Origin of the sequence: cf. Phormidesmis sp. LEGE 11477 (assembly GCF_015207105.1) — a bacterium.
Classification (GTDB): Bacteria; Cyanobacteriota; Cyanobacteriia; order Phormidesmidales; family Phormidesmidaceae; genus Phormidesmis.
The window spans coordinates 1-46,236 of the sequence record NZ_JADEXO010000041.1 but is presented as its reverse complement, the minus strand read 5'-3'; the positions used below and the strand labels follow the sequence as shown (position 1 = coordinate 46,236).

General features: G+C 50.2%; 38 protein-coding genes. 15 read left to right on the top strand and 23 right to left on the bottom strand.

The window, feature by feature from the left end:
- From IQ256_RS13690 to cobA, 3 genes are all read right to left on the bottom strand, one after another.
- The coding region (locus tag IQ256_RS13690) for an FAD-dependent oxidoreductase (protein ID WP_193856102.1) at positions 1-1,126 on the bottom strand (1,126 nt) is incomplete at its 3' end.
- A gap of 153 nt (positions 1,127-1,279) precedes the next feature.
- The gene (gene coaE / locus IQ256_RS13685) at positions 1,280-1,879 is read right to left on the bottom strand and encodes a dephospho-CoA kinase (protein WP_193856101.1); all 600 of its coding nucleotides are present in this window, start codon (positions 1,877-1,879) and stop codon (positions 1,280-1,282) included.
- Between the two features lie 98 nt (positions 1,880-1,977).
- Positions 1,978-3,513 carry a uroporphyrinogen-III C-methyltransferase gene (gene cobA / locus IQ256_RS13680; RefSeq protein ID WP_193856100.1) on the bottom strand — a complete coding sequence of 512 codons (1,536 nt, stop codon included), beginning with the start codon at positions 3,511-3,513 and terminating at the stop codon, positions 1,978-1,980.
- 290 nt (positions 3,514-3,803) lie between these two features.
- Between cobA and IQ256_RS13675 the strand changes: the two genes are divergently transcribed.
- Entirely contained in the window at positions 3,804-3,956 is a 153-nt protein-coding gene (locus IQ256_RS13675) for a nicotinate phosphoribosyltransferase (protein WP_193856099.1), read from the top strand.
- 187 nt (positions 3,957-4,143) lie between these two features.
- Here the strand turns inward: IQ256_RS13675 and IQ256_RS13670 are convergent, their stop codons facing one another.
- Positions 4,144-5,541 carry an NAD(P)/FAD-dependent oxidoreductase gene (locus IQ256_RS13670; RefSeq protein ID WP_193856098.1) on the bottom strand — a complete coding sequence of 466 codons (1,398 nt, stop codon included), beginning with the start codon at positions 5,539-5,541 and terminating at the stop codon, positions 4,144-4,146.
- 279 nt (positions 5,542-5,820) lie between these two features.
- On the opposite strand from IQ256_RS13670, the gene IQ256_RS13665 reads away from it, so the two are divergent.
- The 3 genes from IQ256_RS13665 (at position 5,821) to IQ256_RS13655 (ending at position 8,253) form a co-directional block, all read left to right on the top strand.
- Positions 5,821-7,644, top strand: coding sequence for an aspartate kinase (locus IQ256_RS13665; protein ID WP_193856097.1), 1,824 nt, complete (start codon positions 5,821-5,823; stop codon positions 7,642-7,644).
- Positions 7,641-7,799 (top strand): hypothetical protein, encoded by a 159-nt coding sequence (locus tag IQ256_RS13660; RefSeq protein WP_193856096.1) that lies wholly within the window; start codon positions 7,641-7,643, stop codon positions 7,797-7,799. Before IQ256_RS13665 ends, IQ256_RS13660 begins: the two co-directional genes overlap by 4 nt.
- A gap of 151 nt (positions 7,800-7,950) precedes the next feature.
- Positions 7,951-8,253, top strand: coding sequence for a DUF1232 domain-containing protein (locus IQ256_RS13655; RefSeq protein WP_193856095.1), 303 nt, complete (start codon positions 7,951-7,953; stop codon positions 8,251-8,253).
- A 117-nt stretch (positions 8,254-8,370) separates the two neighbouring features.
- On the opposite strand, the gene IQ256_RS13650 is transcribed toward IQ256_RS13655, so the two are convergent.
- From IQ256_RS13650 to IQ256_RS13625, 6 genes are all read right to left on the bottom strand, one after another.
- A complete protein-coding gene (locus IQ256_RS13650) occupies positions 8,371-10,095 on the bottom strand; it encodes a peptide ABC transporter substrate-binding protein (RefSeq protein ID WP_193856094.1) in 1,725 nt (574 codons plus the stop codon).
- Between the two features lie 161 nt (positions 10,096-10,256).
- Positions 10,257-10,706: a hypothetical protein gene (locus IQ256_RS13645; protein WP_228024856.1), complete on the bottom strand. Its 450-nt coding sequence runs from the start codon at positions 10,704-10,706 to the stop codon at positions 10,257-10,259.
- Between the two features lie 437 nt (positions 10,707-11,143).
- On the bottom strand, positions 11,144-11,641 hold the full coding sequence (locus IQ256_RS13640) for a hypothetical protein (protein ID WP_193856092.1): 498 nt from the start codon (positions 11,639-11,641) through the stop codon (positions 11,144-11,146).
- A gap of 157 nt (positions 11,642-11,798) precedes the next feature.
- Positions 11,799-12,182 (bottom strand): DUF5331 domain-containing protein, encoded by a 384-nt coding sequence (locus tag IQ256_RS13635; protein ID WP_193856091.1) that lies wholly within the window; start codon positions 12,180-12,182, stop codon positions 11,799-11,801.
- 247 nt (positions 12,183-12,429) lie between these two features.
- Positions 12,430-13,317 carry a hypothetical protein gene (locus tag IQ256_RS13630; RefSeq protein ID WP_193856090.1) on the bottom strand — a complete coding sequence of 296 codons (888 nt, stop codon included), beginning with the start codon at positions 13,315-13,317 and terminating at the stop codon, positions 12,430-12,432.
- Between the two features lie 373 nt (positions 13,318-13,690).
- Positions 13,691-14,743, bottom strand: coding sequence for a histone deacetylase (locus tag IQ256_RS13625; RefSeq protein WP_193856089.1), 1,053 nt, complete (start codon positions 14,741-14,743; stop codon positions 13,691-13,693).
- 763 nt (positions 14,744-15,506) lie between these two features.
- Here IQ256_RS13625 and gyrA point away from each other — a divergent pair.
- From gyrA to ppk1, 4 genes are all read left to right on the top strand, one after another.
- A complete protein-coding gene (gyrA, locus tag IQ256_RS13620; protein WP_193856088.1) occupies positions 15,507-18,242 on the top strand; it encodes a DNA gyrase subunit A in 2,736 nt (911 codons plus the stop codon).
- A 236-nt stretch (positions 18,243-18,478) separates the two neighbouring features.
- On the top strand, positions 18,479-20,266 hold the full coding sequence (locus IQ256_RS13615) for a mechanosensitive ion channel (protein WP_193856087.1): 1,788 nt from the start codon (positions 18,479-18,481) through the stop codon (positions 20,264-20,266).
- Between the two features lie 247 nt (positions 20,267-20,513).
- The gene (locus tag IQ256_RS13610; RefSeq protein WP_193856086.1) at positions 20,514-20,720 is read left to right on the top strand and encodes a hypothetical protein; all 207 of its coding nucleotides are present in this window, start codon (positions 20,514-20,516) and stop codon (positions 20,718-20,720) included.
- A 293-nt stretch (positions 20,721-21,013) separates the two neighbouring features.
- Entirely contained in the window at positions 21,014-23,236 is a 2,223-nt protein-coding gene (gene ppk1 / locus IQ256_RS13605) for a polyphosphate kinase 1 (RefSeq protein ID WP_193856085.1), read from the top strand.
- A 34-nt stretch (positions 23,237-23,270) separates the two neighbouring features.
- Here ppk1 and IQ256_RS13600 read toward each other — a convergent pair whose 3' ends face one another.
- The 6 genes from IQ256_RS13600 to IQ256_RS13575 form a co-directional block, all read right to left on the bottom strand.
- The gene (locus IQ256_RS13600) at positions 23,271-23,486 is read right to left on the bottom strand and encodes an NAD(P)H-quinone oxidoreductase subunit O (RefSeq protein ID WP_193856084.1); all 216 of its coding nucleotides are present in this window, start codon (positions 23,484-23,486) and stop codon (positions 23,271-23,273) included.
- Between the two features lie 134 nt (positions 23,487-23,620).
- Complete coding sequence (locus IQ256_RS13595; RefSeq protein WP_193856083.1) at positions 23,621-24,478, bottom strand: DNA-formamidopyrimidine glycosylase; 858 nt, start codon at positions 24,476-24,478, stop codon at positions 23,621-23,623.
- Between the two features lie 127 nt (positions 24,479-24,605).
- Entirely contained in the window at positions 24,606-24,821 is a 216-nt protein-coding gene (locus tag IQ256_RS13590; protein ID WP_006457318.1) for a photosystem I reaction center subunit IV, read from the bottom strand.
- Between the two features lie 220 nt (positions 24,822-25,041).
- Entirely contained in the window at positions 25,042-26,025 is a 984-nt protein-coding gene (locus IQ256_RS13585; protein ID WP_193856082.1) for a hypothetical protein, read from the bottom strand.
- A 161-nt stretch (positions 26,026-26,186) separates the two neighbouring features.
- Positions 26,187-26,966, bottom strand: coding sequence for an RNA polymerase sigma factor SigF (locus IQ256_RS13580; RefSeq protein ID WP_193856081.1), 780 nt, complete (start codon positions 26,964-26,966; stop codon positions 26,187-26,189).
- 311 nt (positions 26,967-27,277) lie between these two features.
- Complete coding sequence (locus tag IQ256_RS13575; protein ID WP_193856080.1) at positions 27,278-28,114, bottom strand: photosystem II manganese-stabilizing polypeptide; 837 nt, start codon at positions 28,112-28,114, stop codon at positions 27,278-27,280.
- Between the two features lie 261 nt (positions 28,115-28,375).
- Here IQ256_RS13575 and IQ256_RS13570 point away from each other — a divergent pair, with 261 nt between their 5' ends.
- Both IQ256_RS13570 and IQ256_RS13565 read left to right on the top strand, forming a co-directional pair.
- Positions 28,376-28,720 (top strand): hypothetical protein, encoded by a 345-nt coding sequence (locus IQ256_RS13570; RefSeq protein WP_193856079.1) that lies wholly within the window; start codon positions 28,376-28,378, stop codon positions 28,718-28,720.
- A 412-nt stretch (positions 28,721-29,132) separates the two neighbouring features.
- Positions 29,133-30,770, top strand: a complete 1,638-nt coding sequence (locus IQ256_RS13565; protein WP_228024855.1) for a hypothetical protein — start codon at positions 29,133-29,135, stop codon at positions 30,768-30,770.
- An 8-nt stretch (positions 30,771-30,778) separates the two neighbouring features.
- Here IQ256_RS13565 and cobJ read toward each other — a convergent pair whose 3' ends face one another.
- The 5 genes from cobJ to IQ256_RS13540 all read right to left on the bottom strand — a co-directional run bounded on the left by cobJ (position 30,779) and on the right by IQ256_RS13540 (position 38,550).
- A complete protein-coding gene (gene cobJ, locus IQ256_RS13560) occupies positions 30,779-32,731 on the bottom strand; it encodes a precorrin-3B C(17)-methyltransferase (protein WP_193856078.1) in 1,953 nt (650 codons plus the stop codon).
- 20 nt (positions 32,732-32,751) lie between these two features.
- The gene (locus IQ256_RS13555) at positions 32,752-33,117 is read right to left on the bottom strand and encodes a transporter (RefSeq protein WP_193856077.1); all 366 of its coding nucleotides are present in this window, start codon (positions 33,115-33,117) and stop codon (positions 32,752-32,754) included.
- A 137-nt stretch (positions 33,118-33,254) separates the two neighbouring features.
- On the bottom strand, positions 33,255-34,208 hold the full coding sequence (locus tag IQ256_RS13550; RefSeq protein WP_193856076.1) for an RNA polymerase sigma factor, RpoD/SigA family: 954 nt from the start codon (positions 34,206-34,208) through the stop codon (positions 33,255-33,257).
- A gap of 491 nt (positions 34,209-34,699) precedes the next feature.
- Positions 34,700-37,411: an HD family phosphohydrolase gene (locus IQ256_RS13545; RefSeq protein WP_193856075.1), complete on the bottom strand. Its 2,712-nt coding sequence runs from the start codon at positions 37,409-37,411 to the stop codon at positions 34,700-34,702.
- A 98-nt stretch (positions 37,412-37,509) separates the two neighbouring features.
- Positions 37,510-38,550 (bottom strand): hypothetical protein, encoded by a 1,041-nt coding sequence (locus IQ256_RS13540; RefSeq protein ID WP_193856074.1) that lies wholly within the window; start codon positions 38,548-38,550, stop codon positions 37,510-37,512.
- A gap of 90 nt (positions 38,551-38,640) precedes the next feature.
- On the opposite strand from IQ256_RS13540, the gene IQ256_RS13535 reads away from it, so the two are divergent.
- Positions 38,641-39,384, top strand: a complete 744-nt coding sequence (locus IQ256_RS13535; protein WP_193856073.1) for a peptidoglycan-binding protein — start codon at positions 38,641-38,643, stop codon at positions 39,382-39,384.
- 56 nt (positions 39,385-39,440) lie between these two features.
- Here the strand turns inward: IQ256_RS13535 and IQ256_RS13530 are convergent, their stop codons facing one another.
- Positions 39,441-39,707, bottom strand: coding sequence for a hypothetical protein (locus tag IQ256_RS13530; RefSeq protein ID WP_193856072.1), 267 nt, complete (start codon positions 39,705-39,707; stop codon positions 39,441-39,443).
- A gap of 445 nt (positions 39,708-40,152) precedes the next feature.
- The gene (hisF, locus tag IQ256_RS13525) at positions 40,153-40,923 is read right to left on the bottom strand and encodes an imidazole glycerol phosphate synthase subunit HisF (RefSeq protein WP_193856071.1); all 771 of its coding nucleotides are present in this window, start codon (positions 40,921-40,923) and stop codon (positions 40,153-40,155) included.
- Between the two features lie 134 nt (positions 40,924-41,057).
- Between hisF and IQ256_RS13520 the strand changes: the two genes are divergently transcribed.
- From IQ256_RS13520 to IQ256_RS13505, 4 genes are all read left to right on the top strand, one after another.
- The gene (locus tag IQ256_RS13520; protein ID WP_193856070.1) at positions 41,058-41,264 is read left to right on the top strand and encodes a DUF2862 domain-containing protein; all 207 of its coding nucleotides are present in this window, start codon (positions 41,058-41,060) and stop codon (positions 41,262-41,264) included.
- A 1-nt stretch (position 41,265) separates the two neighbouring features.
- Positions 41,266-42,423, top strand: coding sequence for an ArsA family ATPase (locus IQ256_RS13515; RefSeq protein ID WP_193856069.1), 1,158 nt, complete (start codon positions 41,266-41,268; stop codon positions 42,421-42,423).
- A 136-nt stretch (positions 42,424-42,559) separates the two neighbouring features.
- Positions 42,560-43,606 (top strand): chlorophyll synthase ChlG, encoded by a 1,047-nt coding sequence (gene chlG / locus IQ256_RS13510; RefSeq protein ID WP_193856068.1) that lies wholly within the window; start codon positions 42,560-42,562, stop codon positions 43,604-43,606.
- Positions 43,607-43,891: 285 nt separating this feature from the next.
- On the top strand, positions 43,892-46,236 hold a 2,345-nt coding region (locus IQ256_RS13505), incomplete at its 3' end, for a PBP1A family penicillin-binding protein (protein WP_193856067.1).

Below are 46,236 nucleotides of genomic sequence, written 5' to 3'. Positions count from 1 at the left end.
TATTCAACCCCTGTCCGCCCACTGGATGACAGCAGTGAGCAGCATCGCCAATCAACGCCATACCTGGCTGCACATAGTGCTTACTTTGCATCAGCTGCACTGGAAACATCACTGGCTGGTTGACTAGTCGTAGCTGGCCCATCTGATCGCCATAGCGGGCCGACAGCTCCTGCATGAACTGGTCTTTGGGTAGAGCTAGCATTGCTTTCGCTTCGGCGTGCGGCGCGGTCCAAACAATCTGACAGCGGTTGTGGGGCAAAGGCAAAATGGCAAAAGGTCCACTGGGCCAGAACTTTTCGTACGCCGTATTCTCATGCGACTGTTCGGGTTCAAGCACAGCAGTGATGCAAGACTGCCAGTACTTCCAGCCAAAGGTTTCGATCTGGGCGCGATCGCGTACCCCTGATCTAGCCCCGTCCGCTCCTACGACTAGCTGCGTGCGAAACTCATAGCACCGAGCATTCTGTTCTACGGTTAGCGTTGTTTTACCGTCCGTAGACTGACTAGAACTTGACGGCCTAGACCTTGGACTAGCCATAGAAGGCAAAACTGTGGCAGGTAGACTCTCAGAAGGCGTATCGGTCTGTGCCAATACCTGAGCCTCACACCAATAGTCGATATTGTCTGCCGCCATCACTGCCGACTGTAGCGCCGCCATCAGCACCGTGTGCTCAGCCGAGTAATAGACTGCCTCTCGCTTAGCGTGCTTGGCACCATGTTCAGGGCGAAAGGTAATCGCCTTGCGATAGTCAGCGTCTGAGAGCTTCACTCGCGCAAAAGGCGTTAGCTGCGGACCTACTCTCTCCCATAGTCCTAATCCTTCTAGGATTTTGGCCGACACGGGTGAAAAGGCATAAGCCCTTTGTCTACCTGCTGCCTGCTTTGCTGTTTGCGCTTCGATCACTGCGACTCTCAACCCGGTATCACGCAATCCACAGGCAAAGACCAGTCCTACAATGCCGCCGCCGACTACCGCCACATCATAGTGCTTGACCTCATAGGGCTTGGCTTCATAGGGCTCGACTTCGGGTAATGTTCTATCAGCAGCGGGGGTGTTCAAAGGAACAGGACTGGCAGAGGCGGCTTGATATGCAGGAAGTGAGCTATGAGCTGCGTGAGCGGACATAAGGTGACATCAAGTTACATGCCTTTACATTGTCGCGTGTGAATCATGATTCATCAACCTATGGAACATCAGATTCGCTGCTTTCAGCTCGGATCCTCTGAGTTTAAGTTTCCTGAGTTCAAGTTTTCTGAGCCTAACGTAGGCTAATCAGCATCAGCCAGCGGCTCTCATTATCTGGTCTACCTGTGCAAACAGGGTTGCTCTGGTGGCGGTGTTGTTGAGGACATAATCCGCCCTTTCGCACTTTTGTTCTAAGTCCATTTGAGCCTTGATTCTAGCGGTGGCGGCGGCGGCGGAAAGCTGATTGCGCTGCATCAACCGTTGCATCTGCTGATCGAGGTGACAATACACGACCCAGGTCTCAGTCACCAGGTGGGTTAAATCTGCTTCAAATAGTAAGGGAATTGAATAAACCAGGGTCTGGGTGGGTGAAAACGTTTTTGTTGCTTTGGTAAATTGCGATCGCACAAACGGATGAATTGCTGCTTCTAGCCACCGCTTTTCAGCATCATCTTGAAAAATGATGCTACCCAACTGCTTTCGATCGAGCGAACCATCAGATAACAGAATATCTAAGCCATAGCGGTGGGCGATCGCAGCCAAAATCTCGCTTCCCTTCTCCACCGCCTGCCGCGCATATATATCTGCATCCAAGATCGGCAGATCGTACTCACTTGCCAGATAAGTAGATACCGTACTCTTGCCCGTGGCAATTCCACCTGTCAGGCCAATGATTCGCCGATCTGGTTTCACTAAGCTTCTACTAACACCAAGCTCCCACTAATTCTGTTACTTTATCTTGCTGTTGTTTTACTTGCTATGGCTTTGTCCTGCTATGGCTCTACTTCGTGTCACTTTACCTTCTGTTGCTTCGCCCAGGATTCCAACCCTGCCGTCAGACCCGACAACGTATATTCCTGCGCCTCCAAAGTGACCTCGCCAAGCAGTTCCTGGCACTCTCTAGATGTTTGGGGGCCGATAGATGCGATCGCCACTCCCTCAATTTGATTTAGCCACCCGTCGCCAAACGTTCCTTCCATTAGCTGGGCAAAATGTCGCACCGTCTTAGAACTAGCAAACGTGATCGCATCGACTGAGCCGTTTTCTAACACTAGCTTCGCCGCTGGCGGAATACTTTCGGGGCAGGCCGATTCATACGCCGCCACCTCAGTCATAACAGCGCCTTTTGCCGTCATCCGCTTCACTAACACATCTCTTCCACCCTTCTCCACCCGAGGAAACAACAGCTTTTTGTCAGTAGGATCTTCAGGAAAATGTTCAATCAAAGCATCCGCTACAAAGCTCGGTGGAATAAAATCAGCGATTAGGCCTCTTTGCTGTAAAAACCCATTGGTTTTCTTGCCGACAACGGCGATCTTTAGATGCGCGAGCGATCGCAAATCTTTTTGATGATGCAGCAGGCGATCGAGAAAGTAGTTGACTGCATTGGGTGAGGTCAAAATTAGCCAGTCAAAGGTATGTAAGGCGGCGATCGCACTATCTATTCCTTTCCAACTCTCAGGCTCCCGAATTTCTAGAGCGGGCAAATCGATCACCTGCGCTCCCTTTTCGCTCAGCATCTGGTTAAACTGGCTGGCCTGACTGGTGGCTCTAGTCACCAAGATTGTCTTACCAGATAGCGGCTTGGATTTGGCCAGCGGTGGCTTCAGATACTGCCGTAGTGCAACCACTTCACCCACCACAATGATGCAAGGCGAAAGTTTGGCACCGCCAACAATCTGCCCGATGCTTAGCAGCGTACCTTGCCAGATCTGCTGCTGCGGTTGGCCTGCCCAGCGAATAATCGCGATCGGCGTTTCAGGACGTTTTTGCTGTGTGAGTAGGCGATCACAAATCGCTTTTAGCTGTCGGCCCCCCATCAGAAAGACGACAGTTTGCAGGTGTGCGATCGCCCCCCAGCTCAACGCATCTAGATCATGCGCGGTGAACGTCCCGAACCCTCGGCTCAGCACCGGATCAGTTAGCGGAATACTGGCCAGCAGCGGCGCAACTAGAGCCGAAGATAAGCCCGGCACCACTTCAAACTCACAGCTCGCTGCCTTCAGTGCCTGAATCTCTGCCGCTGCCCGCCCGAACACAAACGGATCGCCAGCCTTTAGCCGCACCACCTGCTTGCCTGCTTGGCTCAGCCGCACCAGCAGCTGATTAATCTCAGTTTGTGGCGTACTCGGCTGCCCGCCCCGCTTGCCCACATGCCAAAGCTCGCAGTCCGTCGATAGCTGCTGTAGTAGTGAGCTGTCTACTAGTGCGTCATACACCAGGACATCCGCCTGCGATAACAGCCTTTGCCCTCGGCAAGTTAGATAGTTGGCGTTGCCAGGCCCTGCTCCTAATAGATAAACCTTGCCAGCGCTGGATTCAAACATATGAATTGAGACAAATGCTTTAGCTAATCCGCTCTATACTCTCTTAAATCTATACTCTCGTGAAATTGCGAAACAACTATTGTCTGCCTTCTATCTGCATAGTTCGCGTGCGGGTGGCGGATGGAGCCTAGATCGAAGCAAGTAAAGTTTCTACAAGAGTCTATACAGGTTATGTATCGCAATTTATAGACTCGTGAAGAATTCACAGTTTAGCTCGCGGTTACCTATCAAGTCTCATTAGCATGATGAATATCCGATGTTTTCTTGAACATTCCTAGGAGATTAAGGCCATGACATTTTTTCAATCGCTCAACAAAGCGTTCAACTACCTAGCCGAAGCTGTCTATAGAATTTTCAGCCCACATGACGATGCTTATCCTGCGACCGGAATGCAGCCTTTCCTCGGTCGTCCTTATTCAAAGCGGGCTCGCGCCAGATATTAGGTAGCCAGATATTAGGTATCAGTGGCTAAGCATTAATGCTGGAGCTTTTGCTTCAAACAATTGCAAAGCCCCCAAAGGCCAAAGCCTCAACTTCAAAGCCCCCAGATTCTATCAGTTAGAATCTAGGGGCTTTTGTTGTGAATTGTTTGTTGTGAATTGACTAATTCGCTGATAGAGATAGCCTTGGTTAGGCTTCCGCTATCTCGGATGAGTTCTTCTCGCCTAGGGTCATCTCGTCAATAACTAACGCGGAGAGCGCCGGAATAGAATCATCGCCTGTAATCAATCTAGCTCCGCGCTGGCTAGTGAAATAGTGCCAGCCCCATTGGAGTAAGACGAGCAGTTTGTTGTCGAATTCTACTAGGTAATAGATGTGGACAAAAATCCACAAGAACCAGGCAGGAAAACCAGAGATTTTTGCAAAGCCAAGGTCGGCAACCGCTTCGTTTCGACCGATAACGGCCATGCTGCCCTTGTTTTTGTACTCGAACGGGCTAACTGACTTTTTCTCCAGGCGGCGTTGGATAGAGTCTGCTAGGTAGCTTCCCTGCTGCATCGCGGTCGCAGCCGTTCCAGGCAGTGGATTTTCACTGTTGTGAGCATAGTGGGCCAAATCGCCTGCAATAAAGATGTTGGCATAGCCAGGAACGCTGAGATCAGGCTCTACAATGAGGCGGCCAATCCGGTCGAGTTCTGCGCCCGTTTGATCTGCGATCGCTTTCCCCATCGGCGATGCCTTAATACCCGCCGCCCACAGCACAGTAAACGCCTGCACTTTCTCGATTGAATCACCACTTTTGAGCGTAACAATATCACCCTCAATATTGGTAACTAACGTATTAGTGCGAACTTCTACACCTAGCTTTTCTAAGGAATTCTTTGCTGAAACAGACAGATCTCCCGGATAAGGCGGCAGCACCCGATCCATTCCCTCTAGCAAAACCACCTTGGTCTCACCTGGGTTGATGCTGCGAAAATCTTCTCTAAGCGTTTCATATGCCAGCTCAGCTAGGGCACCTGCCAGCTCAACTCCGGTCGGGCCACCACCGACAATAAAGAACGTCAGCAGCGCCTCGCGCCGAGCCGGATCGGTCTCTTTCTCAGCGGCTTCGAACGCTAAAAAGATCCGACGACGAACTTCTAGCGCGTCCTCAATAGTTTTCATACCAGGCGCGATATCAGACCACTCGTCTTTGCCAAAGTAGTGGTGGCTAGAGCCCGTAGCCACAATCAAACTGTCGTAGCTCAGGGTTTCACCGTTTCTAAGACTAACCACCTGAGCTTTTGGCTCTATACCCACCACTTCACCCATCAGCACCTTTACGTTCTTCTGCTTGCTCAAGACTGAACGCAGCGGCGAAGAAATATCTCCGGCTGACAGACCGCCCGTTGCCACCTGGTATAGCAACGGCTGAAAAAGATGAAAGTTGCGCTTGTCAATCAAGGTGACTTTCACATTGGCTTTACCCAGCGCCTTGGCTGCATAGAGACCGCCAAATCCTCCACCGACAATGACCACATGATGTTGCGATTTCTTTCTAGCTGCGGCTGCGGAAGAAACGGGCCGTTGTAGAACTGCTGTCATGGTTGGCTGCCAGTGGGTGTGTATCTTAACTAAAGTTTATATCTTTGATGGCAGTTTTCTGCCAGTGGTATTCCATGACTTTATGAATTTTTTTTGGATTATAGGCTGTGCGATCAGTATCTACATGTATGCTATCGGGCTAAATCAAAATGTAACGGTAGGATTGTCTCGGATGTAGCGGTGACCTAAATTCGGGTGGCCATCAGCAGGTGTGACAGCCGCTGTTCAGGGATATTCAAGACAAACGGCTAGGCAGCAGGCATCGAGAAGGAAAGAATTATGGGGCTAATCGTTCAAAAGTATGGTGGTACTTCGGTAGGAGATACCGAGCGCATTCAGGCAGTTGCTCAGCGAGTTCACCAAACGGCGCTAGCTGGGCACTCGGTCATTGTCGTCGTGTCGGCGATGGGAAAGAGCACTGACGTACTAGTAAAGCTAGCGGACGGAATTACCAGCAATCCTAGTCGGCGAGAGATGGATATGCTGCTCTCGACCGGTGAGCAGGTGACGATCGCGCTGCTGAGTATGGCACTACACGAACGAGGACAAGCAGCCATTTCTCTCACGGGGGCTCAAGTAGGCATCATCACAGAGGCGGAGCATACCAGGGCTCGCATTCTCGAAATCTGCACTGAGCGAATAGAGCGGCACCTAGACGAAGGAAAGGTGATCGTGGTCGCTGGCTTTCAGGGTACTAGCGGGGGAACGGGCAGTCGTTTGGGCGACGATCTAGAAATTACGACGCTAGGTCGCGGCGGTTCAGATACCTCAGCGGTGGCCCTCGCAGCGGCGATGCAGGCAGAACGCTGTGAAATCTATACCGATGTGCCTGGCATTTTGACAGCAGATCCACGCATTGTCCCAGATGCGCGGCTGATGGACGAGATCACCTGCGATGAAATGTTAGAGCTAGCGAGCTTAGGGGCGAGCGTGCTGCACCCTCGGGCGGTGGAGATTGCGCGCAACTATGGCATTCCACTGGTGGTGCGATCTAGCTGGACCGATCAGCCAGGGACTTTGGTAACTGGCCCGATGCCCCAGCCTCGGGCGCTAGAGGGATTAGAAATTGCCCATCCAGTAGATGCGGTGGAATTCGATGCGGATCAGGCAAAGGTGGCATTGCTGCGAGTGCCGGATCGACCGGGGGTAGCGGCGCGGCTGTTTGGCGAGCTAGCCGATCAGTCACTGAATGTGGATTTGGTGATTCAGTCGATTCATGAGGGCAATTCTAATGACATTGCGTTTACCGTGCGATCGCATGTTCTAGACCAAGCCGAAAGCGTCGCCGAGCACATTGCACCGATACTTCGCAGCCAACCGAACGCAACTGACGAAGCCGAAGTGCAGTCGTCGGGGAAGATTGCCAAAATCAGCATTGCCGGGGCGGGGATGATCGGTCGGCCTGGCGTTGCAGCGGGCATGTTTTCGGCGCTGGCAGCGGCGAATGTGAATATTCAGATGATCGCCACCTCTGAAGTGAAAGTGAGCTGTACGGTGGCCCAGTCAGACTGTGACCGGGCAATTGCCACGCTATGCGAGCATTTTGATGTCAGCAGCTCGCCCGCTCGAATTGAGCGAACTCAGCTTGATTTGAGCAGTTTGCCCTCCGTTCGAGGCGCGGCCTTAGATCTCGATCAGTCACAGCTGGCTATTCGCTACGTACCTGACGAGCCCGGACTAGCCGCTAAAATCTTTCAAATTTTGGCCGATCGCGGCATCAGTGTAGACATGATCATTCAGTCTCAGCGCAGCCGTCCGTGCCAGGGTCAGATGACTAGAGATATTGCCTGTACGGTTGCTCAGGCAGATGCGGAGCTAGCCAAAGATATCTTGCGAGCGGCGGCGGCAGAGCTAAACTGCGGCGAGGTGACAGTAGAGCATGCGATCGCCAAAGTCAGCATTGTTGGCATTGGTATGATTCACCGCCCTGGCATTGCGGCGGCTATGTTCAAAGCGCTCTCGGCAGCTAATATCAACATTCGGATGATTGCGACGTCAGAAATAAAAATTAGCTGCGTGGTGGCTCAAGACAATGGGGTCCAGGCTCTGAAGGTTGTCCACGCGGCATTTGATCTAGCGGCGGCTATAGAGGTGCCCGTATGATTGGCCAGATAATTGATCGAGACGCCGCCCTCTTTATCTTTTGGGTGCTATTGCTAGTTGGCTATCTAGTTTTTTCCGCTAAGACAGAAATGGGGACGCAGATAAAATGGCCTTGGAAGAAAGTAGATAGCCCTGAGAAAAAGCAAGCGAAATGAGCTTAGGTAGCTCTATAGGTAGTTCCATGGAGGGATATCCTCACTGGGACACAGCAGCTAAAATTGCGATCATCTACATATGCGAGATGGCGATAGTTATTAACACAGTGAGCACGTCGCCTGCGTACACTTTGTCTACACGGTAACTTTCATGAGCAACACTTCTAACAGCAACCTAATTGAGTCGTTCTATAGCTGGTATCGCGGCGCACTACGTCACCCGAAATGGCGCTGGGCTATCATTCTAGGAACGGCTTTCTACCTAGTGAGCCCAATCGATATTTCGCCTGATATTATCCCGATCATTGGCTGGCTAGACGACGGCATTTTAGCTACCTTACTCGTGACTGAGCTTTCCTCTTTGGCGATGGACTATCTCAAAAAGGGCAAAGACGATACAACGACAGTTGCTGACGCTGAAGACACCATTGATGTGGATGTTGAAGTCGTCTAGTACTAATATAAAGCCTAGGATTAGCCGAATACTGAAAGTAGAAGCAGGCAGACCCGTAGTGCGTCTGCCTTTTAGCTGTCTATCTGTAGTCTATTAGGGTGCTCATGGCGCAGCTGTCTAAGGTGTTTCGGATTCCATTGCCGAAGATTCAGCAGGCATCCAAGTGCCAATGTCCCAAGTGCTGGTGTCCCAAGGCGTAGGATCTACGCCAGTGATGCGATCGCTCACCCCATTCGTCACCGCTCGCCGCACCAGCGGGATCACAATTGCATCCTGGCTCAAAATCGTATTCATCTGCTGGAAAAGTTGCGATCGCTTCTCTGGGTCTAGCTCTTTGCTGGCCTGGGTCCAAACTTTGTCATACTCAGGATTGCAATAGCGACCGTTGTTGGGCTTTTGCCACCTATTTTCTAGCGAAGCAACCTCGTCACACAGCCACCAGCTCATGTAGATAGAAGGATCTGGCGTATCGCTACCGGCGTTGTACTTTTGCATATCTGCATAGAAGTGATTAAGGCTGCGAGTTTGAGCAGGATTCGCAGAAAAGAAATCGTCCATAGTTACCTGGCGGTTTTCGACTTCTATCTCTACTGCCGCTAGACTCTCTTTGACAAACTCTTGAGTCTGCTGACGCACGGGATTGATCGGCGTTTGAAAGACCAGACGCATTTCAATCCCGTCTTTGTCTCGAATGCCGTTGCCGTTGGTATCTTTCCAGCCCGCTTCGTTCAGCAGGGCGTTGGCTTTGGTCACGTCATATCGATAGGGCAAGTTAGGATTAGTGTAGCTGCGTGGAAAGGGCAGTAGCTGGTTGGTTCGCTGGCCCGCATTGCCATAGATTTCATCTGCGATCGCCGTTTGCTCAATCGCAAAGTCAATCGCCTGGCGTACCCGCACATCGCTTAAAAATGGATGCGGATTCTCTACGCTCGACTTCTCGCCGTCTTCAGTTGCTTTGTTCGGGTCGGTCGGATTGAGCATGATTCGTTCTACAAACGCGCCAAACGTTGCCATCACCCGACCTTCACTATCGGCGGCTAGGGCCAAACGATCGTCTACGCCTATCTGCAAGTTATGAGCAAAATCCGCTGACCCCTCACGCAATACCCGCTGTGCTGCTTCATAAGGGGTGACGCCACCTTCTAGCTCCACCAGCGTAAAAGCAGGAAGATCCTCTCTAAACTGTTCATTAGCTGCATAGGTCCAGCGGCCCTCCGTTACGGTGATAAATCGATAGGGCCCTGTGCCAACGGGCTGTAGGTTTTCGGGGGCCTGCCTGGCGTTGATGCCTTGCACTTTCTCAAAGATATGCTTCGGCAAAATCATGCCGTTTTGTCCTGTGAAAGGGAGTGCCCAAGATGGGTTTGGCTCTTTGAACGTAATTTTGACCGTCAGCGGATCAATCGCCTCAACTTTCTCAATTGCTTTGTAATATTTTTCAGTGACCGCTGCTACTTGTGGATCGCTGACAAAGCTATAGGTGAACACGACATCTTCAGCCGTAAAGGGCTGGCCATCTGACCAGCGAACATCTGGCTTCAGTCGCCAGGTGATAGACCGACCGTCCGCCGCGATACCGCCGTTTTCTGGCGTTGGAATCACCTGCGCCAAAACTGGAACCATGCTGCCGTCGGCTGCGTACGTCGCCAGCGGTTCATAGACAATTCGCGCTGCCTCAAAGTCTTGAAAGCCGCTGGCTAGATGGGGATTGAGCGTTGTTGGCGTTCGGCTATACAGCAGCCTCAGCACTGAATTGCGGCGTGAAGCTTCAGGTTCACTATCGGCTACTAGCGGACGAGAACAGCTCGATAAGGCTACCAGACTCGTCAACAACAAGCCCATGGACAAACCCACGGATAGATTCAGCGCAGACCTACCTGGCCACTTACAAGCAGACAATAAAAACTTCATCACACGCATACAGGATAGTAGAGGCCAAGAAACTAGGCGAAGCGACAAAAGCTTACAGTTCTCTTCTACTCACTTTCGCTAAGCATTTGTTGCTAAGCATTTGCCGATAGAAACGGTAGCTTCTCAGCGATTGGATCGCTCACAGGCGTATCTGATAGACGCGCCCAGTATTCACTCAAAAAATGAATCTGCCGCAGTCCTACAACTAGATTCAAACCTGGCACAATGATCCACCAAGATACCAAAGGTGCCTGCCAGCCCTGCGCTTCATACAGCCGATTAATTTCCCGGTACAGCCGAAACTGCACAATGTAGATCCAAAGCACGCCTAGAAAAGCAAACCGACCAAACCAACCTGGTACGTCAGGGTCAAAGACTGCTAGTAGCAAAGGCGCAGCAATACCCAAGACGAACGGAACCAGGCAGAGAGCGCCAGACCAGACCTTCTGATCATGGACTTTTAGCTCATCTTGAATCACCCATTTGTAATAGCCGTAGTACAAAAGGCCAGTCAGAACCGAAAGCAGGATGACCCGTGTCATTGGCCGAGGGGTCCCTAGAGCAGGCTCTGATGTAACAGCAGATGTAGAGGAAGTTGTCACAGCCATGAAAAAGAAAATGAGGCTTTGGATATAAAAGTTAACATATCAGTGAGGGAACAATGCAGATACCTCAGTATTCACTCTCTCTGATGGAAATATTTGATACCTAGATTGAGTGCGTATATTCTTGTGATTTTTTGTCCTGACCGTCAGTTTCACCGTGGAAGAATTAAGTGGTAGATGCACCCGACCGTTCCCTGGTTCTCTTGTGAGCTTCTCATTTGAGGATTAGGGAATTTTTTTGCAACATGGTCTATCAAAAAAAGGCCGCACATAGCGACCTTTTCTCTATAGTTCTGTTGTCTGTATTCAGCTACCTAATTCAGGTATGCAAAAACTAAAGGCTAGACTAAAACAAGGCCAATACAGCGGCGTTTCTAGGCTTCAGAAACAGCAGTCTCTTCGGTGGCTGCTTCGGTAACCGCTGCTTCAGCAGTAGCTTCTCCAGCAGCAGCTTCTTCGGTATTGGTAACCGCTGCTTCAGTAGCAGCTTCGCCAGTAGCAGCTTCGCCAGTAGCAGCCTCTTCGGTGCTGGTAACCGTTTCTTCGGTAGCAGTTTCTTCAGTGACGGTCTCTTCAGCGGCAGCTTCCACCACTTCTTCCACTTTCTTAGTAGGTTTAGGACCACGCATCAGGGCCGGATTCATCGGTGCTTTGGGCGCATCGTCTTTACCGCGACCGCGACCTTTTCGCTTGCCTCTACCACCGCGCCCTTGATCGTCACGGTCATCGCGCTTGCTGCTATCTCCCCCGTCAGTGCGGTCAGCTTTTTTGACCGGCTTAGGGGTGTTTCTCGCTGCTTTTGGCTGGTCGTCGCTAGGATTGGTTTGCTGAGCTGCTTCGCGATCGCTCTTCTTGATAGGACGATCTACCATGGAATTATCCGCCTGTATAAGATTTCAAACCAATCGTATCACGACGATATGGTCTTAGTTCTCGGCGTGAGAATCGGCATAGTAGAAGAGTCTTGAGTTAGCCAGCTAGGGTAAATAAACTGCTTAATGAACGCTCATGCATGCTCAATTGGGGCACCTAACTAGGCGGCCAGGCGTCCACATCTTTATCTATTGACGGTTCGCTCTCAAGCAAGGGCGTATTGCCTTCGGATGAAGCATCGATCGTCTTACCCACCTCGCCGTTGTCTAGTACGGCCTCTGGATCGAAGTTCAACCCCAATACGTCAATCAGCGCATCTTCATCAGAGTTCAGCTGATAAAACGGCACCATCAGGTTAGACAGTTTCGGTTCTAGGGCGTTGACAACACCCAAAATCAGAAAAGAAGACGGCCTGCGACCCCCTTCAGGCGTGCGGACAGAGGTCGTGGCCATCTGCACTTCTAGCCAGGTGCGGTTGGCACGAAAGTAGTCCAACCACTTGTCTCGAATAACAGAAGTAAAGTTCTCAAAAAAGGCCATTGTTCAACCTGTAAGGAATCGTCGAAAAGTCAGCTAGCGCTGTGCAGCCTAGCTAATGAGCAGACACAAACGAGCGGACACAAACTAATATCGAGGCAGATGTAATTGCCTCAATATCGCAGCAATCTAGCACCCTTCAGGCGAGTTGACTAGGGCATATCAAACTATTTTTATCAATAAATTTTCACTAGATTTACGGTTGTAGAATCGTCATAGCAAAGAACGGACCACTAGCTAGCGATCAGGACTAGTTGAAGAGACTGCTGACTTTTAAACCGCCAGTTGAGACGCCCATGGTCACATCGACATCGGTTTCACGGTGAGCTTTGAAGTCTTCGACGGCCTGGTATACACCGGCTGCAATTTGTTCATGACTTTTAGTTACGAGGGGGTCGGCCTCTAGTAGCTGAAATTTGTAGTACAGCATCTGAGAAAAATCACCCAGATCGCCCGCCATAAATTCGGCAGCAGAAACATTTATTGATCCCTTCTCCATGATCTGCTCGATTAGCTGGGGGCTCAAGATCGATTGAAATTGCTGAACGTATGCCCAGGTAATTGACTGCAGCTCTAATTGCAGATCTCCTTTTTCGGTGTAGCTAGCAACCCGCTGGGCGATCGCAATCCACTCTGGTGCCACCCAGCGACTCAGCGCCTTTTTGACCTCAAAAGAAGCGATTACCCGTTTGACCAGCACTCTGCTGCCCGAGCGACTCAGCGAGCCGTCGTTTAGAGTAGCGATGATAGTCTGAGCAAGTCCGATGATGTCATTAGTCTGCCAGTCTGCATCTTCAGGGGCAAACTGCTGCAGGTAGGCATTCATAATGTTGATGATGGCTATTTCTTGTTCGTCTAGCCATATAGAAGCTTTTTCGGCCAGTAGCTGTGCCCCTGCATCGACTAATGAGGCGTCTGTCCCCAGGCTGCTGTAGGCAGCGATCGCCTCGTCGATAAAAGGCTCTAGCTGGCGATCTTTGATCGATACGGTTGCTATGCTAGCGGCGATCGCGCCAACGACTGCCCGCAGCTCTAGCTCGTCTTCTAGCTGACCAAAGGTAATACTGTAGGCCCGTAAAACGTTAACGACCTGCTTGAGATTTTCAATTCGAGCGTCTGATGAAGGTTGAGTAGTCACAGCGATACCTGCTAAAGAATCAGAAGAGTCAGAGTCAGTAGTCAACTGGCCAGAAGAAGGCGTTGAAGGCGCAGAATTGTCTGAAGCTGAGGACTCTGAACTGGAGGACTCTGAACTAGATAGACTTCTGGAGAGAGCTACGGTGCGATCGCCTAGCTCTGATCCGTCAGGCGGAGCGGCCTCTTTGCGAAAAAAGTTGAAAAATCTGCGGAATAGTCGAAACACCTTAAAAACTACCTACCTTTTGAATATCTTTGGAGGCTGCTTACTCAACTGGGGCCAAACAACGCTATCGCGCTCAAAATTTAGTCTGTTTTCGTCGTTTATCCTGCTTACTTTACTGTTTTAAGAATACAGCTTTGAGAATACAGTCCTACGCAGCGGCTCGAATCGTAGCTGCAATCGATTCGGACAGAGCAGCGTAATCATAGCCCCCTTCTAAGCCAAATAAAACGGCAGGCGTCAGCGACTGACACGCCTGAGCAAACCAGCCATAGTCATCAGGCTGCAAACATACGCCTGCTAAAGGATCGGCTTGATTCGCGTCGTAGCCAGCGCTGACTATCAAAAGATCAGCACCGAAATCTGACAAAAAAGGATAGGCATACTCGTACCAAAGCTTTTGATAATCGCTAAGCTGAGCGCCCGGTGGAACGGGTAAGTTCAATACGTTGTTAAACTTGCCAGTTTCGTTGGCTTGGCCAGTGCCTGGATAGGCTGGAGACTGGTGAAAGGAGCAGTAGGCCAGCTGCGAATTTGCTTCGATTAGGTGCTGGGTGCCGTTACCGTGGTGAACATCCCAATCTAGAATGGCAACTTTGTTGATTTGTGATCGGTTGCTGGCCAGTTTGTCAGGGCCAGCGGCGGCATCTGGCAGGTCGGAATTGCTCGAATAGGTTGATGAAGAAGAACTGAGGCTATTTGTACTGCTGGCATTCGGACTACTGGTATTGATCGCGTAGTGAGCTGCGATCGCCGCGTTGCTCAGCAGGCAAAATCCCATTCCTCTATCACTTTCCGCATGGTGCCCTGGCGGGCGAACGAGTGCAAAGGCGGGGGCGCGATGTTGACATACCCAATCGAGTCCATCTAGCCAAGCCGCTACGGCCAATATTGCAACGTCATAGCTTTGAGCACTGACTACCGTATCGCTATCAATCTGGCCACCGCCGCCATCAGCAATCTTCTTCAAAGCCCGGACGTAGCCTTGATTGTGTACTCGATAGATATGGTCTAGCACTGGCCGGGAAGACGGCTCAATCCATTCGATGCGTCTAGCCCAAGCATCATCATCTGACTCTGACTGTTGACATCTTCGAAGGTAGTTAACCGCAGCCCTTAGCCGCCCAGCATTTTCAGGATGTCCAGCACCCGTATTGTGATGTGTAAATAGATTGCTATAAAAAACTGGAAACGACAGTTTCATAAGGTATCAGAGGAGTTCATAGAATATCTCAAAGGACGCTGTCAAAGGGCAAGGGAAAACCGCTAAGCAACGACCGTTTTGAACCCGAAAATATAGCCAAAATATGATAGAATAAACGTCTAAACTAAACATTTTTTGCAGTCTATCAGTTGTACTCGAAATCAAAGGATTTCATCCGTTTTTTTTCAGGTTGTTCAGCAGTGTTGGTTTACTTGTTTAATATTTTCTCTATTTCGACTAAAGACTAAAGATAAAAACCCATCTCGAATCAATCTATGTTTTGTTTTCTAGTATTTAGTTCAAGCCTTCATTCGCCCTGTTTTTTTGGCAACGCTTCCCTAGCGCTATGCCTGTCTGATTGATCTAACCCTGTCTGATTCATCTAAATAGATTCCTCATCCTTAAACAATTTCTCATAACCTTGTTCTTCATGCTTAATTATCAAAGACTAAATCCAGTCTATAGCTGACTGAACTCTAGCGATGGCTGTTTGCTACTTAAGTCTGAGCTTTTCTATTTCTGTTCTAGAAAACTTTGACCTAGTGGTATAGGCGATTAGACAGGTCACTAGGAGAATGGGATAAAGCGCCATATCACCGCTACAGAGAAAACATAGAGAAAAAGGCAGAGAGTGAAAAGTAGAAAGCGAGAAGCAGAAAGCGAGAAGCAGCGAGTAAAACAGAGTAAAAGGGTTTGAAGTAAAATTTCATTCCATTGAGATTCAATTTTGAGTTTTCCGTAGAGAATTCCTGGAGTTTTCCATATGAGTAGTCCCCAAGAGCGGATCGTTCCCACTGATCTGCGAAACGAGATGTCTCGGTCTTATCTTGAATACGCTATGAGCGTAATTGTAGGACGAGCGCTCCCAGACGCCAGGGACGGCCTCAAACCCGTGCATCGACGTATTCTGTACGCTATGCACGAGCTCGGACTGACTGCCGATCGCCCGTTTAGAAAATGCGCCCGCGTGGTGGGTGAAGTGCTAGGTAAATATCACCCTCATGGTGATACGGCGGTATACGACGCGCTGGTGCGGATGGCCCAAGATTTCTCTATGCGCCATCCTTTGATTAACGGTCACGGTAACTTTGGCTCGATCGATAACGATCCGCCAGCAGCGATGCGCTACACCGAATCGCGATTACAGGCGCTGACTGGCGCGGCGCTGCTACAGGATATTGAGTCTGAAACGGTCGATTTTGCTGACAACTTCGACGGTTCGCAGCAAGAGCCAGTTGTCCTACCTGCTCGTATTCCTCAGCTGCTAATCAACGGCTCGTCTGGAATCGCGGTAGGAATGGCAACCAACATTCCACCGCATAACCTAGGTGAAGTTATTGACGGCGTAGTCGCCTTGATTGACAACCCCGAGCTCACCAGCATGGAGCTGATGGAGTATATACCAGGGCCTGATTTTCCAACTGGCGCGCAAATCATTGGTAGTCGAGGAATTCGTGAAGCGTATGCGACGGGTCGAGGCTCGGTGACAATGCGCGGCGTGGCGACGATTGAAACTCAGGAGACTCGCGGTCGCCCTGATCGAGAGACGATTATTATCACCGAATTGCCCTATCAGACCAACAAGGCGGCGCTGATCGAAAAGATTGCCGATATGGTAAACGAGCATCGCCTAGAAGGAATCTCTGATCTGCGCGATGAGAGCGACAGAGATGGCATGCGGATTGTCATTGAGCTCAAGCGCGATGCCTATCCCAAAGTGGTTCTCAACAATCTCTACAAGCAGACGCCGCTACAGAATAATTTTGGCGTCAATATGCTGGGATTAGTCAATAGCGAGCCTCAGCTACTGTCTCTGCTGGACTTTTTACAGGTCTTTCTCGACTTTCGAGTAGAAACAATTACCCGCCGCACTCAGTATGAACTGCGTAAGGCTCAAGAGCGAGATCATTTATTACAGGGCTATTTGATTGCGCTAGACAACCTAGATGCGGTCATCGCGCTAATTCGAGCGTCGGCAGATGCGGCTAGTGCAAAAGAAGAGCTGATCGAATCCTATGGATTTTCGGCGACGCAGGCCGATGCGATTTTGCAGATGCAGCTGCGCCGATTGACAGCGCTAGAGGCTGAGAAGATTCAGCAAGAGCATGAGGCACTGACGGAGAAGATTGCAGATCTAGAAGATATTTTGGCGAATCGCGATCGCATTCTCGCCATCATCAAAGCAGAAGTGACCCAGATTCGAGATGCCCATGCCAACGAGCGGCGCACGATCATCAAAGCTGACGAAAATGATCTCTCAGACATTTCGCTGATCGCTAATGAGCAAGTGGCAATTCTGGTAACCGAGCAAGGCTACATCAAGCGCATGCTAGTCGATACCTTTGAGGCGCAGAACCGCGCCACTAGAGGTAAATCAGGCACTCGCATGAAAGACGATGACGGCATTGAGCACTTCATCACCTGCTGCTCGCACGATCACGTTCTGTTCTTTAGCGATCGCGGCGTTGCCTATTCTTTGCGGGCCTACCAGATTCCCGAAAGCTCTCGTACGGCCAAGGGTTACCCCCTGGTGCAAATGCTGCCCATCCCCAAGAAAGAAAAAGTAACCTCTGTCATTGGCGTGAGCGAATTTAGCGAAGACGATTATTTAGTCATGCTGACCCAAGGCGGTTTTGTCAAAAAAACAGCGCTATCTGCGTTTAGTCGGATCCGAACTAACGGCCTCATTGCCATTTCGTTAGAAGATGGCGATGAGCTGCGCTGGGTACGAATGGCCACGGCTGATGACAGTGTCCTAATCGGATCACAAAAAGGGATGACGATCCATTTCAAAGCCGATCACGCTCAGCTGCGTCCGTTAGGTCGGCCTACCAAAGGGGTGAAGTCGATGTCTTTGAGAGAAGGCGATCAGCTCATTAGTATGGATATCTTGCCCTCGCAAGTCGTAGAAGAGGTAGAAGGCGCACTAGACGACGATGTGGATGAAGACGCTGATGAGGTAGGTAATGCCGATCAAGGGCCGTGGGTACTGGTCGTTTCTTCAGGTGGGCTAGGCAAGCGAGTACCGGTCTCGAACTTCCGTTTGCAAAATCGCGCCGGGATGGGTTTGGTGGCGATGAAATTCCGCAAGGACGGCGACGAGCTAATAGCGCTGCGGATTGCCGGACCAGATGATGAGCTGATGATTGTCAGTCAGCGTGGCATTATCATGCGTCAGTCAGTCGATGCTATTTCTGTCCAGTCGCGAATGGCCACTGGCGTGCAGCTGCAGCGATTAGACAGTGACGATGCGATCGCAGCGGTTGCCTTAGTTCCTCATCTAGACGAATCAGACAATGAGATGCCCTCTGAAGATGTGGCTGAGGCAGTTGCTGAAACTACCGCCGAAGCCCAAGTAGTCTCAGTCCTAGAGGCGGAAGAAAGAGACGTGGATTCTATTTCTTCTGAGTTTGATGCTTCGATAGCAGTTGACCCTTTTGCCGACCCTCTAGCAGAAGTTGATACAGATGCTGGTGAAGAGACTGGCAACGGAGTCTGAATCAAAGGAATTAGTCCAATCTGACGGTGTCGCTCACGCCCTTCTTAGGGTAGTTGAGCGGGGCACCTGCCTGGCGGCATAGATGCAAAGATAGTTTTGTTAACAAAAAAAGACTATCTGCATAGATTTTCTCCTGTAAATAACCATGAAGCGGTACTCTTATCTCAATTATCAGTAAATCTTGCTGATAACTGATACTAGCTACGTTTTAGACCCTTCAACAAGTTACAGAAATTATGATTCCTCTAATACCTCCTGTCAGCACAGGTATTAGCTTAGTCCGGCCCGGCGGCATACCTCCGACCCTTGCTCAAGCTAGTACTGATAGCAGTTTCAATCTCGGTAGAGTCACGCAAAACCTTGGAGAAAGCTTTACCAATGCGCTGCCTAATGTGATTGGGGCCATCGTCATCGGCTTTATCGGTCTGTGTATCGCCTTTGTGGTGTCTTGGATAGTCCGTAGCATTCTCAAAAGCACGCGCATTGACGATAATATCGCCGCTCGAATAACAGGACAGTCGCCCGAAAACTTGTCCGTAGCAAAGTGGGTGGGCGACGCCGTTTTTTGGATAGTTATCCTATTCACGGTTATTGCTGTATTGCAGCGGCTAGAACTTACGGTTGTCTCAGGGCCGCTAAGCAGGCTGCTAGAGACTGTCTTCGAATATCTACCTCGTGTCATCAGCGCTGCCGTTTTGCTAGCGGTTGCTTGGCTGGTCGCAACGATCGTCAAAACGCTGGTGGTCAAGGGGTTAGAAGCCTTTCACTTAGACGATAGGCTCGCTGAGAACACTGGCGTCGATCCTCGACAGAACTCGATCAAAATCAATGAGACATTGGGCAATGCGCTCTACTGGTTCATCTTTTTATTGTTTTTGCCACCAATTCTAGATTCACTAGAACTCAATGGCCTACTTTCACCTGTACAGAATTTAATTGACCAGTTCTTAGCGGCTATTCCAAAGATCATTCTGGCCGGTATTATCTTTGCGGTGGGCTGGCTACTAGCCAAAGTCGTTCGTGGCATTGTGACTAACTTGCTATCGGCTACAGGCGTTGATAATTTAGGCCGCCGGGTAGGGCTGACGTCGAGTGCTAATCAGACGTCTTTGTCCGGTCTAGCAGGCACTATCGTATACGTTTTAATTCTAATTCCAGCCGCGATCGCAGCGCTCAATGCGCTAGATATCGATGCCATCTCCGATCCTGCGATCGGCATGCTCGAACAGATTTTGAACTTCATTCCGCTGCTATTAGCGGCTGGTATTGTTCTAACGGTCTTCTACTTCATTGGCCGCTTTGTCGGTGAGCTAGTGACTAATCTGCTCTCTAGTGCTGGTTTCGATAGCGTCTTAGAAGCACTGGGTCTACCCGATATCTCTTCTCCCGAGCCAGCGACACCTGGGGCTTACCCCGATTCTGGAACCGGAGTTGTAGAACCGGGCTCAACTACCCTGCAGTCACCCACTACCCTACAGCCACCTACGACCGGCACGACCTCTACCGGTATGGGTTCTACAAGTCTAGGTTCTACGAGTCTAGGCTCTGACTTAGGTTCTAGTTCTACGAGTTCTACTAGCTCTAGAAAGACGCCTTCAGAAGTTGCTGGTCTAGTTGTCCTGGTCGCAATCGTGCTCTTTGGCGCAGTTACCGCCACTGAAATCCTTCAGCTCGATCAGCTGACACTTATTGTGCGGGCGGTAATGGAAATCGCTGGGCAGGTGTTGATCGGTGTTCTAATCTTCGGTATTGGTATCTATATCGCCAACCTTGCTTTCCGCCTGATCAAGAGCAGCAGCGGTTCTTCTTCTAATACGCTAGCTCAAGCAGCCCGCGTTGCGATTTTAGCCTTCGTCGGTGCAATGGCACTAGGACAGATGGGCGTTGCGCCAAACATTGTCAACCTGACGTTTGGTTTACTTTTAGGAGCGGTTGCGATCGCCATTGCGATCGCCTTCGGTCTAGGTGGCCGCGAAGTTGCAGGTGCTCAGCTTAAAGACTGGCTCAATGAGCTCAAGCGTTGAACAGATCGGGTGTTTGATCTAAGTGATAGATCCCAGTGCTAGAACCTCAGCGCTAGAACTGACTTCCAATCGATTGCTTGCATAAGCAACGGTATAGCTCAACAAAACCGAACCCGTAGCGAAGAGGAATCCTTCTAGCTGCGGGTTCCTTTGTGCTATCTATGTACCTAGCGAATCAAGCACTGTTGATAAGCGCTCATATATAATCAGCGTTGAAGAAGAAGTCTAAGAACCTAAAGAAGACTGCATGGATAGTGAAGCGCTTGCTAGATACATAGAAGCTACCGATGGCATGGGTAAACCGTGGCTACTTATTCAGCTACGGCTTGCCAAGCTCAAAGAACGACGTCATACCCTGAGTGTAGAAGCGTTCAATAGCCAGCTTGCTGAACTCCACGAAGAGCTAATGAAAATAGGCGAATGGTGGGTGGGTCAAGAAAAAGATGTCTTCTAGACGCCTCTTTGCCGATACCTGTCTATCAGCAGTCATTCCCTAGAGAAAAGATGCTAGAAGGGCAGCCCACAAAATGCACGCCCCGGAAGATGCTCAGTAACGCGCTGTTGGTCAAAAGTCTTGAGCCGAGCAATCTCTAGCTGAGACAGCTTAAATTTGAAAGTCTTGAATTAGCTAGTTTTTAGTCGAAAAGCACCGCAACAAAGAGTCTTGAAGTAAAGCGTTCTAGCACGGAGAACCGACAGTTAAAAAGTCATCGACCGTTAACCACAATAATCTTGGATTAAAGCGCCATGGGTAAATCTGCTAGGTCTCAATCTACCAATCAGTCCGAGAAAAAAACTACGGACAAGAACGGCAGTACTCAAACCAAGGAGCAGGCTCAAGATCAGGCTAAGAAGAAATCAGCAGACGCCGATGCTGTTCTTTTACAGCCAGGCGACTCACAGTGGTATATCAGTCGAGAATTGAGCTGGCTAGAGTTCAACCGCCGGGTACTACACGAAGCCATGGATAAACGCACACCGCTGCTAGAACGGCTGAAATTTCTAGCGATCTTTAGCTCCAATCTAGATGAGTACTTCATGGTGCGAGTGGCTGCAATTAAGCAGCAAATCGAAGCTGGTGTTCACAAGCGGACGCCAGATGGACGGACGCCCTCCGAGCAGCTTGAAGCGATTGGTCAGCGCCTGCGCCCAATGATCGATCAGGTACATAGCTATCTTCAGAACGTTCTAAGAGGCGAGTTGATAGCTAATGATATCTGTCTGCTTGATTATGAAGAGCTTTCCGCAGAGCAGACTGACTACTTAGACCAATATTTCAAAGATCAGATTTTTCCAGTTTTAACCCCTCTCGCAGTCGACCCAGGACACCCTTTTCCCTATATCTCAAACCTCAGTATTAATCTGGCAGTCGAGATTCAAGATCAAGCCTCTGCTGAATCTCACTTTGCTCGTGTGAAAGTGCCTAAGGTATTGCCTAGATTTGTTCAGCTACCCGAATCGCTAGAAGGGGCGCAGCCTTGTCATTGGACAGGTGTACCCATGGAGCAAGTGATCTCTCACAATATTGCAGCACTTTTTCCTGGTATGAGCGTCAAAGATTGCTATACCTTCCGCATTACGCGCAATGCAGATCTGTCGGTAGAAGAAGACGAGGCTGACGATCTGATGCTGGCTATCGAACAAGAGTTACGCAAGCGTAGGCTTGGTGGTTCAGTCGTACGGATGGAAATCGAGAAGGGTCTTAACGGGCCGATGAGAGCCACGCTGCTAGACCAGCTTTCTCTTCGTGAAAATGATGTCTATGACGTTGAAGGATTACTAGGGCTTACTGACCTAATGAGCTTTATGGGATTGCCCCTTAGTGAGCTCAAGGATGACCGTTGGAAGCCGGTGACACCTGCCCCTTGGAAATTAGCTGCTCAGCGAGAAGGAGAAGATGTTTTTTCGTTCATTCGGCGGCGCGATCGCCTAGTTCACCATCCTTATCAGGCGTTCTCAGGAACGGTGCAAACCTTCATCACTCAAGCGGCGATCGATCCAGACGTGCTAGCGATCAAAATGACGCTGTATCGAACGTCAGGTGATTCTCCGATTGTAAATGCTCTGATCAAAGCCGCTGAAAATGACAAGCAGGTGGTCGCGCTAGTAGAGCTGAAGGCTCGGTTTGACGAAGAAAATAACATCAACTGGGCTAGGGCGTTAGAGCGATCGGGCGTACATGTGGTGTACGGACTAATGGGACTAAAAACGCATACTAAAGTCGCTTTAGTCGTACGAAGGGAGACTAACGTCATCCGTCGCTATGTGCATATTGGCACCGGCAACTACAATCCTAAAACGGCCAAGCTCTACACAGATCTTGGCCTACTGAGCTGCCGAGAGGAACTAGGTACGGATCTTACTGACTTGTTCAACTATTTAACCGGATATTCGCGGCAGCAGACCTACAAAAAGCTGCTGATTGCGCCTGTAGATTTGCGATCGCGCATGACTCAGTTCATTCAGCAAGAAACTAAAAACGCCAAAGCTGGCAAACAGGGGCATATCATTGCCAAGATGAACGCCCTAGTCGATGCTGATATCATTACCGAGCTCTACAAAGCCTCCCAAGCTGGAGTCAAGATCGACTTGATTATTCGAGGCATTTGCTGCCTGCGTCCGGGTATTGAAGGGCTAAGCGAAAATGTTAATGTGGTCAGCATCATTGGGCGGTTTCTAGAACACTCTCGCATTTTCTATTTTCACAATGATGGCGATGAGCTGTTCTACATCGGCTCCGCTGACTGGATGCCTCGTAATCTAGATCGCCGAGTAGAAGCTTTAGTACCGATTGAAGATCCACCGCTGCGTTCAGAACTAGCAGCCTTACTAGAAACTTGCTTGCAGGACAACCGTCAAGCTTGGGAAATGCGGGCGGATGGCACCTACATACAGATACAGCCTGAAAAAGACGAAGACGAGATCAGCACGCACAAGATTTTGATGGAGAAGGCGCTCAGCCAGAGTTAGTATCCGACTGACTCTATACGTCTATCAATTCGATCTACTCGAATTTTTCTAGCTGCTCTAGCTTCAGCCAGACATTGGGCGTAGGCACACGACCAAACTTGACCAAGCCATAATCATCGCGAACATCTAAAATCTCGCCTCTGGTGTCAAATACATAGCTAGAAAGGCGGGTGTCGCTTGCTTTAGCCTCTACGCTATTTTCAAACTTCTCTCGAACCAGACGAACGAAATCTCCTTTCTTTACTGGCATAGCTCTCTCACGTAATCAAGTACTAATCGTTAGCCATCGGCAAGCAGTCCTTAGCAATCGGCTATTGGTCGCTCGTGCGAACTGCGACTGCCAGTAGTGGCTGCTGCCTACCGCTTATTGTATCGCCATCAAGACTATCGCTGACATTTTGGACAATAGTGGGCCGATCGCCCCGCTAGCTTTATTCGCACGATTTGTGTGCCACAGTTTCGGCAGGCTTTTCCTTCTCGGTCATAAACCCAAGCCACCCCGCCGTAGTTGCCATTGGTGCCATGGACGTCTCTAAAATCGCTGAAGGTAGTTCCTCCAGAGTCGATGCTAGTTGTCAACACGTCTTGAATGGCCTGATGTAGTTTGATAATTCTTTTGCGAGAGAGGCGATCGCACACCGCTGTAGGTCGAATTCCGCTTAAAAATAGCGCCTCGTCTGCGTAGATATTACCAATGCCTGCAACTAAGCGCTGTTCTAGCAACGCATTCTTGATTGGACGCTGTTTTCCCCTTAATGCAGTCGCTAGATACCCCGCTGAAAATTCTTCGGAAAATGGCTCTGGCCCCAGTTTTTGCAAACCAGTCATCACCGATTCTATAGCCCTATCAGGCGGTATCCACCACAGCCGCCCAAATGTGCGCTGATCAACGTACCTCAACTCCTTATCATCATCAAAAAAGAGCCTGACTCGGCAGTGTGTCTGCACTGGCTCATCCCTAGAGACCCACAGTAGCTGCCCAGTCATCCGTAAATGAACGCCTAGCCATCCCGCTGGTTCTAGCTTAGATAGAGGGCCCTGCTGCAGCGTTGCTGTCAAATATTTGCCGCGCCGATGCCAGCTATTGATTTGGGCGCTAGTCATCGCGTTTAAAAAATCATCAGCCAGTTCGGGGTAGGCAATCGTACGTGCTAAACGTACTTCTCCTCCTCGAACTGGCTGATTCAATGAGACTCGATTGAGACCGCGACGGACGGTTTCTACTTCAGGAAGCTCAGGCACTGCACTCTTCTATAGCGGTTACTACTTAATTAAAGTACAGCCAGTATAGACACCTTTAGACAGCAACCGGCTTAGCAATTTACAGCGCGTATTAAGCGTACAGCCTCTTTTGTTGGCTTCGGATCTTCTATTTCTTAGCAGCTTTCTTCGGTGGAGCCTCTACTTCTACTAGCTCTGCTTCAGAAAAATTGTTGGTGTTCACACCGGCATAGTTCACCTTGCTAAAGCGCACCACAACAGGATATTTGATGCCGCTTTGGTCGACTGAAGCAACAGAGCCAACCTCTCGAAACCAGTAAGACTCTGGGCGGAGAATTCTAACCTTAGAACCACGCTGAACCATGAATACTAACCCTCTTACAAAATGCTAGACAGACAGTAGGTTTTTGACAGACGCTACTTATCTCTCAACATTACTACTCTGTTGCTTCTCATCCTCACTTTTTAAGTTTTATTGCTACGAAGCGATAACTTTTGCAAAGATAGCGGCTCAAAACCCTTCTCACTCGATGCATATAAAAACACAGCAGTTCGAGCACCAAATTAGTTCGAGCACAAGATTCTTACGTGGGTGGTAGCAAGATCAAACTATTAGGTATGTAGCCACGGGCTGGCTGTAGCAGGTTGGCCCCAGGTGCAGGAGGAAGCGGCATGCGAGGAAGAAAGGTTGACGCTCGCCCTGCTGAGCCAGTTGGTACAGATACCGCTGGTGTTGGTAGAGCAGCGACGGAGCTAGAGGAGCTAGCAGGAAACGCCGCCACCGGTTCATCCGCGTCTTCAGCGGGGGCTGCGTCAGCCGCTGTCTCAGCGCTGCTGACGGGTCGAGCCACTTCGATCCCATTTTCTTCGAAGATCACTTTCGGTTCATAGGCCAGCGTATCAATGCGTTTGACTCGAACGCTGCCATTGCCAATGCGATCGCCCACCCGAACATACCGCTCAGGCTCGTTACCCGCTCGAACAATTGCATAAGGGGTACCGCCTAGCTGAATCACGCCGGAAACAGCAACGGTCGGTGCCACCACAGGCTGAGGAATAGAAGGCAGTTCTACAACGGGCGAGGGCTCTACCAGCGGTTCTTCCTGCACTCGGACGGCTGGCGGCGTCGGACTAGAAGGGGCAGAAGAGCCAGAAGAATTGTTGGCATTGCTGCTGCCAGCATTATTTCTACCAGTGTTGTTTGCGCTTGCTCTGGTTCTTTCGGGTAGCTCCGCCAGTTCAGGCGCTAGTGGAATGGGCAAAGTCGCAAATGGATCGGTGCGCGATCTAGAGACTTTCTGAGCCCTAGCTGATGGGTCAGTTGATTGAATCAAGTCCGCTGTCACAATCGGTGGCGCATCTATCGTAGGATCTTCAAATGCTTCATTGTCGGCTGTCCCATCTAGCGCACTAGCGACGCCTTGACCCGCTTCAGCCACCCGTTCTTGCGTAGCGGCAATCGGATCGATGATTTCAATATCTTCCCCAGCACTTAAATACTGACAGCCAGTTAATGGAGCTGTTACTGCTAAGACCAGTAGCAGATGCCGCACATTTTGATTTCGCATAGGACAGATAAGTCAAGGATTTTAATCTGGCGCGGTCGCTCTAGTCCGGTTACTAGCCACTTACTGATCGCTGAGCGGACGTTATACAGAAACCTGCGCCCTCTTAGAGTAGACAGAAAGGAATAAAACTAACAGGTTTGGTCTATCCTTGCTGTAGCTAGTCATCCTTCTCTGGCTGGTCGCATAATTACCTGCAAATGCTTCAGCCCCTTTTTGACTCGGCGTGAGACCGTGACAGAACTAATACCTAACTTCTCAGCAGTTTCTTTTTGAGTGAGATCGTGCAAAAAGACAAACTCTAAGACTTCACGGGTTCGTTTTTCTAGCTGGCCTAGCGCCTGCTGAAGCCGAATTCTGTCTTCTTGAGCAAGCTGAAAGCTGCGGTAGCTAGCATCGGGCAAAAGATCGCCTAGCGACGATGCCCCACTGCCGTCTTCTCTAACAGGCGCGTCTAAGCTGAGCAAATGACGGTTGCTGCTAGCTAGCTTCACTTGTTGCCACTCTTCTACAGTAACGTCAAGCTGAGCGGCAACTTCATGGTCGCTGGGTTTACGATTCAACTCACTCTGCAGATGTCGGATAGCGTGCGCTGATTGACTTTGCAGAGTCTGCCATTTTCTCGGGATACGGACAACTGTCCCTTTATCCCGAAGATAGTGTTGGATCTCACCGCGAATATAGGGAATAGCAAAAGAGCTAAATGCATATCCTCTTTCTAAGTCAAATCGCTCGATAGCGTTGATCAAGCCTAGACTGCCGACTTGCATCAAATCGTCAAAAGTCTCACCAGAATGACGTAGCCAGCGGTGTGCTTCCTGGCGGACTAGTCCAATATTGAGTTGCACTAGACGATTACGCAACTGAAGCGAGCGATCTTTTTGGTAGAGGCTGAGAAGCTCAAGAGACTGATTCTTCAGAACCTTGTGAGGTGAAGCGTGCATACAAGAAAAACCCATCGGATATCGAAATAGAGATCCTTGGGCCAATGGAGAAGAAGGACTATTAGCGCCCCAGCTAGAGTACTAAGTCAAATTTGATGTAGTTCAGCTACAGCGCTAATAAGATCAGCGTAATTAGGCCGATTTTCTATCGCAATTGGGTTTTTACGGAATCAAAAACTTGGAGAGCTAGCCAAAAGAAAAGAGCACCGTAGAAGGTGCCCTTTTCGAAAGATATTTTAGTGCTAGCCAAAGTATGACTAGATCAAAGCAAAACTGAATCAAATAAAAGCTGAGCTGCCGTTAGAACAAATCTAAGCGTCGAATTCAGTTTCAATCCGACCATAGAAAACGCCCTGCAAGCGAACATCGTCTGCAGCGGCAGTTCCCATATCGGTATCAGAAGGCTGTTCGGAGATAAACGTACCGCCAATTTCACCTGTATTGCTATCTACCTTAGAAATCTGCAAGGAGATAGTGCCGCTACCAACATCAAAGGCCTTAACATTTTCTCTGGCTAGATCGTTCGCATCAGCGCGGGCAGGCAGTGCTACTGCGTTATCGTAGCCAGTTGTCAGACCTCGCGCCTTAGGATCGAGGAAGTTGGAAGTGCGATAGGAGGGCACTCGGAACGATCCCTCAAAATCAGTGGACGTAGTGATTGCGTTAAGGCCGGCCTGAGAGCGAGCTTCGAGCCCTTTAATAGTGAAGAGGAAAGGAATCTGATCGCCACCAGGTAGAAGCACGGTGATAGGTTGGAAATCCATGCCTAGTTTCTCATCAAAGACTAGGCTACCGTCTTCTTGAAGGTTGATATCGCCACTTACCTGCTCAATAGAAGTGGTATAGCGAGTGAGCGACTTTCCAGAAACAAATTCAGCTTCTTTTCGCTTGTTGGCAGACTCCTGTTTAACAAAGAAGCTCGTAGGCTCTAAGCACAGGTCAACTAATTTGTAGGTAGTGCCGTCTTCAATCGGAATTTGACCACGGCGAGTTTCATCTACCTGAGGACAGCTATTAGCCAGTCCGGTGTTGCGAATTTGATCATAAGTGAGTGGAATTTCGCTGGTGGCGGAAGGGGCTTCACTACAGGCTGTCAAGACGCCTAAGCAAAGGGCAAAAAACGCAGCAAGAAGAGCGCGATACCTCATGGGTAACCTCAAGATTATTAGATGTTAAAGGGTATTTAGTACATAAGTTTACACTGCCTCCGTCCAGTTTTGAGGCTAGGTTTAAGCGGTAAACTGCTTGCACTAGCGGCTAGCGATCGCGTAGGCTCAATCAGGTTGATGGCTATAGAAATGCCAAGATGCAAGGCAAACAGGGTTTCACCTTCGCGATTCAGAAGGCACCAGTGTTGCTGAGCGTTTAGCCTAGATCGTCCAAACAAACGGGTTACAAAAGTTAAAACGGTGAGAAATTCTACCTCTCAAGACTCTACTGACCTGAATGAGAATGACCTGAACGAGTTAGTCCAGGCTGTGCAATCTGCCGCACAGCATAGAGAGGGTAACTGCCTCGCTTTATTGGAGCTGCTGAGGCGGTTAGAGCGCCTACATTACGATATTCGAGACACCTTGTTTAGAGATGCGCTGCCTGATAATCGACAGCGGCTATATCGGCTGTTGAAAGACATTGAGCGAGAGGGTGGATGGCCCTATATCCAAAGGATGCAACTCTTATCTCTGCTAGAAAATCTGGAGAAAGCAGAACAGACATCTGGGTATGCTGAAGAAGACCCGGATAAGCCATGCTAGGCAGAGACTAACCCCGTTTTGTCTTTGATGTTCTTCCTAATATTCATAGGTGATTTATCAGTGACTAATCAGTGACTAATCATAAGTTCACCTTCGTATTATAGATTGTGATCAAACTGGGTGATGAGATTGAAGTAGTCAGGCTAAATTGTATGGCTTAGCAGCAGTCTTTCTAGCCTTTGTCGATGAAAATGATAGGGCAATCAAACCGTTAGCGGAGTGGAGCGGCCAGTTAGGTGAATGTATTTGCTCCTGTAGGTTATGCCCTTTAACGCAAACTTTTCGCTCAAAGTCACTAGTGCATCTGATAGAGGTGTCACAGCTAACTAGCCATATCACAGATGGAAAAAAGTAGGATAGCCAAAGGTTAATAAAAAGTTTATTGACAAAGCAACCAATTAAGCAAACAGCTATGGTCTTGAGAGTGAAGCAAATCGTTAGAAAGCTCTACAGAGTATGGCTACCTCAGAGGCTGAAACAAAAGTGGCTGCGAATTGCTGTGCTTAGCTGCTTTTTACTGGTGTCGCTGCACTCTATGATGGCTCGCTCTACGATGGCTCAGTCTGCTGCGGCGAGCATGAACCGATTCTGCCAGATTTCTGAGGTTGAAGCACAGAGCACAGAGTCCTTACGCTTAGCGGGACTGCAGGGAGATGAAGTCTCGCAGAGACAGTATGAGATGCGATCGCGTCAGCATGCAGAGGCGATGAGAAACTGCCGGCGCACGCAATGGCCAGAGAACCAAGCTGTTTGGCTAAGGCTGTACCCCTGCGACCTGCGCCCAGGTGGCCTAGATACGCTGATGGATCGGATTGTGAACCTTGGCTATAACCAGGTTTATATCGAAGCGTTTTCTAATGGTCAGGTGCTGCTGCCCAAGAATGATAACCCTACGGTTTGGCCAAGTGTCGTTCAAGCTGAAGAATTTGCCGATCGCGATCTGTTGGCAGAAGCGATCGCCGCCGCCCGTGCGCGCAGTCTAGATGCCTATGCTTGGATGTTTACCCTGAATTTTGGCTATTCCTATGGTCAGCGTTCCGACAGACGGCAGGTACTGGCTCGAAATGGCAGAGGATCAGATACGCTGGACTATGCCAACAACGGCAAGAGCGGTAAGTCTGAAGAAGTATTTATCGATCCCTACAACCGCGTTGCCCAGCAAGACTATCAGCAGATGGTGCAGGCAGTGCTGGCGCGAAAACCAGATGGCGCGCTGTACGACTATGTCCGCTACCCGCGTTTAGTCGGCGGTAATTCGGTAGCAAGTCGGGTAAAGGATCTGTGGATTTACGGTCCGGCGGCCAGACAAGCGCTGGTGCAAAGAGGAACTAATGGTAAGGGCCGAGCGCTCATTCAGCGTTTCATGCAGCAGGGCTATCTAACGGATACAGATGTTTCCCAAACGGACAGTTTGTACCCTAGTGAAGGAGAACCGCTTTGGCAGAGTCGGACCCCTGCACCTGTAGCACCCGATGATTTAGCCCCGGCCTCTGAAAGACGACCTGGTTTACAGCTTGAGCTATGGCGGCTGAGCGTAGCCCATGCGATTCAGGGCGTGGTCGATTTTCTACAGGCAGGCGCGACTTCTGCGAGACAAGCAGGCATTCCAGCCGGAGCGGTCTTCTTTCCAAACGGTAATCGAGCGATTGGGAATGGCTATGATTCTCGCTTGCAGCACTGGAACCGATTCCCTGAATGGTTAGACTTTCATCCCATGGCCTATGCAGTTTGTGGAAATACGAACTGCATTGTCGATGAAATAAGACGAGTATTAAATGTGCGGCGTAATCCGGCAACGGTGAAGCCTGCGCTAGCAGGTGCATGGGGGATCACGGAGCGAGAAAGGCCCTCTTTAGAAGCACAGATGGATGCGCTGCAGCGATCGCTACCTCAGCTGAAAACGGTCAGTCATTTCTCTTTTGATTGGCTAGACGCCGAATTCAATCGGTCGCGAAAGTTCTGTTCATCGGCAGATCGGCGGATAGATCGCGAGGTGCTGTTAAGATCAGAAGATACGGGCGCAGCAGGTGTGGAAGTAGAAGGCAACTAGCTGCGAGCTTAAAGACTTTCTTCATTGGTCTTTTGCGAACGTGCTTCTACGGAATCTTGTAGATATCCTCTAGGTGTGATGAACCAACCTTTATGGCTCTGGCTGCTGCGGTTACCGATGATAACCGTGGTGAGCATGTCAATCGGGTGGGTGAACATCTCTTGTAGGGTGGTGAGCGTGATGCGCTCGTCGGGGCGGTAGAGCGATCGCGCCAAAGCCACAGGCGTTTTAGGGTCTCGGTGCTGCAAGAAACAGTCGCGAGCAAAGACAATCTGCTGGGTTCGAGTTTTGGATTTGGGATTGTAGAGAGCTACCGTGAAGTCAGCTTCAGCAGCGGCGCGCAGTCGGTTCTGGATCACGGGCCAGGGCGTTAGTAAGTCGCTAAGGCTGATGGCGCAAAAGTCGTGCATCAGCGGTGCCCCGACCTTAGCAGCGGCAGACTGTAGAGCGCTGACGCCGGGAAAGACCTGAACCGCCGGAACTTCACCGTTCCAATCTGTGGCCCGCAACTGTTCAAAAACGAGCCCAGCCATTCCGTAAATACCACAGTCACCAGAGGAGATAACGGCTACGGTCAGCCCCCATCTGGCAAGATCAATTGCTCTTTCGGCGCGCTGCCGTTCTTGAGTGATAGGCAGCCCTTCGACAATCTGGCCAGGACGTAAAAGCGGACGAATCAGATCGATGTAGAGCGTGTAGCCAATCACAACATCCGCGTTGATAATGGCAGCCTTGGCCGCAGGCGTGATTTGGCTAAGGCTGCCAGGCCCCGTGCCGATGAGGTGAAGCTGGCCATGTCGTCCGGTATATTCAGTTTGAGCCTGGGCGATCGCAACAGTGACTGCGCCCGTCAGCCCCGGTTGCTTAACAATGTGCTTTTGAACGCACAGTTGGCTAGAGCCTGCGGCTTTTAGAGCAGCAGCTTCCGCCACACTGGGCGTCTGAACAGCCTGTTCAACAATCTCAGAGGGATTGGGAACGTCGATTTTTTTCAGACTGTCTGCATCGAAGCATTTTAGCGGCCAATTCTTTTCCTGAAGCAGTTCGAGCAGACCCACTTCGTCCGCTTTGAGAGAGAGCGTAGCAACCCCCGCGATCGCGTCCATCGCCAAGTGATTTTCCACGCAAGCTTTTTCAATAGCGTAGGCAATTAGCGCTTTATCCGTCCCGCGCTCACACCCAATCCCCAACCACAGCACACGCGGATGCCACTGCGCTTTTGGTAGTGCTGCATCCGGGCTGAAAGTTCGCTGAATAGGACTAATCCAGATCCGGGCTTGAGGAGAAGGAAAATCGTTTCGATCTTTGAATTCGGGGAAGCCAAATTGAAAGATGTGAGATTTAGGTAAGTGCTTTTGCCAAAGGTCTGTGCCAGCTTCTTGGATGATCTGAATCGGCGCTTGCTTAGCAACCGCACTGCTAACGCCTAACCAGTCTCCTGTTCCTTGCTTCCATCCAAATGGCTTACCTAGAGTATCAATCGCAGGTAGCTCTAGACCATTCGCCGCACCCGTTAGAATCGGCTGGGCCTCTAGCAACTGACCGACTTGCAGCGTGAGCCGATCGCCACCGCCTTGATGTCCGCCACATAGGCTAATAGCAACTTTTCTGGCCTGATCGACTACAACAATCGCCGGATCAACGGTTTTGTCAGTGAGTAAGGGCGCAATCAGCCGAACGACCGCGCCGCTAGCCAAACAAAAGACAAAGCCTTCATACTTTCGCCAGTGCGCCTGCAAGAAAGCCGATAGAGAAGTGTCATAGACACAATAGCTGAGATTTAAGTTGGCCGCCTCATGCTGCAGGCCAGGCGAAATCCATAGCTGAATGGTCCGAGCGGCCTTTCTATGCTTGACATTACGCTCGCCATTACGTGGTAGACCTTCAGGCGAACTTTCACACAGTGGGGCTAGGCAGCGTAAGCCCAAAGGCGTTGTCGTAATTGCAGCAATAGGTGACATGGATACACTACAAACCTGTTCTACTTTGAGACAACTAAAATCACACCGCAGGCAATCAGAAAGATTCCTATCATCCTTAATAGCGACACGGGCTCTTTGAAAACAAATATGCCGATGAAAACAGAAAGAATGTAGATAGAAGCAGAGCTAGGGGCGGCGATACTGAGCTTTACACGAGAGAGTAGAAGAATGTATGCGATCGCACCCACCCCATAAAAAGCCAGTCCTGCAATTAATTCGGGAATGAGGACGCTACCAACGACACGTCCTACCAAAGTTGGAGCCACAACCGACTCAATCTTTAAAGCGCCTAGCTTGAGCAACAGCTGACCACAAGCCGCCATCACTACCGAAAACAGGAGCAAGAGAAATTCGTAAAAAGTCACAGCTATAAAAATACGCGGCGTACGTGTAGCCCAAATGGTGTTCACTAGGCTATGGCGTAGCCCCTCCTCTAGGGTTATGCATCTGTGCGCCGTAAGTCAATTCTTTCGACAGTTGAACTGCTATTCGCCTACACGGGTCAGCCCGCTAGATACTCACGCATGTCGCCCTGGCGCTTACGCAGCTTCGTCAGCGCCTCTCTTTCAATTTGACGAACCCGCTCACGACTAATATCTAACATCGCGCCAATCTTAGCGAGTGTCATATTTTTACCGTCTTCTAAACCAAAACGAAGGGCGATTACTCTCTGCTGCTGCGGCGTTAGATCAGCCATGATCCGCTTTAGATCGCTCTTGAGCGAAGAGGTAACCGCGTAGTCATCTGGCGTTTGGCCATCGTCTTCTAGCAGATCGCCAAGCTGGGTGTCCTGATTGTCACCCACCTTTAAATCTAAAGACAGCGGCTGGCGAGATTTATCTAGATACTCGCGTACCTGCTTGACGGTAAAACCAGTTTCATCAGCAATTTCAACAGCAGTAGGCGTGCGACCATGCTGCTGAGCGAACTGGCGCTGGGCCTTTTTAATTTTGTTCAGCTTTTCAGTAATGTGAATGGGCAGGCGAATAGTGCGGCTTTTTTCTGCGATCGCACGGGTGATCGCCTGACGAATCCACCAGTAGGCATAGGTACTAAACCGATATCCCTTGGAAGGATCAAACTTTTCTACACCGCGCTGCATACCGATTGTGCCCTCTTGGATCAAATCCAGCAGATCCACATTGCGCTTGATGTATTTTTTAGCGACAGAGACAACCAAACGCAGGTTCGCTTCTACCATTCTGTGCTTGGCTCGCTCACCTTCTGCCACGATAGCTATCAGCTCATCTTCAGAGATCTTGGCCGCTGCGGCCCATTCACCATCAGTAGGTTCACGATCAAGGGTTTCAGCTAGCTCACTCTGAACTACTGTAAGCGCCATCAACTTTTGAACCTGCTTGCCTAGCACGATCTCTTCTTCGTGAGTCAGCAGCGGCACACGACCAATCTCTTTGAGGTACGAACGAACGGGATCCCTAGACGAATTAGCTTTCATTGTAAAAATCGTGCGGCAGTAAATAGAGCAGCAATACTAGGACACAAAAAGGGGAAAAGGAACGCACCCATGGCTTTAGCCATTTCGCTTCAGACATTCTTAACTAGCCAAAACCCCTGCCATCAGTAGATGGAAGATCTAGCTAGACAGCCAGAAAATGTACATGAAGCCCTTAGTCGTCTCGTTGTTTTACTAATAGTAACAAAATGTAACGTAAATGAGAAAACATTACTCTCTCTCTATTGAGGTATGTTTTTGGTTTTCTACACCTATGGCCTTGAGCGCTTGGAGAGTGAGAACTTCACCTCACCCTCAAAACTCTGTATATAGTGGTAGAAGCCCGCGTCGTCGTACGGCGCTAGCGGTGAGACCCCACGTCGCTTAGCGGCGCTAGGAAATGCTCACCAAGACAGGGAATGCCTACTAAGACAGGGGGCTGAATAACTCGCGTGCTACGTAAATCTACGTAACGTAATAATTATTAGGCAGCGCTAAACAAGTACATTCTTCGGATACTCAATTCGCTTGTGATTATGCTGCTGCCAAACCTGAATGAAAACGCTCGCAATAATATCCATGTCGCCTCGGCTCAGACCACTGTCTACAAGCTGACGACTGCGCCACCGAGCCCGTAGGATCCGGTTGACTAGACTATAGGCTTCATCCATAGAGGCTTCTGGCTTGAGCGATCGCAGCGCTGCTTCACAAGAATCTGCCAGCATCGTAATTCCAGTTTCAGGGCTTTGGGGAATAGGCCCGTCGTAACTAAAGTCCGCTTCGTTGACGACTAGCGACGGCTCTTTTTCCTGACGCTGCTTAGCCTGCTGATAGAAATAGCTGATTTTCATATCGCCCTGATGCTCAGGGATAAATGCCTGCACCGCCTGGGGCAGCCGATACTTCCTAGCCATCACTAGCCCTTGGGTCACATGCTTTCTGATGATGCCAGCGCTAATCCACGGATCGTCGATCTCGTCGTGCTTGTTAGGTCCTCCCAGCTGGTTCTCAATGAAGCTCTGGGGGTCGTGCATTTTGCCGATGTCATGATAGAGCGTTCCAGCCCTCACTAACTCCACATTGCGACCCAATGCGCGAGCCCCCGATTCTGCCAGATTAGCCACGAACATTGTGTGCTGGAACGTACCAGGGGCTTCAGCGGCTAAGCGCTTTAATAAGGGCCGATTAGGATTGGCCAGCTCTGCTAGACGAATCGGCGTGACTACATCGAAAAAGTGCTCTAAATAAGGACTAACCCCTAATGCCAGCACGCTCCAAGCAATGCCATATACCCCATGCAAAGCAGAGCCAATAAAGATAGATTTCCACAGGGGCGCTGCTACCGTTAGGCGCATCAAAGTCAAAATAAAGTGAACGATAGCTTGGCTAAGGCCAACAAAACCACCTAGTAGCGCAAATTCTTCGCGCGATCGCAGCTGCGGTGCAATCCACGTCCCCAGCAGTGCTGCCGCAGCCCCCGCTACTAGTGGAATTACGCTGATCGCTGTGCCAATTGGCAGTATCAGCATTAGGAGTCCAATGACAGTCACACCGAGCGCATTGCCATAAAAGCTTCCCACCAATAGCCCTACCGCAGGCAGTCCGATTGTCGGCACTTTCAGCGCTGCCAGCACTGATACCCCTAAACACAGCAGCAGAACTAGCAAGTGATCTCGCTGATTTAGCTGGTTTACCTGCAGATGATCTACCCATAGATAAAAAGCGACTGCACAGGTAATCAGCACACTAAAGCCACACAGACCTACCCAGTTGAAATAGCGATTTGTCAGACCGAAATAGTCCAGCAGTACAAAATCAGAAGCATCAATCGGCTCGCTAGCACGAACAATCAAATCGCCCTGTTCTACAGAAAGCATCACCGGGTCAATTTGACCCACTGCCCGCTCTGCCTGTTGGCGAGTGCGCTCTTCATCGACCACCAAATTCGGGGCAACTGAAGTCGCTATAAACTCTGCGGTCATTGCTTTCACTTCTGGGTCAGGCTCATCTGAGACTCTCGACTCTATTGCCCTACGCAGCAAATCATCTGGGGTGCCGACGCTAATGCCTTGAAGCATCATCTCGTTAAGTAGCTGACGAGAGGTTGTCTCTAGCCTGCTCCACTGCTCCTCTGATAGCTCGAACAGCCGATAGTTGTAGAGCAGTCGCCCTTCTGTATTCGCTGCTGCTGCTAACGCTTCTATATCTTTTTGATATTGCTGCCTACGATTTTCTAGGCGAATCTGCAACTGTGCCAGCCTTGGTAAACTGTAAAGTTCGCGATAGGCAAGTAGCTCTTGCAAGGCAAACTTTTGTATGGCTGTCAGGGAACTTAGCTCAGCGTCGATCTCGTTTGGAGCTGCTTCAGTCGGTACTGCCGTTGAATCGGCAATAGCTTGTACCTGGGCGGCGAAAAGATCGGGCTTTTTAGCTAAACGCCAGACCACTTGCCATTGAGCTTCAGTCGCCTGAAACAAAAAGTCCTGCGTTGTTTGCGAAAGCGTTTCTAAGTTGAGAAAAGGTGGATTTCCGGCCTGAGCTCGCAGCTCACGTCCCTGCTGCAAAAGCGTATTGAGCGATCGCATTGCCATCGCTGTTTGTTCAGGATCTATTCTCAATACCTGAACTAGGCCGCTGCGAACTGCCTCGCGACGACTTTCGGTCGCTTTTCTATCCTCAACTACGGCGTTCGCAGGGGCATAAAAAGTTTGTGGTGCGATAGAACGAACATCTAAAGCGGGCTGCCGATAGAATCGCTGACCGAAACAGGTCGCCAAAAGCATAACCGCGAGTAGAGTCACCATCCAAGTCCGCCTAGAGCCGATGGGTGAGCGAATCAGCGTATGCCCTGTAGAACGGCGAGCACAAGGACGCCGGTTGTGGTGAGGACTTTGGGGAAGATAGGGTCGTGGCCTTGTGTGCTCACTGCCGTTAGCATGAGCAGCAGCTTGCCCATTGAGCCCCTTAGTATGAGCCTCAGCATTGGCGCAGACCGGGTCGAGAGAAGACTTTGCCATCGGCTGAGTGTCTCCTAGCAGCAAAAAATTTTGGGCACCGTTGATCAGAGGAGAACATCGACGAGCAACTTTTTTCTTTAAAGTTCGACTAGATGGCTTTAGTCGAACAATGATTCTCCTAAAAGAGGCAGGAACAACCTTCTTCCAAACCTGGCGAATCCGATTAGCAACATGGCGGAGAGCACGCATAATCCTCACCGGACAACCTACCTAATCCACCAATGTAGCAAAGCTACAAATGGCGACACGCAAAAAATTAAGAAAACGGTGCGAGCTCAGAAAATAGTTCATCTAGCTATTATAGTGCGTGACTTTCTGACGACACCTGCCCACTGGTCGAACAGGCCGTTGGCTAAGTTAATCACCTGGCATAGCTGCCAGTTCAGCCCCACATTATTTTTTCCCAGGTCATTTTCTTCTGTGTAATGTTGCTTGCTGTTAGGCAGTATCTGCCAAAGAACAGGCAAAGATTCCCTGCCGCCTGCGGCACCTGCAACTATGCCTGCCATCATACTAGACAAGACCGTTGCGGATTCTGATGAAGGTGTGACGATTGGTGGTGCAAAAACAGGTTGGGCAGAGCCGATAGTAGCGTTGTTAGTAGCCCAAGGTTTTTGAGCTCTGTACACGGCAGCACAATAATCGTTCGGGTAGGTTAGCGCGATCGCAATCCCCTCAATCACCGCATCCGTCACCGCATCCGTTACGGCGGCTGAGCCAGGCCGCATGCGATCGCCTAGCGACAGCCAGAGGTCTATGTAATCGCGACGCTGCAAAGGCGACAGCCCACAGTCCGAGGCTCGTACTTCCAGCGTGGCTATAGAAGGAAAGTGAGTCGGCCAGGCTGATCCGCTCAAAACCATTGATAAAACATCTCCTAACACCAGCATTTGCATCAGAGACCGCACGTTCTGGTCTAGGTCTTCTCTAGCTATCAGTTCGAGAACCGCTCCGCATCGCCTGATGTAGTCACTGTGATAGCGCAAAAGCACAGGCAAACTGTCGAGCACAGAGACTGAATCCAATACTGAGGTCTTGAGATATTGGAGCTTGAGATGCTGAGGACTGTGCAAAAATATGTCAATTTGAGTGAAGTGACGCGCGATCGCAATCGATAGAGCCATTTGGTCACCACGCTCTGCCAATAAGGCATCACCAGATTGTTTACCAGACTCCCAAGACTGCTCACCAAAGTCCCGCTTACTCAAGTCTTGCTCATAGTCTTGGAAGTGCAAGGCAACAGGCAGCAGCCAAAGCCCAATCAAGCCTCCTTGGAATCTATCGCGTACCAAACCATCGTTAGACAAACCATTATTAGATAAGACCAATCTTCTCAATCACCTTTGCACCGTCAATTGTATCTGTATATATTGATATGGCTTGATGGACATTACGCGCAAGGCTAAAGGAAACCCATAATGGTAAGTAAGCCCTTCTTTCAATATCTGAAAACTAAGACAACGCTGATATCGGCCTTGTTAACGAGTACTGCAATCAGCGCATTCGTAGCCGTTCCAGCCGGTGCGTCTATTCTCTACCCCACTAACAGATCATCTGCTCTAACCCCACAGACTCTAACCCCGCAGAGCCAGATCGCTCAAACTCCAACTATTGTTTACCCAACATTGCGTGATGGAAGCACAGGCGAAACCGTCAGCAGACTGCAAGCTACCTTAAAGCTACTAGGATTTTATCAAGGCGACGTTGATGGAATTTACAGCCAGCTAACCCAACAAGCTGTCAGTGCATTTCAGAGTGCTACCAACCTCACTGCCGATGGCATCACAGGACCAGCCACTTGGCGAAAACTACTTCCTACACCGAGCGATATAAGTGAGAGCACGACTGGTGGAACGGCCAGCACCACAGAAACCTCTAACCCAGAAGCACCTGTAGAATCTGCTCTTGAGCAAACTGCAACCAACCCAGCTGAATCTTCTCCGCCAATGCCAATCCTGCGACCTAGCGCTGAAGGCTCTGCTGTCTCGCAGTTGCAAAGAGAACTGCAAACGCTAGGTTACTATGACAGTACTATTGACGGTAAGTATGGAGAACTTACAGAAGCCGCTGTCCGAGAATTTCAGGCGGATCAGCAGCTAGTCGTCGATGCTATTGTGGGTCCCTCTACTTGGGCAGCCATCAGAAGAGAATTACAAAACTAGCACTGGCTGTTTTGTCTAGCAAAATCCTATTTTTTACCTAGATCTAGCCACAGAACCTAATCTAGCCACAGAGGAAGATCACCGCCTCCCATCATCGCGGCATCATAGCTATCGAAAGCGCTGTCGAAAGTGGAACTAGCATGGGTAATGAAGGTCATATAATCGCTCATCAGAAAGTAGATGCCTACAATAGCAGCCGCAGAAGAAGCGACCAAAAAGCCCGCCAGCATTAAAGAAAACTCTTGGTTTTCGACAGCTCTATCCATAAGACGGAGCGCCCAAAAAACCAGACCAGTCACAATAATAAGAATCAGTAAAATCATTGAGGAAGGTTAAGTCATAGATTGGGCTGTTGTTGAAGAGCTGCCCCCCTTCAATAGTTAGAAATTCAGAAAAAGCTAAAGCCCTTGTACCAGTCTTCAAAGCCTTTTTCAGCAACGCTTTCTAGTAGTAACGCTTTCTAGTAGCAGCTTTGAGCAGCATCAGAGCTTCGTAGAGATTTGGAGATCCCATGAAAACCGCTCTATGAAAACCGCTCTTCTCATCTTCTATCAGAGCCTTCACATAGCTTAACAGAATTACTCATAATTAGCTATGGTTGATGCACAAAATGTGCAGTATCGCAGTTCTTCGATAAAGTCTAGATTTTGCGGGCTTTAGCGAAGTAAATACCAAGCTACTCAGCTAACCAATTCTCATTTTCTATTTCTAAGTAAACGATACGTTCTGTTTCAGAAAAACCAGAAATCTATAAGGTTTTGTAAACATTTAGCGACGGACGATCAGATTGTGACGAGATAAATGATCTTTGATCTCATCGACGCTCAACTGGCCGTAGTGAAGCAGTGAAGCTAGCAAAGCAGCTTCAGCCTTACCCGTTGTTAAAGCTTGATAGATATGCTCACAGGTGCCTGCACCGCCCGAGGCAATCACTGGCACGTTGACTCTGCTAGCGATCGCCTCGGTTAGAGCCAGGTCATAGCCAGCTTTTGTGCCATCTGCGTCCATGCTAGTCACTAGCAGCTCCCCGGCCCCTCGGCTGACGACCTCACAGGCCCAAGTCACCGCATCTAGACCCGTATTTTCTCTACCGCCTCTAACAAATACGTCCCAGCCAGCCTGGGACGACTGCTCAGACCGTCGCCGCGCATCAATCGCGACAACGATACACTGACTGCCAAAGCGATCGCTGGCTCGATTAATTAGGTCCGGGTCTCGCACCGCCGCTGAATTGATGCTGACTTTGTCGGCCCCGGCTCGAAGCAGCTTCTTAATCGTGTCCAAAGAGCTGATGCCGCCGCCTACTGTCAGAGGAATAAATACCTGCTCAGCCGTGCGATACACCACGTCGTAAATCACATCTCTGTCTTCATGAGTAGCAGTGATGTCTAGAAAAACGAGTTCGTCAGCGCCTGCTTCGTTGTAGATTTTGGCTAGTTCGACCGGATCGCCTGCATCTTTTAAATCAACGAAGTTAATCCCTTTTACAACACGGCCCGCTTTGACATCGAGGCAAGGGAGAATTCTTTTGGCGAGCATAGGGCTTTTCTTTAATGGGTTGTTCTAGTTCTAGGCAGTTTCTAGTTGATGAAAACTCCCCAGATCGGCCCGAGTCGCTGATAGACTGATTACTGGCCTTGAGGTAGACAATAGTAAGGATACAGTCTTTGAACATGGATTTAGAAATCGGACAGCGGGTTCAAGTTCGTCGCCTGCGCGATCGCGTCGACAAAAAGCTCGCAGCTCGGCTTGGAGAGACAGCCGTCATTCAAGACTTCAAGGTGTTAGATGGCCAAAATATTGGAGCTTTAGTAAGCTTTGAGTCCGATGAGTTTACTACCTGGTTCTTTGAAGACGAACTACGTCCAGTAGCTGACTAATATGACGCTTATTCTCACATTTTTAGGTAAAGGGGGTACCGGACGCACGACAGTTGCGATCGCCGCTGCCCAGAAACTAACCGATGAAGGCAAGCGGGTTTTATTGATCTCGCAAGAGGCCGGACCTGCCCTTTCGCTGCTGACAGGCACTGAAGTTGGCACCGAGCCTATCGCTGTTAGCGTCGCCGAAAAGTCATTTCAAGCGGTACAGCTACAGACAACTCAGCTCGTCGATAAAAACTGGGAAAAGCTTAAGCAGTTTGAGGCGCGCTACCTGAGAGACCCTTTCTTTAAAGCGGTGTTTGGTCAAGAGCTAAGCGTGGTGCCAGGAATGGACGATTTTCTAGCGCTTAATGCGATTCGCGAATATACCGAAAGCAGTCGGTATGACGTGATTGTGCATGACGGGCCGGGCAATCAGGCCAGCTTGAGGATGTGGGGCGCGATTGGTGGCATTGACTGGTACTTCCGGCGGTTTAAGCAGGTCTTTCAAGATTCGCAGTTCTATCGGTCGATTTCTCCTTTTATCGGCCCTGTGACTGGCGCAGTCTTCAGCAGCGGCTTGTCAGGAGACGTTTGGAATCAGCCCGAGACGCAGAGCGTAGAAGGTATGGTTGCCAAAGGCAAAGCGATGGTCAAAGATCCAATGCAGCTGCGCGCCTATGTAGTCACCACTAGCGATAAGGTTGCGATCGCCACTGGAAAATACCTGTGGAGTGCCGCTCAGCAGATTGGCCTCACTGTTGCCGGGGCCATTGTCACCGCGCCCTATGGCGGACAGGTTGACTCTGCTGCCGCCTCTACTGCCTTCGACCCCATTCCAGTGAGCACACTGAACCATAGCGATCTTGGTAGTGAGCTTAGCGGTGGCACAGGGGGCGCATCAGGCGGCTGGCGATCTCTGGCGGGCGCACTGCCAGCTCTTGCAGAACCGGTTTCTGTGCCTAGCCCGATGAGTGTGGATGTAGCTAACAGCACAGTCAAACTGTTTTTGCCGGGCTTTGATAAAACTCAGGTAAAGCTAACGCAATATGGACCAGAAGTCACCGTAGAAGCAGGCGATCAGCGGCACAACGTATCTTTGCCGCCCACGCTAAAGGGCCGATCGGTGACAGGTGCTAAGTTCCAGTCAGGCTATTTGATCATTTCTTTTAGCTAGACGATTTTGCTCAGCGATAGTTTTACCCAGCGATAGTTTTACCCAGCGATAGTTTTACCCAGCACACTTAGGTATTGTTATGTGCCGTGCTACTTACGAGTGTTGTTTCAGTCAGTAGGGACTAGAGGAGCCTGAGATGTCCGACGATATGCAATCTTCTACAACGCCGCTACCCGATTCGCCATCTGGTGAGGGGGGAAAGGAAAACGTAGGCGAGATCAACAGTGCTAAGACTAGTAAGACTCGTCAGCTACTCGGCATGAAAGGTGCAGAAGCCGGCGAGACCTCTGTTTGGAAAATCCGACTTCAGCTGATGAAAGCGATCACCTGGATTCCATTGATCTGGGGCGTCGTGTGCGGTGCGGCTTCTTCTGGAAAGTTTACTTGGACGCTCGAAAACGTTTTGATCTCAGCCGCCTGTATGCTGATGTCTGGGCCGCTTTTGACCGGCTATACCCAAACTATTAACGACTACTATGATCGTGACCTAGATGCGATCAATGAACCCAATCGTCCGATTCCATCAGGCGCAATTTCGCTAAAGCAGGTTCAGGTACAAATTTGGGTGCTGCTGCTAGCAGGACTCGCAGTAGCCTATGGCCTAGACGTTTGGGCAGGTCATGACTTTCCTACCTTATTTGTACTAGCGCTGGGCGGGTCTTTTCTTTCCTATATCTATTCTGCGCCGCCACTAAAGCTGAAGCAGAATGGCTGGCTGGGTAACTACGCGCTAGGCGCTAGCTATATTGCGCTGCCCTGGTGGGCTGGCCATGCGCTATTTGGCGAGCTGAATCCTACAGTGATTGTGCTGACCTTGATCTACAGTATGGCGGGGCTAGGGATTGCTATTGTCAACGACTTTAAAGCGGTAGAGGGCGATCGCGAGCTCGGTCTAAAGTCTTTGCCAGTCATGTTCGGCGTCCAAACAGCCGCCTGGATTTGTGTGCTGATGATCGATGTTTTTCAAGGGGGAATGGCAGCCTACCTGATCGCTATTCACAAGAATCTGTATGCGGTGCTGCTGATTTTGCTGATTATTCCGCAAATCACCTTTCAAGATATGTATTTTCTCCGTGACCCACTAGAAAATGATGTGAAATATCAAGCTAGTGCTCAGCCATTCTTAGTTCTGGGGATGCTGGTGATGGCGATCGCGCTTGGGCACAGCGCTTTAGTAAGCTAAACCCTCGTAAGCCAAGCCTTGGCAAGTTAGACCCTGACAAGTTAGATCCTGATAAGCAACCTGAGCTATTGGCTCAGTCTATAATCTGATCCCAAAAGCTCGGTTGAAAAGATTCGGTCAAAAAAGCAACTTTGTCGCTCGTGGTAGCATTTAATAAATTTTGATAAGCAAATCAGCATCTTGATCTTGCAGCTCCTTCGCGCTCCAAATCGTGAGCAGGAGAAAACGCTTCAACAACAATTCAATTTTGTTACGGCGGTGATACCGTCTGGAGAGTTCGCTAACGTGGCTAACCTTTTCTCACAGCTCAAACAATGGTCTGCCCGGATCAAAGGCTCAGGCAGTCCACCACGTGGCCCCAGTCGTCTATCATCTCAGCGTCAAAAATCAGTTCGCATTCGAAGTGCTAGCGAGACCAATAGCGCCGCCTCGAACAGAAATGCACAGCGGCCAAAGCCTCTTCGTACTGGCAAACTGGCCACCGCGAAGCAAACAGCGGCTTTTGCAAACAATGACTTAGAGCGTGCTCGTTCGTTGCCGACGCCGCGACTCGCTCATAAGCGGGTGAGGTTTTGGCTAATGCTGCTAGTGGCCGCAGGCATTGCTGGCACCAGTGCCCGCCTATATCAAATCTGGCTAGACGTCCACGAAACCGTGCCAGATGTCAGTAAGGCACTGACCTTTGAGCGCAGCGGCACCATCACCCTCAAAGCAGGTGATGGTCAGATCTTACAAAAGGTAGGCCCTACCGCCCAAGAGAGTTTAGCCTTCGACGAGATCCCTAACGTTGTGGCTCAGGCCTTCATTGCTTCTGAAGATCGTCGGTTCTATGAACACGATGGTGTAGATTACCGCTCAATTGGGCGAGCTGCTCTGGCAAATCTTAGTAGTGGCAGCGTGGTAGAAGGTGCGAGTACGATTACCCAGCAGCTCGCTCGAATTACGTTTTTAGACCTGGATCAAAGCTTCCAGCGCAAGTTTAAAGAGGCTGTACTAGCCCGGCGGTTAGAAGCAGAGCTGGGCAAAGAGAAAGTATTAGAGCGCTATCTAAATTTGGTGTATCTAGGGGCAGGTGCCTACGGTGTGGCAGATGCCGCCTGGATCTATTTTGGTAAGACGGTCGATGAGCTAACTGTCGCTGAGGTTGCTTTGATTGCCGGGATGGCCCCTGCACCCAGCGTCTATTCACCAGTGGTTAACCCAGACGCGGCCAGACGACAGCGTAATCAGGTGATTGGGCGGATGGCAGACGCTGGCGTGATCACGCCAGCGCAGGAACAGGAAGCTCGTCAGGCCGAAATTGCGATAGAAGTCCAAGAGCCGAAGTACCTGTACAGCGAGTTCCCTTACTTCACTATCTACATCAAAAAGCAGCTAGCGGAGATCCTGACGCCAGAAGAGCTAGAAGCGGGTGGCCTGGTGGTTGAAACGTCTTTAAACCCCAAATGGCAGCAGGCCGCTGAGAAAACAGTCGAAGAAATTATTGAGGAATACGGCACTTGGCAAGGATTCGAGCAGGCGTCTTTGGTAGCAGTCGACCCGAGAACGGGCCAGATCAAGGCCATGGTTGGCGGCACTGATTTTGACGACAGCCAGTTCAACCGAGTGACCCAAGCGCAGCGACAACCAGGTTCTACCTTTAAAGCTTTTGTGTATGCGGGTGCGATCGCCACAGGAATGTCACCCTACAAATCTTACGCAGACGCTCGCTACATCGTCGATGGCTATGAACCCAAAAACTACGGCGGTGGCTACAGCGGCAACGTCGATCTGCGGCGTGCCCTCACTAGCTCTATCAATATCGTCGCCGTCAAGCTGCTAGTTGACGTTGGCTTTGATCCAGTTATTGCGCTAGCGCGTCGCATGGGCATCAAATCAGACTTACTGCCCGCCTACTCCCTGGCCTTAGGTGCGTCGGAAGTAAACCTGCTAGAGCTGACTAGTGCCTACGGTAGCTTTGCCGCAGAAGGCAAGCATATAGAGGCTCATGGTATCACCCGCATCACTAACAGCCAGGGCGACGTTGTCTATGAGTTTGACGAGCGACCTCAGCAGGCAATAGATGCAGACACCGCCGCGATTATGACCTGGATGTTAGAAGGCGTTGTCAATGGTGGTACGGGCGGCAACGCAGCTATTGCTGGCAGACAAGTAGCTGGAAAAACGGGCACCTCTGAGAAAAATAGAGACCTCTGGTTCATTGGCTATATGCCTCAGCTAGTGGCGGGTGTGTGGATGGGAAACGACGATAGCAGTCCTACGGGCGGCGCTAGTAGAACAGCCGCGCTTGCTTGGTATAGATTTGTCGATCAGTTTGTAGACGAGCTACCGGTCGAAGAATTTCCTGAACTGCCACGCCTAGGTGGTCGGGAGGGATCTATTCAGGCCAAACCGATCTCTCCAGGTCGTGTGGTTGCCGACAAACCTGGCGCACGCGAGCCTGATGAGACTGAGCGGCGGCGACGCTCTGAACCTGCGACCGCCACGCTCGATAGCGAAGATGACAGCAGTTCTGCAAACGAGTCAGAAGCGCTAGAGCCAGTCCCTACACCGGTTGCTCGTCCTTCAGAGCCAGCCCCGGCTCCAGCCCCAGCTCCCGTCTTTAGTAGTTCGCCCGATCCAGCCCCAGC

What these genes read in the sequence shown, in the direction of transcription:
- IQ256_RS13615 (WP_193856087.1), top strand. Translation starts at nt 18,479, where the DNA reads ATGATTCCTCTAATACCTCCTGTCAGCACAGGTATTAGCTTAGTCCGG.
- IQ256_RS13575 (WP_193856080.1), bottom strand. Translation starts at nt 28,114, where the DNA reads ATGAGGTATCGCGCTCTTCTTGCTGCGTTTTTTGCCCTTTGCTTAGGC.
- cobA (WP_193856100.1), bottom strand. Translation starts at nt 3,513, where the DNA reads ATGTTTGAATCCAGCGCTGGCAAGGTTTATCTATTAGGAGCAGGGCCT.
- IQ256_RS13600 (WP_193856084.1), bottom strand. Translation starts at nt 23,486, where the DNA reads ATGCCAGTAAAGAAAGGAGATTTCGTTCGTCTGGTTCGAGAGAAGTTT.
- IQ256_RS13580 (WP_193856081.1), bottom strand. Translation starts at nt 26,966, where the DNA reads ATGCACGCTTCACCTCACAAGGTTCTGAAGAATCAGTCTCTTGAGCTT.
- IQ256_RS13550 (WP_193856076.1), bottom strand. Translation starts at nt 34,208, where the DNA reads ATGAAAGCTAATTCGTCTAGGGATCCCGTTCGTTCGTACCTCAAAGAG.
- IQ256_RS13635 (WP_193856091.1), bottom strand. Translation starts at nt 12,182, where the DNA reads ATGGCCTTTTTTGAGAACTTTACTTCTGTTATTCGAGACAAGTGGTTG.
- IQ256_RS13665 (WP_193856097.1), top strand. Translation starts at nt 5,821, where the DNA reads ATGGGGCTAATCGTTCAAAAGTATGGTGGTACTTCGGTAGGAGATACC.
- cobJ (WP_193856078.1), bottom strand. Translation starts at nt 32,731, where the DNA reads ATGTCACCTATTGCTGCAATTACGACAACGCCTTTGGGCTTACGCTGC.
- IQ256_RS13650 (WP_193856094.1), bottom strand. Translation starts at nt 10,095, where the DNA reads ATGGGCTTGTTGTTGACGAGTCTGGTAGCCTTATCGAGCTGTTCTCGT.
- gyrA (WP_193856088.1), top strand. Translation starts at nt 15,507, where the DNA reads ATGAGTAGTCCCCAAGAGCGGATCGTTCCCACTGATCTGCGAAACGAG.
- IQ256_RS13655 (WP_193856095.1), top strand. Translation starts at nt 7,951, where the DNA reads ATGAGCAACACTTCTAACAGCAACCTAATTGAGTCGTTCTATAGCTGG.
- ppk1 (WP_193856085.1), top strand. Translation starts at nt 21,014, where the DNA reads ATGGGTAAATCTGCTAGGTCTCAATCTACCAATCAGTCCGAGAAAAAA.
- IQ256_RS13675 (WP_193856099.1), top strand. Translation starts at nt 3,804, where the DNA reads ATGACATTTTTTCAATCGCTCAACAAAGCGTTCAACTACCTAGCCGAA.
- IQ256_RS13515 (WP_193856069.1), top strand. Translation starts at nt 41,266, where the DNA reads ATGACGCTTATTCTCACATTTTTAGGTAAAGGGGGTACCGGACGCACG.
- chlG (WP_193856068.1), top strand. Translation starts at nt 42,560, where the DNA reads ATGTCCGACGATATGCAATCTTCTACAACGCCGCTACCCGATTCGCCA.
- IQ256_RS13670 (WP_193856098.1), bottom strand. Translation starts at nt 5,541, where the DNA reads ATGACAGCAGTTCTACAACGGCCCGTTTCTTCCGCAGCCGCAGCTAGA.
- IQ256_RS13645 (WP_228024856.1), bottom strand. Translation starts at nt 10,706, where the DNA reads ATGACACGGGTCATCCTGCTTTCGGTTCTGACTGGCCTTTTGTACTAC.
- IQ256_RS13585 (WP_193856082.1), bottom strand. Translation starts at nt 26,025, where the DNA reads ATGCGAAATCAAAATGTGCGGCATCTGCTACTGGTCTTAGCAGTAACA.
- IQ256_RS13520 (WP_193856070.1), top strand. Translation starts at nt 41,058, where the DNA reads ATGGATTTAGAAATCGGACAGCGGGTTCAAGTTCGTCGCCTGCGCGAT.
- hisF (WP_193856071.1), bottom strand. Translation starts at nt 40,923, where the DNA reads ATGCTCGCCAAAAGAATTCTCCCTTGCCTCGATGTCAAAGCGGGCCGT.
- IQ256_RS13530 (WP_193856072.1), bottom strand. Translation starts at nt 39,707, where the DNA reads ATGATTTTACTGATTCTTATTATTGTGACTGGTCTGGTTTTTTGGGCG.
- IQ256_RS13660 (WP_193856096.1), top strand. Translation starts at nt 7,641, where the DNA reads ATGATTGGCCAGATAATTGATCGAGACGCCGCCCTCTTTATCTTTTGG.
- IQ256_RS13565 (WP_228024855.1), top strand. Translation starts at nt 29,133, where the DNA reads ATGGTCTTGAGAGTGAAGCAAATCGTTAGAAAGCTCTACAGAGTATGG.
- IQ256_RS13610 (WP_193856086.1), top strand. Translation starts at nt 20,514, where the DNA reads ATGGATAGTGAAGCGCTTGCTAGATACATAGAAGCTACCGATGGCATG.
- IQ256_RS13590 (WP_006457318.1), bottom strand. Translation starts at nt 24,821, where the DNA reads ATGGTTCAGCGTGGTTCTAAGGTTAGAATTCTCCGCCCAGAGTCTTAC.
- IQ256_RS13640 (WP_193856092.1), bottom strand. Translation starts at nt 11,641, where the DNA reads ATGGTAGATCGTCCTATCAAGAAGAGCGATCGCGAAGCAGCTCAGCAA.
- IQ256_RS13545 (WP_193856075.1), bottom strand. Translation starts at nt 37,411, where the DNA reads ATGCGTGCTCTCCGCCATGTTGCTAATCGGATTCGCCAGGTTTGGAAG.
- IQ256_RS13625 (WP_193856089.1), bottom strand. Translation starts at nt 14,743, where the DNA reads ATGAAACTGTCGTTTCCAGTTTTTTATAGCAATCTATTTACACATCAC.
- IQ256_RS13535 (WP_193856073.1), top strand. Translation starts at nt 38,641, where the DNA reads ATGGTAAGTAAGCCCTTCTTTCAATATCTGAAAACTAAGACAACGCTG.